This window comes from Aestuariivivens insulae, assembly GCF_022662195.1.
In the GTDB taxonomy this organism is placed as follows: domain Bacteria; phylum Bacteroidota; class Bacteroidia; order Flavobacteriales; family Flavobacteriaceae; genus Aestuariivivens; species Aestuariivivens insulae.
In genome coordinates, this window is record NZ_JAKMCS010000009.1 from 115,343 (window position 1) to 173,013 (window position 57,671).

Annotated in this window: 54 protein-coding genes (2 of these 54 running past the window's edge); 37 read left to right on the top strand and 17 right to left on the bottom strand. The window is 35.1% G+C overall.

Going from position 1 to position 57,671, the window contains the following annotated elements; all coding sequences use genetic code 11:
- Positions 1-1,400: the 3' portion of a lipopolysaccharide biosynthesis protein gene (locus MR062_RS12150; protein ID WP_242204623.1), read on the top strand. It extends 55 nt beyond the left edge of the window; the window shows 1,400 of its 1,455 coding nt (coding positions 56-1,455); the start codon falls outside the window, past its left edge; it ends in the stop codon at positions 1,398-1,400.
- An 84-nt stretch (positions 1,401-1,484) separates the two neighbouring features.
- Here the strand turns inward: MR062_RS12150 and MR062_RS12155 are convergent, their stop codons facing one another.
- Positions 1,485-2,666: a hypothetical protein gene (locus MR062_RS12155; RefSeq protein ID WP_242204625.1), complete on the bottom strand. Its 1,182-nt coding sequence runs from the start codon at positions 2,664-2,666 to the stop codon at positions 1,485-1,487.
- Between the two features lie 202 nt (positions 2,667-2,868).
- Positions 2,869-3,558 (bottom strand): hypothetical protein, encoded by a 690-nt coding sequence (locus tag MR062_RS12160; RefSeq protein ID WP_242204627.1) that lies wholly within the window; start codon positions 3,556-3,558, stop codon positions 2,869-2,871.
- A 256-nt stretch (positions 3,559-3,814) separates the two neighbouring features.
- Between MR062_RS12160 and MR062_RS12165 the strand changes: the two genes are divergently transcribed.
- Positions 3,815-4,861 carry a DUF3667 domain-containing protein gene (locus tag MR062_RS12165; RefSeq protein ID WP_242204629.1) on the top strand — a complete coding sequence of 349 codons (1,047 nt, stop codon included), beginning with the start codon at positions 3,815-3,817 and terminating at the stop codon, positions 4,859-4,861.
- A gap of 30 nt (positions 4,862-4,891) precedes the next feature.
- On the opposite strand, the gene uvrA is transcribed toward MR062_RS12165, so the two are convergent.
- On the bottom strand, positions 4,892-7,678 hold the full coding sequence (gene uvrA, locus MR062_RS12170) for an excinuclease ABC subunit UvrA (protein WP_242204631.1): 2,787 nt from the start codon (positions 7,676-7,678) through the stop codon (positions 4,892-4,894).
- Positions 7,679-8,138: 460 nt separating this feature from the next.
- Between uvrA and MR062_RS12175 the strand changes: the two genes are divergently transcribed.
- On the top strand, positions 8,139-8,723 hold the full coding sequence (locus MR062_RS12175; RefSeq protein WP_242204633.1) for an RNA polymerase sigma factor: 585 nt from the start codon (positions 8,139-8,141) through the stop codon (positions 8,721-8,723).
- Between the two features lie 229 nt (positions 8,724-8,952).
- On the opposite strand, the gene MR062_RS12180 is transcribed toward MR062_RS12175, so the two are convergent.
- Positions 8,953-9,612 (bottom strand): endonuclease III domain-containing protein, encoded by a 660-nt coding sequence (locus MR062_RS12180; protein WP_242204635.1) that lies wholly within the window; start codon positions 9,610-9,612, stop codon positions 8,953-8,955.
- A 161-nt stretch (positions 9,613-9,773) separates the two neighbouring features.
- On the opposite strand from MR062_RS12180, the gene bcp reads away from it, so the two are divergent.
- Entirely contained in the window at positions 9,774-10,232 is a 459-nt protein-coding gene (gene bcp, locus MR062_RS12185; RefSeq protein WP_242204637.1) for a thioredoxin-dependent thiol peroxidase, read from the top strand.
- A 97-nt stretch (positions 10,233-10,329) separates the two neighbouring features.
- On the opposite strand, the gene MR062_RS12190 is transcribed toward bcp, so the two are convergent.
- Positions 10,330-11,805 carry a TonB-dependent receptor gene (locus tag MR062_RS12190; protein ID WP_242204639.1) on the bottom strand — a complete coding sequence of 492 codons (1,476 nt, stop codon included), beginning with the start codon at positions 11,803-11,805 and terminating at the stop codon, positions 10,330-10,332.
- Positions 11,806-11,898: 93 nt separating this feature from the next.
- On the opposite strand from MR062_RS12190, the gene MR062_RS12195 reads away from it, so the two are divergent.
- A complete protein-coding gene (locus MR062_RS12195) occupies positions 11,899-12,660 on the top strand; it encodes an MBL fold metallo-hydrolase (protein WP_242204641.1) in 762 nt (253 codons plus the stop codon).
- A gap of 10 nt (positions 12,661-12,670) precedes the next feature.
- Complete coding sequence (locus MR062_RS12200) at positions 12,671-13,171, top strand: hydrolase (protein ID WP_242204643.1); 501 nt, start codon at positions 12,671-12,673, stop codon at positions 13,169-13,171.
- Here the strand turns inward: MR062_RS12200 and MR062_RS12205 are convergent.
- Together MR062_RS12205 and MR062_RS12210 are read right to left on the bottom strand one after the other, a co-directional pair.
- Positions 13,168-13,536, bottom strand: coding sequence for a DNA topoisomerase IV (locus MR062_RS12205; RefSeq protein WP_242204645.1), 369 nt, complete (start codon positions 13,534-13,536; stop codon positions 13,168-13,170). The genes MR062_RS12200 and MR062_RS12205 overlap by 4 nt on opposite strands.
- Before the next feature lie 144 nt (positions 13,537-13,680).
- Positions 13,681-14,055 (bottom strand): helix-turn-helix domain-containing protein, encoded by a 375-nt coding sequence (locus MR062_RS12210; RefSeq protein ID WP_242204647.1) that lies wholly within the window; start codon positions 14,053-14,055, stop codon positions 13,681-13,683.
- 290 nt (positions 14,056-14,345) lie between these two features.
- On the opposite strand from MR062_RS12210, the gene MR062_RS12215 reads away from it, so the two are divergent.
- Complete coding sequence (locus tag MR062_RS12215; RefSeq protein WP_242204649.1) at positions 14,346-15,497, top strand: M14 family metallopeptidase; 1,152 nt, start codon at positions 14,346-14,348, stop codon at positions 15,495-15,497.
- Positions 15,498-15,567: 70 nt separating this feature from the next.
- Entirely contained in the window at positions 15,568-16,047 is a 480-nt protein-coding gene (locus MR062_RS12220; protein ID WP_242204651.1) for an Lrp/AsnC family transcriptional regulator, read from the top strand.
- A gap of 73 nt (positions 16,048-16,120) precedes the next feature.
- On the opposite strand, the gene MR062_RS12225 is transcribed toward MR062_RS12220, so the two are convergent.
- The gene (locus MR062_RS12225) at positions 16,121-16,414 is read right to left on the bottom strand and encodes a hypothetical protein (RefSeq protein WP_242204653.1); all 294 of its coding nucleotides are present in this window, start codon (positions 16,412-16,414) and stop codon (positions 16,121-16,123) included.
- 133 nt (positions 16,415-16,547) lie between these two features.
- Positions 16,548-17,615, bottom strand: coding sequence for a 3-dehydroquinate synthase (aroB, locus tag MR062_RS12230; RefSeq protein WP_242204655.1), 1,068 nt, complete (start codon positions 17,613-17,615; stop codon positions 16,548-16,550).
- A gap of 88 nt (positions 17,616-17,703) precedes the next feature.
- Here aroB and MR062_RS12235 point away from each other — a divergent pair, with 88 nt between their 5' ends.
- Entirely contained in the window at positions 17,704-18,885 is a 1,182-nt protein-coding gene (locus tag MR062_RS12235; protein ID WP_242204657.1) for a proline dehydrogenase family protein, read from the top strand.
- Between the two features lie 3 nt (positions 18,886-18,888).
- On the opposite strand, the gene MR062_RS12240 is transcribed toward MR062_RS12235, so the two are convergent.
- Positions 18,889-19,239 (bottom strand): hypothetical protein, encoded by a 351-nt coding sequence (locus MR062_RS12240; RefSeq protein WP_242204659.1) that lies wholly within the window; start codon positions 19,237-19,239, stop codon positions 18,889-18,891.
- Positions 19,240-19,277: 38 nt separating this feature from the next.
- A complete protein-coding gene (locus tag MR062_RS12245) occupies positions 19,278-20,477 on the bottom strand; it encodes an alanine dehydrogenase (protein WP_242204661.1) in 1,200 nt (399 codons plus the stop codon).
- A 269-nt stretch (positions 20,478-20,746) separates the two neighbouring features.
- On the opposite strand from MR062_RS12245, the gene MR062_RS12250 reads away from it, so the two are divergent.
- Positions 20,747-23,164 carry an outer membrane beta-barrel protein gene (locus MR062_RS12250; protein ID WP_242204663.1) on the top strand — a complete coding sequence of 806 codons (2,418 nt, stop codon included), beginning with the start codon at positions 20,747-20,749 and terminating at the stop codon, positions 23,162-23,164.
- Positions 23,165-23,170: 6 nt separating this feature from the next.
- Here the strand turns inward: MR062_RS12250 and MR062_RS12255 are convergent, their stop codons facing one another.
- From MR062_RS12255 to porX, 3 genes are all read right to left on the bottom strand, one after another.
- The gene (locus MR062_RS12255; protein WP_242204665.1) at positions 23,171-23,713 is read right to left on the bottom strand and encodes a hypothetical protein; all 543 of its coding nucleotides are present in this window, start codon (positions 23,711-23,713) and stop codon (positions 23,171-23,173) included.
- Positions 23,714-23,988: 275 nt separating this feature from the next.
- Complete coding sequence (gene tsaE, locus MR062_RS12260) at positions 23,989-24,396, bottom strand: tRNA (adenosine(37)-N6)-threonylcarbamoyltransferase complex ATPase subunit type 1 TsaE (protein WP_242204667.1); 408 nt, start codon at positions 24,394-24,396, stop codon at positions 23,989-23,991.
- Positions 24,397-24,486: 90 nt separating this feature from the next.
- Complete coding sequence (gene porX, locus MR062_RS12265) at positions 24,487-26,034, bottom strand: T9SS response regulator signal transducer PorX (protein WP_242204669.1); 1,548 nt, start codon at positions 26,032-26,034, stop codon at positions 24,487-24,489.
- 127 nt (positions 26,035-26,161) lie between these two features.
- Between porX and MR062_RS12270 the strand changes: the two genes are divergently transcribed.
- The 21 genes from MR062_RS12270 to hisIE all read left to right on the top strand — a co-directional run bounded on the left by MR062_RS12270 (position 26,162) and on the right by hisIE (position 49,528).
- Positions 26,162-27,391 (top strand): HD domain-containing protein, encoded by a 1,230-nt coding sequence (locus MR062_RS12270; protein ID WP_242204671.1) that lies wholly within the window; start codon positions 26,162-26,164, stop codon positions 27,389-27,391.
- A gap of 114 nt (positions 27,392-27,505) precedes the next feature.
- Positions 27,506-28,534: a UDP-3-O-(3-hydroxymyristoyl)glucosamine N-acyltransferase gene (gene lpxD, locus MR062_RS12275; protein ID WP_242204674.1), complete on the top strand. Its 1,029-nt coding sequence runs from the start codon at positions 27,506-27,508 to the stop codon at positions 28,532-28,534.
- A complete protein-coding gene (locus MR062_RS12280; protein WP_242204676.1) occupies positions 28,521-29,927 on the top strand; it encodes a bifunctional UDP-3-O-[3-hydroxymyristoyl] N-acetylglucosamine deacetylase/3-hydroxyacyl-ACP dehydratase in 1,407 nt (468 codons plus the stop codon). Before lpxD ends, MR062_RS12280 begins: the two co-directional genes overlap by 14 nt.
- 6 nt (positions 29,928-29,933) lie before the next feature.
- Positions 29,934-30,719: an acyl-ACP--UDP-N-acetylglucosamine O-acyltransferase gene (lpxA, locus tag MR062_RS12285; protein ID WP_242204678.1), complete on the top strand. Its 786-nt coding sequence runs from the start codon at positions 29,934-29,936 to the stop codon at positions 30,717-30,719.
- Positions 30,720-30,724: 5 nt separating this feature from the next.
- Positions 30,725-31,291 (top strand): elongation factor P, encoded by a 567-nt coding sequence (gene efp, locus MR062_RS12290; RefSeq protein WP_242204680.1) that lies wholly within the window; start codon positions 30,725-30,727, stop codon positions 31,289-31,291.
- A 41-nt stretch (positions 31,292-31,332) separates the two neighbouring features.
- Positions 31,333-32,274 (top strand): UDP-3-O-(3-hydroxymyristoyl)glucosamine N-acyltransferase, encoded by a 942-nt coding sequence (locus MR062_RS12295; RefSeq protein ID WP_242204681.1) that lies wholly within the window; start codon positions 31,333-31,335, stop codon positions 32,272-32,274.
- A gap of 76 nt (positions 32,275-32,350) precedes the next feature.
- Positions 32,351-33,223, top strand: a complete 873-nt coding sequence (sucD, locus tag MR062_RS12300) for a succinate--CoA ligase subunit alpha (protein WP_242204683.1) — start codon at positions 32,351-32,353, stop codon at positions 33,221-33,223.
- 273 nt (positions 33,224-33,496) lie between these two features.
- Positions 33,497-36,436: a M16 family metallopeptidase gene (locus MR062_RS12305; protein ID WP_242204685.1), complete on the top strand. Its 2,940-nt coding sequence runs from the start codon at positions 33,497-33,499 to the stop codon at positions 36,434-36,436.
- Positions 36,437-36,577: 141 nt separating this feature from the next.
- The gene (fabG, locus tag MR062_RS12310) at positions 36,578-37,324 is read left to right on the top strand and encodes a 3-oxoacyl-[acyl-carrier-protein] reductase (RefSeq protein WP_242204687.1); all 747 of its coding nucleotides are present in this window, start codon (positions 36,578-36,580) and stop codon (positions 37,322-37,324) included.
- Positions 37,325-37,379: 55 nt separating this feature from the next.
- Positions 37,380-39,413, top strand: coding sequence for a vWA domain-containing protein (locus MR062_RS12315; RefSeq protein ID WP_242204688.1), 2,034 nt, complete (start codon positions 37,380-37,382; stop codon positions 39,411-39,413).
- Between the two features lie 10 nt (positions 39,414-39,423).
- Positions 39,424-40,239 carry a prohibitin family protein gene (locus MR062_RS12320; RefSeq protein ID WP_242204690.1) on the top strand — a complete coding sequence of 272 codons (816 nt, stop codon included), beginning with the start codon at positions 39,424-39,426 and terminating at the stop codon, positions 40,237-40,239.
- 143 nt (positions 40,240-40,382) lie between these two features.
- Complete coding sequence (locus MR062_RS17705; protein ID WP_242204691.1) at positions 40,383-41,090, top strand: LytR/AlgR family response regulator transcription factor; 708 nt, start codon at positions 40,383-40,385, stop codon at positions 41,088-41,090.
- Positions 41,091-41,207: 117 nt separating this feature from the next.
- Positions 41,208-41,576, top strand: coding sequence for a hypothetical protein (locus MR062_RS12330; protein WP_242204692.1), 369 nt, complete (start codon positions 41,208-41,210; stop codon positions 41,574-41,576).
- Positions 41,577-41,962: 386 nt separating this feature from the next.
- A complete protein-coding gene (gene hisG, locus MR062_RS12335; protein ID WP_242204694.1) occupies positions 41,963-42,820 on the top strand; it encodes an ATP phosphoribosyltransferase in 858 nt (285 codons plus the stop codon).
- A 46-nt stretch (positions 42,821-42,866) separates the two neighbouring features.
- On the top strand, positions 42,867-44,153 hold the full coding sequence (gene hisD, locus MR062_RS12340; RefSeq protein ID WP_242204696.1) for a histidinol dehydrogenase: 1,287 nt from the start codon (positions 42,867-42,869) through the stop codon (positions 44,151-44,153).
- 94 nt (positions 44,154-44,247) lie between these two features.
- Entirely contained in the window at positions 44,248-45,285 is a 1,038-nt protein-coding gene (gene hisC / locus MR062_RS12345; RefSeq protein ID WP_242204698.1) for a histidinol-phosphate transaminase, read from the top strand.
- Between the two features lie 126 nt (positions 45,286-45,411).
- Positions 45,412-46,557: a bifunctional histidinol-phosphatase/imidazoleglycerol-phosphate dehydratase HisB gene (hisB, locus tag MR062_RS12350; protein ID WP_242204700.1), complete on the top strand. Its 1,146-nt coding sequence runs from the start codon at positions 45,412-45,414 to the stop codon at positions 46,555-46,557.
- A gap of 15 nt (positions 46,558-46,572) precedes the next feature.
- Positions 46,573-47,154 (top strand): imidazole glycerol phosphate synthase subunit HisH, encoded by a 582-nt coding sequence (gene hisH, locus MR062_RS12355; protein WP_242204702.1) that lies wholly within the window; start codon positions 46,573-46,575, stop codon positions 47,152-47,154.
- A gap of 110 nt (positions 47,155-47,264) precedes the next feature.
- Positions 47,265-47,999, top strand: coding sequence for a 1-(5-phosphoribosyl)-5-[(5-phosphoribosylamino)methylideneamino]imidazole-4-carboxamide isomerase (hisA, locus tag MR062_RS12360; RefSeq protein ID WP_242204703.1), 735 nt, complete (start codon positions 47,265-47,267; stop codon positions 47,997-47,999).
- A 66-nt stretch (positions 48,000-48,065) separates the two neighbouring features.
- On the top strand, positions 48,066-48,821 hold the full coding sequence (hisF, locus tag MR062_RS12365; protein WP_242204705.1) for an imidazole glycerol phosphate synthase subunit HisF: 756 nt from the start codon (positions 48,066-48,068) through the stop codon (positions 48,819-48,821).
- A gap of 113 nt (positions 48,822-48,934) precedes the next feature.
- Entirely contained in the window at positions 48,935-49,528 is a 594-nt protein-coding gene (gene hisIE / locus MR062_RS12370; protein WP_242204707.1) for a bifunctional phosphoribosyl-AMP cyclohydrolase/phosphoribosyl-ATP diphosphatase HisIE, read from the top strand.
- 104 nt (positions 49,529-49,632) lie between these two features.
- Here hisIE and MR062_RS12375 read toward each other — a convergent pair whose 3' ends face one another.
- Positions 49,633-50,070, bottom strand: coding sequence for a hypothetical protein (locus MR062_RS12375; RefSeq protein ID WP_242204709.1), 438 nt, complete (start codon positions 50,068-50,070; stop codon positions 49,633-49,635).
- Positions 50,071-50,170: 100 nt separating this feature from the next.
- Between MR062_RS12375 and MR062_RS12380 the strand changes: the two genes are divergently transcribed.
- Positions 50,171-50,947: a tRNA pseudouridine synthase A gene (locus tag MR062_RS12380; RefSeq protein ID WP_242204711.1), complete on the top strand. Its 777-nt coding sequence runs from the start codon at positions 50,171-50,173 to the stop codon at positions 50,945-50,947.
- Positions 50,948-51,330: 383 nt separating this feature from the next.
- Here MR062_RS12380 and MR062_RS12385 read toward each other — a convergent pair whose 3' ends face one another.
- Positions 51,331-51,564, bottom strand: coding sequence for a hypothetical protein (locus tag MR062_RS12385; RefSeq protein WP_242204713.1), 234 nt, complete (start codon positions 51,562-51,564; stop codon positions 51,331-51,333).
- Between the two features lie 111 nt (positions 51,565-51,675).
- Between MR062_RS12385 and MR062_RS12390 the strand changes: the two genes are divergently transcribed.
- Positions 51,676-52,356: a DUF2461 domain-containing protein gene (locus MR062_RS12390; protein WP_242204714.1), complete on the top strand. Its 681-nt coding sequence runs from the start codon at positions 51,676-51,678 to the stop codon at positions 52,354-52,356.
- A gap of 101 nt (positions 52,357-52,457) precedes the next feature.
- Here the strand turns inward: MR062_RS12390 and MR062_RS12395 are convergent, their stop codons facing one another.
- Entirely contained in the window at positions 52,458-52,874 is a 417-nt protein-coding gene (locus MR062_RS12395) for a glyoxalase (RefSeq protein WP_242204716.1), read from the bottom strand.
- A gap of 831 nt (positions 52,875-53,705) precedes the next feature.
- Here MR062_RS12395 and MR062_RS12400 point away from each other — a divergent pair.
- The 4 genes from MR062_RS12400 to MR062_RS12415 form a co-directional block, all read left to right on the top strand.
- Positions 53,706-54,593 (top strand): DUF72 domain-containing protein, encoded by an 888-nt coding sequence (locus MR062_RS12400; protein ID WP_242204718.1) that lies wholly within the window; start codon positions 53,706-53,708, stop codon positions 54,591-54,593.
- 294 nt (positions 54,594-54,887) lie between these two features.
- A complete protein-coding gene (leuC, locus tag MR062_RS12405) occupies positions 54,888-56,282 on the top strand; it encodes a 3-isopropylmalate dehydratase large subunit (RefSeq protein WP_242204720.1) in 1,395 nt (464 codons plus the stop codon).
- A gap of 81 nt (positions 56,283-56,363) precedes the next feature.
- Complete coding sequence (gene leuD, locus MR062_RS12410; RefSeq protein WP_242204722.1) at positions 56,364-56,960, top strand: 3-isopropylmalate dehydratase small subunit; 597 nt, start codon at positions 56,364-56,366, stop codon at positions 56,958-56,960.
- Positions 56,960-57,671: the beginning of an alpha-isopropylmalate synthase regulatory domain-containing protein gene (locus tag MR062_RS12415; RefSeq protein WP_242204724.1), read on the top strand. The gene runs 809 nt beyond the window's last position; 712 of the gene's 1,521 nt are visible here — the first part of the coding sequence; its start codon is at positions 56,960-56,962; the stop codon falls past the right edge of the window. The genes leuD and MR062_RS12415 overlap by 1 nt, the downstream gene beginning before the upstream one ends.

The window sequence follows — 57,671 nt, forward strand, 5'->3', positions numbered from 1 at the left end:
TTTTGATAGGGGGGATTAATGTGCTGTTTTTATTCACCAACTTCTTAAGTGATGCTTATTTCGGACTTATCCAATATATATTTTCAACAGCGGCCATTATGATGCCACTTATGGCGTTTGGTGTACATAATACCTTGGTTAAATTTTACTCGTTGTTTAAAACACGGCAATCCCAAAATAGTTTTTTAACCTTAATGTTAATTTTGCCGTTATTTATAGCCATACCCTTTGGGCTAATTGGATATATGTGTTTTAATACCATTAGCGATTGGTTAACTTCTGAAAATGAGATTATTAAAGATTATATATGGTTAATCTATATTTCAGCTGTGTTTTTTGCTTACTTCGAAGTGTTTTATGCTTGGAGTAAAGTACAAATGCGAAGTGTATTTGGCAACTTTATGAAAGAGATTTTCCATAGGCTAAGCACTACTGTTTTATTGTTTGCCTTATATTTTGAAATACTGACTGTTAACCAATTAATTTATGCTTTAGTTATGGTGTATTTTATACGCACGGCAGCTATGGCACTGTATGCTTTTAGCTTAAGGTTTCCTAAAATAAGCTTTAGAAGGCTATCCAATGTTTCTTCTATTTTGAAATATTCAGCACTAATTATTATAGCGGGATCTATAGCCAGTGTTATTTTGGAGATCGATAAATTTATGATAGGGCATTATATTAAAATTGAAAATGTAGCCTATTATGCCGTTGCCATTTATATAGCTAGTGTTGTTGGGGTACCTTCACGTGCTATGCACCAAATAACATACCCTTTAACAGCTAAATTACTGAATGAAAAAAATAGTGTTGAACTGAAGTTGTTATACCAAAAAAGCTCTCTAACACTGCTAATCGTTAGTGGTTTGATATTCTTATTGATTGTATTGAATATTAATGAACTCTACTTTTTAATTCCTGAAAAGTTTAGAGGTGGTATTGTTGTTGTCTTTTTAATTGGCTTGGCAAAACTTTTTGACAATGTATTAGGCAACAACAATGCGATACTATTTAATAGCGACCATTATAGAATGGTTTTGGTTTTAGGGGTGGGTCTAGTTATAATAACTGTAATATTAAATGCTATATTCATACCTAAATATGGCGCTATAGGTGCTGCCTATGCTACGTTTATATCAGTTATAACGTATAACATATCTAAAGTGATTTTTGTGAATCATTGGTTTAATATATTACCTTTTACGATTAATACATTAAAGGTGTGTGTGCTTATAGCCTTGTTTTTTTGCTCATTTTATTTTTGGGATTTTCCTTTTCATCCCATTATTAACATTCTTTTGAAGTCTGTAATTATAAGCACACTTTATATGCTTTTGGTATTGTATTTTAGACTTTCGGATGATATCACTTCCACTATGAAAAAAATCATCAAATTTTAAGAGACTACAAGCAAAAAGAAAACCCCACGATGTTGCTTTGAGGCAAACTTATCGCAGGGCTTTCCAACTAACCAACCAAAACGGTTATGATCTTCTATTGGTAGATCTTGTGCTTTTATTTCTAGAGCTATTTCTACTTTGTGTAGCTCTTGTATTATTACTTTTAGTAGACCTGGAAACTGAAGGTCTAACAGTTTTAGACTTTCTTTGCGTTGATCTATTGGCAACTTGAGTACGCCTTGTATTCGAGTTACTACTAGTATATGTACGAGCGTTAGTGCTTTTTGGTTTACGAACTATAGCATTATTTTTAGACCTATTATTAACACTGGGTCGTGTTGTTCTTCTAACGTTATTATTCGTACGTTTATTATGATTTACTTGTGTATTATTCCGTTTTAAATCGTTTCTGTAAACTGGCGTATTGCTTCTAGTTGCCCTATCAGTACTGCGCTTAGAAGTATAAGCTCTAGAGTTAGAGGCTACGTTTCGTCTTTCTGCCTTACCTCTGTTTATACTGTTATAATTTCTTCTGGATGTTGTGTTTCTATTAATAGTAGTTCTGTTTTTCGAACTCCTATTGGCCGTAGCATAGCTTCTGTTTCTTGTAATGGTACTACCACGTCTGCTAGCTACCGAAGTTCTTGGTCTGTAATTATTATAATACGGTCTATTATAAACATAACGAACAGGAGTATAATATCTTCTATATGGCCTGTTGTAAACCACACAATAGTCATAAGCAGGAATGCTGTAATAACGATGCCAAGGTCTATAAACATAATGTCTGTTATAAACATTAATGAATCCTGTACAATGGCTAAACCTATGACGGTTATTATAATGAACGTATAATCCACCTACACGCGATATGTAACCAAAATTATTATAATAGATATTCACATTGCCTGCCTGAACAATACGTCCATAATGATCGTAATATATGGGCACGTTTTCTATTTGAATTACAGCTCCGAATTCATCATATTGCACATAAGCATTATAATCGTATCCTGAATTAAAACTAATATTAACGTGAGGCGAACCAATAGACACATTTAAATGCGAACGGTTTCTAAGCATGTTAAAATCGAATTGACCATCTGGAAACACCGAAAATTCTATACCGCCTTCAACGAAAATGAAAGAATTGCCATAATCTCTATAATTTATGGTGGACAAATTTGTAGTTGAATTGCCCGTTTTGGCATTACTGACAAATCCCGTAAGAAGTAAAGCGGCAAATATGAATACTAACTTTTTCATAATATTTGTTTTAATGGTGAATACGCTTGATTAATTGCAAACAGCATGCCAAAACCTTAAATATTATTTAACTTACTGAAATATAGATTTTTAAATTAACATCCAAACGATGCTTATATAATTCAACATAGTGATAAAAAAAAACTAACACCCAAGACATTTAAAATATCTTGGGTGCTTTCAATTTTAAGAGTAAAGTATTTTACCGCTTTATCCTTTTTTGTTTTTTTATTTTGCCATTTTTCTTGTAATAGTAATGGTCGTCATCATATTTGTTATTGTACCAATCGTCATAATCATGTCTGTGGCCACCTAATTCATGATATACATTACATGATGTTACGCCACAAATATTACAGTAATTATTTTGGTTTACGTGCCCACGCAAGTTTACGATTTCACCCCAACGGTTATAGTTAACCCTTAAACCTCCAACTTGTCTTACTGTTGCATGTCTGCCTCTACCATATTTAATAAAAACCGATCCAATACGGGTTACTTTTCCCCTTCTATCGTAATTTATAAAGACATTACCCACGCGTCTTATATTTCCAAACCTATCTCTAGAGATATAAACACCTTTGTTTCTGTTAGAAGAATATCCTATGCTAAGATTTGGCCCTCTATAACTAATGTTCACGTGCTTTCGTTTAGAATTTGATTTATAATACATGTCATCATCAAAAGGGGCGTAGTTATGCGTGTCGAAATCAAAACTGCCGTCTGGGAAAACCAGAAATTCTATACCTCGCTCCATAAATATAATTGGCTCTGCATATCTATTATAGTTATCATTATTTATTTTACTAATGCCATGATCCTGAATGTTCGTAGCTGATATTGCTGTTAACCCTATTAACAACATTGTAAAAAATAGTAGTGCTTTTTTCATAATTCATGTATTTTTTTTTCTACCTACTCTTTAAGCTTTTCGGTTTCCGCTATGCTCAATAAATTCCAAGATGCATGCCAAAAAAAATGTAGAAGCCCTAGGTTAACTAAATATTAACACATTATACTTGGTTAATATGCTGTATTTCAATTAGATATATAGCTTCTGTTTTTATTGAAATTATAATACACTTAAAAGTTAGTATAGTGGTAAGTAATAATTTTATATTTTTAATAGCGACTAGAGTTAACATGTAATGAAAAGCCAACGAGAAACCTGTAAAAATTGTGAAAAGCAATTTAATGATGACTTTAACTTTTGTCCCTATTGTGGGCAGCAGGCTAAAGAAGACCTAACAGTAAGCGTATTATTTTATAACACGATAAGTAATTACTTTTCGTTTGATGCTCGATTTTTTAAAAGTTTCTTTCCGCTTGTTTTTAAACCTGGCTTGGTAGCTAAACGCTTTGTTGAAGGTAAACGGCTAAAGTATTTGCACCCAGCTCAGTATTATTTGTTCGTTTCGGTAATTTTCTTTTTTATCTTTTCGTTTAAAGTCAGGGAATATAATAGTAGTGCTGATAAGGTACTTAGCAAAGGGTTTGAAGTTTTGCAAAATGAAAATATCAATATGCCTAATTTAGATACTTTACAAACGGCATTAATCCCTGATTCAATTTTTAAGGATGGTAAGCTTAACGATTTCAGAAAAGTTCCAAAAAGTAAAGTAGAGAAAGCCAAAGATTCTACAATATCTATTGATTTAGGCTTTGATTCTAAAGTATTGGATTCGTTAATTGCTGCTGGAGCTTCAGAGGAGGAACAACTTAGGTTTATTGGTTTAGATGACGATTCTGGATTTTTAAAACGTGCTTATGTAAAACAAGCCTTAAAATTTCACAAACAGCGCGGGGGAGGTATTGTACAGGCATTTTTTGACAGTATTCCTATAGCACTTTTCTTTTTGTTGCCATTATTTGCGTTAATCCTTAAACTTTTTTATTGGAGACGCGGCAGATTTGCTCATCACTTGGTGTTTAGCTTTTATTATTTTTCGTTCCTCTTTATTGTTCTCGGATTTTTGATAACAGTAAATGAGTGGATTGTTGATTTGCCTGATGCTTTAGATTGGCTAATAATGCTATCAACTTTTGTATACCTATGGATCGGCTTAAAGCGTTTTTATAACCAGGGCTACATGCTATCCTTGTTCAAAGCAGGAATGACAACGTTTCTATATACATCCTTAGTTATCCCAGCAGCATTGATTGTAATTATGGTTACATCGTTTTTGTTTTATTGAATAAGGTGTATTTAAGTGAAGGATAATTTATTAACTAATTTTATCCTTTAAATATTTTCCGGTTTCAGATGATTCAACCTTAACAATTTCTTCAGGAGTGCCAGAAGCTATTATATTTCCTCCATGCTCACCACCCGTTGGTCCTAAATCAATAACATAATCGGCGCACTTAATCAATTCTAAATTGTGTTCAACCACAATAATAGAGTGCCCTCTTTCAATAAGGGCATTAAAAGACTTCAATAGCTTCTGTATGTCATGAAAGTGTAATCCAGTTGTTGGCTCGTCAAAAATAAAAAGGGCTTTGTTGGTATTATTCCCTTTTCCTAAAAACGAAGCCAACTTAATACGTTGGGCTTCGCCGCCAGACAGGGTAGAGGAGCTTTGCCCTAAGGTAACGTAGCCTAGCCCTACGTCTTGAAGAGGCTGTAGTTTGTTTTTAATTTTTGTTTGGTTGTGCGCTTCAAAAAAAGCAATAGCATCGTCTATGGTGAAGTTTAAAACATCATCAATATTTTTATTGGCAAAATTAACTTCAAGTACCTCTTTTTTAAAGCGTTTACCTTTACAGGTTTCACACTCTAAATGAACATCGGCCATAAACTGCATTTCAATAGTAACTTCGCCTTCGCCCTTACAGGTTTCACAACGTCCACCATCCACATTAAACGAAAAATGTTTGGCTTGGTAATTTCTAATCTTACTTAATTTTTGATTGGCAAACAAAGCTCGTATATCGTCATAGGCTTTTATGTAGGTAACAGGATTGGAACGAGACGAACGCCCTATAGGGTTTTGGTCTACAAATTCAATATGCTTTATATTGCTAAAATTACCTTCCAAAGTAGTAAACTGACCTGGTCTATCACTAAAGTCGGTTAGTTTCTTTTGCAGTGCTGGGTGTAAAATCTTTTTAACAAGCGTGCTTTTACCACTTCCTGAAACACCGGTAATAACCGTTAGCATCCCAAGTGGAAATGTTACATCTATATTTTTAAGGTTATTTTCCCGAGCACCAATAATATCTACATGATATTTGGAGGTACGCCTTGTTTTAGGTACTTCAATCTTTAAACTTTCATTTAAATATTTAGCGGTTAACGAATTTGAATTCAGTATTGTATCAAAATCACCATGAGCAACAACGGTGCCGCCAAATGTTCCTGCTTCGGGGCCAATATCTATAATATTATCGGCTGCTTTCATGATATCTTCGTCGTGTTCTACAACAATAACAGTGTTACCTAGGTCACGCAAAGACTTTAATACAGAAATTAACCGTTCTGTATCTTTTGGGTGCAAGCCTATACTAGGTTCATCTAAGATATACATTGAACCTACTAAGCTACTCCCAAGAGAGGTTGCTAGGTTAATGCGCTGACTTTCACCACCGGATAGTGTATTCGATTTTCTGTTTAGCGTTAAATAATCCAATCCTACATTGCTTAAATAAAGCAGTCTGTTGTTGATTTCTTTTAGCAAACGACCAGCTACTTTCTTATCGTAGTCATTAAGCTCCAGTTGGTTGAAAAAATTAGTGAGCCTATCCAAAGGCATCTCTACCAAATCTGTAATGGTTGCGTCACCTATTTTTACATAATTGGCTTCGGCGCGTAATCGCTTACCATTACAGGTTTTACATTTGGTTTTTCCTCGATAACGGGATAACATAACCCGGTTTTGGATTTTATATGCTTTGGCTTCCAGTTCAGCAAAAAAGGAGTTTAGACCTTCAAAGTGTTCGTTGCCATCCCAAATAAGCTGTTTTTGCGCTTCTGTAAGCTCAAAATAGGGCCTATGTATAGGGAAATCAAATTTATGGGAGTTGTTTACCAATTGATCTTTGTACCAACTCATGCTCTCGCCACGCCAAGGAAAAATAGCTTCTTCAAATACAGACAGTCCAGTGTTGGGGATTACCAAATCTTCATCGATGCCTATAATATCGCCATAGCCTTCACATTTTGGACAAGCTCCATACGGATTATTAAAGCTAAATAAATGCATGTTAGGCTCTAGAAAACTAATGCCATCAAGTTCAAATTTATTACTAAAATGGCGCTGGCTGCCGTCGCTTAACGATTCTATAATACATTCACCTTTACCTTCAAAGAAAGCAGTCTGTAAGGCATCGGCCAATCTGTTATAAAAATCTTCCTCATTTTTAATAATAATTCGGTCAACAACTAATAAGATATCATCTTGATCACTAATATCTGTAGCCTCATCAATCCTAACAACAGTATCGTTAGCCTTTATTCTAGCGTAGCCTTGTTGTTGTAATGTTTTTAATTTATCTGAAATAGCTCTGCCATCTTCCAGGTGAATAGGGGCTAGAAGCAGCATTTTTTCTTTTTCTGAAAAAGATTTAATGTAGTTTATAACATCTGAAACAGTATCCTTTTTGACTTCCAAGCCTGAAATAGGAGAGTAGGTTTTACCAACCCTAGCAAAAAGAAGTTTTAAATAATCATAAATCTCGGTGGTGGTACCAACTGTAGATCTTGGGTTTGTTGAATTTACTTTTTGCTCTATAGCTATAGCTGGGGCAATCCCTTTAATAAAATCTACTTTAGGCTTGTTTAATCGCCCTAAAAACTGACGCGCATAACTGGATAGGCTTTCAACATAACGTCGCTGTCCTTCTGCATACAAGGTATCGAATGCCAAGCTAGACTTTCCTGAACCTGACAGCCCTGTAATAACTACTAATTTATTTCTTGGTATAACGACATCAATATTTTTTAAGTTATGCAATTTTGCACCTTTTATAATGATGTTTTGCTTTGGGTCTACACTAGAAATATCGGTAATCATATGTTGATAAAGAAAATAATTTTGCAAAGATACTATAAGTATTTCATCTGTTAATGGTTATTTGTTTTTTATGGTTAGGTGCAATTACTCATATCATCAATATTATTTTATTAATATGTTCATTAATCTTTGATTTCGCCAATTTATTATATTTGTTATAGTTCATTTTATAGGTTTAAATTTTAATGATTGAAACTATTCCATTCTCTCATAAAAAAATGAAACCTTCTTTTTAGCTTTTTTTTATAAGTTTATGTTGTTCTTTTTTTCAATGAAACATCTATAAAGCACAAAGAAAAATAAAAAAAAACAGGTATTTTTTGCTTTTTTGGACTGTTTCTTGCTATATTTGAAACATCTATTAATCAATTTTAAAGCACTAGCCTATAGTATACTATTACTTTTCAATCAGTTAACCCCTAGCAAAGAAGCAAGCTTCCGAGCGTTAAAAGTAATAGTTATGCAGCACGATATTATTCCAGATGCAATACTCGTTAACAACTACATTAATGGTAATGAGAATGCTTTAGAAATACTTATTACAAGACACAAGCAAAAAGTTTATAGTTTTATTTATTCCAAGGTCTACGACAGGGATGTCGCAGAAGATATTTTCCAGGACACTTTTATAAAAATTATCCGCACCCTTAAACGTAAGGCTTATAACGAGGAAGGTAAATTTTTGCCTTGGGTAATGCGCATTGCCCATAATTTGGTTATTGATTACTTTAGAAAGAATAATAGAATGCCAAAGTTTGATAATAATAACGATTTTAGCATTTTTTCTGTATTGAGTGATAATGACCTAAATGCTGAAAAACGTATTATAAAAGAACAAGTAGAAAGCGATCTTAGGCGTTTGATAGACGAGTTGCCAGGCGATCAAAAAGAGGTGCTCCTAATGCGTATTTACAAGGATATGAGCTTCAAAGAGATATCTGAAATAACAGGTGTTAGTATTAACACAGCATTAGGAAGAATGCGTTATGCGCTAATTAACTTAAGAAAGGTTATAGATAAACACAATATAGTTTTAACCAATTAATACAATAAAGTATTTAATGTTGCGTTATTAGTTTGGGTAACCCTTAAATTGATATTGATGGCAAAAATTTACTTTAAAGAATCTATTGAAAACACCAATGATCTTAAACCGAAAGAAGAAACGGTTAATTTTCTTCTAAGTTATTCGAAAGCTTTAAGTGTTGTAAATTGTAGTAAGTTAAAATTTGAAGCATTTCTTAATTAAACTTTGAAAAAGTCCTGATGAACAATCAGGACTTTTTTAGTTTATAATAAGCATCGATAACAGATTTCCTGCCAATAGTCTTGGTTATAATATCCTTTTCCAGGTCCCAGCCCCTAGCAGGAGAGTATTCTCTACCGTACCAAATAATCTGCAAATGTAAATCGTTCCAAAGCTCTTTGGGAAACAGGCGTTTAGCGTCTTTTTCGGTTTGGGCAACACTTTTACCATTACTTAAGTTCCATCGGTACATTAAACGATGTATATGGGTGTCTACGGGGAACGCTGGTATACCAAAAGCTTGGGACATTACCACGCTAGCAGTTTTGTGGCCCACGGCTGGCAAAGCCTCAAGGGCTTCAAAACTTACGGGAACCTGTCCATTATGTTTTTCTATAAGTATTTTGGATAAACCATGGATACCCTTGCTTTTCATAGGGGACAAGCCAACCGGTTTTATAATATCCCGAATCTCTTCAACCGTTAATTTAACCATATCGTAAGGGTTGTCAGCCTTATCAAAGAGTAACGGTGTAATTTGGTTGACACGCACATCGGTACTCTGTGCAGATAAAAGCACAGCAATCAATAAGGTGTAAGGATCTTTATGGTCTAGAGGAATAGGAATTGTAGGATAGAGTTCCTTTAGGGTTTTAATTACGAAGCTAACGCTTTCTTGTTTGGTCATTCAGTTGTATTTTAGCAATATTATTAGAGAGGCTGTCTAAAAAGTGGCATTCTGAAAAACAGAGTAAATCACTTTTTAAATAGCCTCTAATTTCAACATTAAACTTTGAGGAAGTCTCGATGACCTCTCAAAATATTGTTTCATTAACAAAGGTAATAAATATGAACACATTAAAAGTAGGGGATAAAGCTCCTAATTTTGAAGCAAAAGACGAACAAGGCAATATTGTAAAACTATCAGATTACAAGGACAAAAAACTAGTGGTTTTCTTTTACCCCAAAGCAAATACACCAGGTTGCACCGTTGAAGCTTGTAATTTAAGAGACCATTACGCTGAGCTAAAAAACAACGGCTATGAAATTTTAGGAGTAAGTGCAGACACGCAAAGGAAGCAGTCTAACTTTAAGAAAAAATACGATTTTCCTTATCCGTTATTGGCAGACGAAGATAAAGCTGTAATTAATGCATTTGGGGTTTGGGGCCCTAAGAAGTTTATGGGCAGGGAATTTGACGGCATACACCGCACCACATTTTTAATTAATGAAGCAGGTGTTATTGAGCGCGTTATCGATAAAGTGAAAACAAAACATCACGCTGACCAAATACTTAATGCTGACTAAAAAAATAAAGGCAGTTATAATAATTTAAACTTATTGTAACTGCCTTTTTTAATCGAAAAGAATTCCTTGGAAAAGCTTGTTTCGAAAAATTCTTTATTTAGTCCTTAAAGCGTTTTTTTATAGACAGAGGCTTTAGTGGCTTGCGGGTGTAGCCAAATAGGCGATAGTCTTTAATAAGATCGGCTGTTCCATCTGGAAGTTTATGCTCCCAACCTGTTTCCCCATTTTCTATCATATTTAGAATTTCCCTAGAGAATATATTCATGATACTTTCATCGTAATCCTCAATATCAATTACTTTGCCGTTATATTTAAAGAATTTGTACAACTCTTTCATTCTTGGGTACACCTTTAGGTTGTTGCTGTTTAAAAGCTCTCCTGATTTTGGGTCTAGCATTGGGTAGAGGTAAACCTTTAGATCCTTGAAGAATAATTTACCAAAAGCTTCAAGGATGCCGCCACTTAAATGACGGTAATATTTTTCATCAAAAATTTCAACTAAATTACTAACTCCCATAGCCAATCCCATTCTGGCCTTAGTATATTTAGAGAAATACTCTACTACTTTGTAATATTCCTGGAAATTGGAAATCATAACCGATTGTCCCAATGCACAAAGCAAATCGGCTCTATCCATAAAGTCCTGTTCGTTAATCTCGCCATCTGCTTTAAGGTTAGACAGTGTAATCTCAAAAACAACAACAGTTTTATCTTTATCTACCTTGTTTTCTTGAATGAACATTTCATACGACTTCTCAAACATAGCCATGTTAACCTTTGTTACAGGTCTAAAACTACCGCGCAAAGCCAAAATATTTTTCTTATAAAACACCTTTGCAGGCAGTACATTAGTACCATCTGGTCCAAACATTACCGCATCTGTCATACCATTTTTCACAAGTTGCAGACTCATTAACCTATTGTCTACATTCTTGAAAACCGGTCCTGAAAAGTTAACCGTATCAATTTCCAACTGGTCTTTATCCAAATGATCGTATAAGTAACGAAGTAATTTTTTAGGCTCATTGTATTTATAGAAAGCACCATAAATTAAATTGGTACCTAAAACACCCAAGGTCTCTTGTTGTAACCTCGCATCTGTTTCCTTAAAACGAATATGTAAAATAATCTCGTTGTATTCTCCTTTGGCTTCAACTTGATATTTTATACCAACCCAACCATGCCCTTTGTACTGTTTGGCAAAGTCTATAGTGGCCACAGTATTGGCATAGGCAAAAAATATTTTGTTTGGATTTTTCTCTCGAGTTAACCTATTTTCGATAAGGTCCATTTCGTGAATAAGCATTTTACGCAAGCGGGCTTCGGTTACATAGCGCCCATCATCTTCTGCGCCATAAATAGCATCACTAAAATCCTTATCGTAAGCCGACATCGCTTTTGCTATTGTGCCCGATGCGCCTCCGGCTCTAAAAAAATGACGACAGGTTTCTTGTCCAGCGCCAATCTCAGCAAATGTTCCATAAATGTTTTCATTTAAATTGATGCGAAGCGCTTTAGATTTTAACGACGGAATATCATCAAATTCCTTGTCGCCCTTAATGGTAATTTCCATACGATATATTACTTATTTAGTCACAGTACAAAGGTACCAAATAAGTATACCAAACAAAAAAATAAGACTATTTTTGTGATAAATTTCAGAAAATTGAAAATTACGTTTTTAGGCACAGGAACTTCACAAGGGATACCCATTATAGGTAGCACGCATCCTGTATGCCTTAGTAAAAATCCAAAAGACAAACGCCTCCGCGTATCTGTTTTAATAGAATGGGATGAGTATAAATATGTTATTGATTGCGGCCCCGATTTTAGGCAACAGATGCTTAGGGAAAATTGTTCAAAAATAGATGGTATTATTTTTACTCATGAACATTCCGACCATGTTGCTGGTTTAGATGATATTAGACCTTTGTGTTATTGGAATGGTAGTATGAATATATACGCCCATGAGCGGGTTATTAAGTCTATTAAAAAACGGTACGATTATATTTTTGAAGCCGAAAACAAATATCCTGGAGCTCCCGATGTTGTGATCAACGTTATTGAAAACAAACCCTTTAAACTTCCGGAAATGGAGGTGGTTCCTATTAATGCCGATCACCATTTTGTTCAGGTTTTTGGTTTTCGTTTTCAAGATTTTGCTTACCTAACAGATATCAAAACGGTTGAGGCCAATGAGATAGAAAAGCTAAAAGATATTAAGGTACTTGTGGTTAATGCCTTGCGTATTACACCACATATTTCACATTTCAATTTAGAGGAGGCATTAGATTTTATCAATTTAATCAAACCCGAGAAAGCCTATTTAACCCATATTAGCCACCTTTTAGGCTTTCATGACAACGTAGAAAAGGAATTACCCAAGAATGTCTTTTTGGCTTACGACGGCTTAAAAATAACACTATAACCAAAAAAAGATGAAGCAAAAAATTTTTATGTATTTATTCGTTTTCCTGTTGTTACTTGTGCTGTTTCAATATGTGAACTCAAAACGGGTTTTTGAAGATTTAAACAATAGGCTGGAGAATTATACAGTAGCCAACACAAAATACAAGGATTCTATTGTTAACCTGCAAGACGAAATATTGAACCTCTCGTATTTCGATATTGAAGGCAATGAAGACGCGCTTACTTATTTTGAAAACGACGGACACAATGTTGCGGAACTTATTCCATATATAAAAGATGAATTGTACAAATTAAATGAGGTTAAAGGTGAACATCCATTAGTGCCATACGCTTCTGGTGATGGCAAAAAAATGCTGATCAACACAGTGAAAATCCTTAACCATAAGTGGATTATTGCCAACTTTTCGGATGGTGACTATTGGGGAGAGCTCTTTTTAACATACTTTGTAAACCCCGATAAAACTGTCGAATTTAATTTAGTGGAATCGTTCTTGTATCCTTTTGATTAATCCAGCCTGTAAGCGACTCCTTTTTGCTTTTTGGTTTCACCTACATAGGAATATTCAAAAGTATAGGAAGAATCTGTTGTAGTTAATATTTTTAAGTGGATATCCTTCTGCTCGGCCATATTCTTTGGATTTATGGTTTTAAAAACGACCTCACAGTCATTTACCCATCTAACACTGGAAGAGTCCTTGTGGTTATCGTAAACCTCTACTTGTAAATCTTCGGTACGAGTGAATTCAGATTTATACATGTTGCCGTTAATAGTTACCTCACTATAAAAACGCCCAGTTTTATAGTCTTTGCAATTACGCTCCAATTGGTAACATCCCACCAAGCAAAACACTAAAACATATAATAAAAACTTCATAAAGTAAATTTTGTGCAAATTTAAGAAATTAGATGTAGTTGTTCGTATTCGGTATTCACTGTTGGCTTTTAGTAAAGGATGCACGGTTTATTTCTTGGCGCCTTAGCAAGAAAAGAAAATTAGAGACATACTCCACAGTCATTATTAATTCTGAAAACTTTTGAAGGTTCCATCTGAATAAAAAATTACAATGCGTTCGATGGATTTTTGCGATTGAATTTCCTTTTTGGGTTCAGAAGACATGTTTTTTGTTTCAGGAATCAAATCTTGTACACTCTCTTTTTTATCTCCAAAGGAAGGGAAGCTGCCTTTTCCATTTAGTAACCAATAGAGTTCTACATCTGGGTAGGCAGAAACTATTTTTAGAACAAACTCTAAACTGGGCTTGTTTCTACCAGAAAGTATGTGCGAGATGCTTGAGCGTTGCACACCAATTTTTTCAGCAAAAGAGGAGGCAGATTCACCATGGTAATCCATTATTTCTTGTAGTCTTTTTGTAAATGCTTCGCTGTTTACCATTGTAAACTATGTATTATTGTTAAACTGTTACAAATGTAATAATTTAATCTATTCTAGGTGCATAAATCACTAAAAACATGTAAAATATCTAATCTAAAACTTTAAATATAGTAACATATAATACTGAAATACAGGCATTTTAATTACAATCATTAATTTAACTGTTATTTAGTTAAACTAACACACTATTAAACCACTTCACTTGTTTATAAATGTAAACACTTGAATCTATTTTTATTGTTTACAATTGTAAATCTCTAAATGTTTACATTTGTGCAAACAAAAAATTAATGGAATTAAGTACTATTAAAGACCTATTTAAAAGTCATAAGGAAAAACAATTATCACACCGTTACATTACAAATACCGACATACAGCCTTTAATTAACAAGCTTGGTCCAGATTTTAAGGTAACCACAATTGGACATTCTGTGCTAAACAAACCCATATATGCCGTTAAAGTTGGACATGGTAAGAAGCGAATATTAATGTGGTCCCAAATGCACGGAAATGAATCTACAACCACTAAAGCTCTTTTTGATCTTTTTAATACACTCACAGCTACAGGACAAGATGTTAAAAGCGTACTCTCCGCATGCACGCTGTGTGTAATACCTATATTAAATCCAGATGGCGCCAATGTTTATACTAGAGTTAATGCCAACGCTGTAGATTTGAATAGAGACGCCCAAAAGTTAACACAACCAGAAAGCAAGGTCTTAAAATCCATTTTTGAAGATTTTAAGCCTCATTTTTGTTATAATCTACATGGGCAGCGTACCATTTTTAGTGCTGGACATACCGATAAACCAGCAACAGTTTCGTTTTTAGCCCCAGCCCAAGACCAAGATTGCACGGTAACACCAAACCGAAAAATAGCAATGGAAGTTATTGCGGTTATGAATGCCATGTTGCAAAAAGAAATCCCAAATCAAGTGGGAGTATACGACGATGCTTTTAATTTAAACTGCGTAGGAGATACATTCCAAAGCAAGAATGTGCCAACCATTCTTTTTGAAGCTGGACATTATAATAATGATTATGCAAGAGATGTTACACGAGAACACATATACATTGCGCTTTTAAGTTCGCTGAACTATATAGCCAAAAACAATGTTGACGGTAGTAAGAGCAAGCCTTATCTTGATATTCCCGAAAATGAAAAATTGTTTTTAGATATCATTATTAGAAACGCAAGAATAAATGAGAATGATGATCTGGTTGATATTGGTATTCTGTATCAAGAAAAGTTAGTTGATGGCAGTATACATTTTATTCCCAAAATCGAAAAAATTGAAAATTTATCAGCATTTTATGCGCATAAAGAGTACAATGCCAATAAAGGTCTAGTGCTGTCAGCGAACAACACCCCGTTGAAAGTCAATGACGAAAACGATTTCGTTATGATAAATAATGAGAAAATCGCATTATTGGTAAAATAAAATGCAGGTTTAATGCGTAATTATTAACAAAAATGTGTTAATTTTGATTTTTATTTAACAATAATTAATTATGGGGAAAATTAAATTAGACGAAATCGACCATCAAATTCTAGATATGCTAATCGATAATACTAGAATTCCATTTACAGATATTGCAAAAAAATTGCTTATTTCGGCCGGTACTGTGCATGTACGTGTAAAAAAAATGGAAGAAGCGGGTATTATAAGAGGGTCTTCCTTAACATTGGATTATAAAAAGTTAGGATACTCTTTCATAGCATACGTGGGCGTGTTTTTAAATAACACATCTCAAACAAAATTTGTATTAGAGCGTATTAATGAAATACCTTTTGTTACCGTAGCTCATATTACTACTGGGAAATTTAATATTTTCTGTAAAATAAGAGCGAGAAGTACCGAACATGCGAAAGAAGTGATATTCAGGTTAGATGACATAGAAGGCGTTTACAGAACGGAAACTATGATTTCGCTAGAAGAAAGCATTAACGACAAGAAAAGATTAATGCATTCTATTTTTAATGATTTGTAATCATTAAGTAACAACAACAACAACAACAATAAAACATATTAAATAAGGCGCTTTTATTTAAAAAGTGCCTTTTTTATTCCTCTTCGTCAATAATAACACTCGAATCGGTCTCTACCACAACATGTCCTAAATCATCCACTTCAAAATTGTCGTTATCAAAATTGGTCATGGTATAATGTAATTTGCTATGCACTTTAACCAAGTAGACAGTATCGTCTGTTTTAATTTCAACCGCCTCGATTGTTTGGTTGTGATGATCGTCAAAAGTAATTATATCATCATCGCCATAGCCATCTGGAAATTTTTCTGTTAGAGCTTTTAAAACCTCTGGTTTGAGTTTTTTGTAATCAACAATAATTCTTTTCATCTGTTACCATTTATTACTTAAAGTATACAACAAATCAAAAAACTGATTAAGGTCCAATGCTGTCCATTAGCTTAGTATAACTAAACTGAAACAGTAGCTTTTTATAAAAATACAAAAAAAATAATTTGAAAAATTATGCAGCGTAAAATTTAAATGCATCAATAATTATATTGTCTGGTACCAAACAATCAATCTTTGGTTTTCCAATAGCTTCCAACAAAACAAAGTTTATGTTGCCATGAACATTTTTCTTATCGTATTTAAGTAGGTCAATTATGGTAGCATATTCCTCTTCGTCAATATTTACATGGCCATAAAACGCCTTAAATAGTGATTTTATGTGATTAGTGTCATCTTTTGGAAAACCAGTCAACTGAGTAGATATATAAGATGCCATCACCATACCAATAGCTATGGCTTCACCGTGAAGCAAATCTGTTCTTTCTGGGTTGCTTAAAAAATAAGACTCAATAGCGTGTCCAATGGTATGTCCGTAGTTTAAAGTTTTTCTTAAATTTTGCTCAAAAGGATCTTGATCTACAACATGTTTCTTTATTAACACCGACTCATAAATTAAGCCGTCTAAATCTTCAAGCTTTAAGTTGCTTAGATCATTAAATTTATCCCAATATTCCCTATTGCTTATTAAACCGTGTTTTAACATTTCGGCTAGCCCAGATCGCATTTGGTTTTGCGGTAGTGTATCCAGGTATTTGCTATCTATTATAATAATATCCGGGGAACTTATGACGCCTATTTGATTTTTTAAGTGCCCAAGATCTACTCCGGTTTTACCGCCTACAGAAGCATCTACCATAGATAAAAGGGTAGTAGGTATGTTAATATATTTAATACCTCGTTTAAAGGTACAGGCAACAAACCCTCCTAAATCTGTAACAACGCCACCGCCTACATTAATCATAAGACTTTTTCTATCGGCATCTAAATCAGATAAGCTATTCCACACACCGGTACAGGTATCAATAGTTTTATGAACTTCGCCTGCTTCAATTTCTATAATTTCAATGGCAAGATCGGTTGTTAAATTTGATAAAAAATACGGGAGGCAATGGGTGTGTGTGTGTTCATCAACTAAAATGAAAATCTTTGAAAAATGGCCTTTTTTTATATAGTCGTTTAACGAAATATACCCTTGGTCATCAAAATAAATTACAGAATTGTTAGCCTTAATCGGATCCATAAAACACGTTCTTTTTTTGAGGGTGTGAAATTAATGATTTTTATATAAAATTTTAGTGAACTGCTATATATTTGCATAAATTTTTACAATGATAACCGATCCTATTTTTGAAAATACTAAAATTGCTTTTGCCCTTAAAAGCGATGCCGAACTTGAGCGTGCTTATTTTTTGTTCAAGATGATATCAATTCAGCCACTAGTAAAGATTGGTACAGCAGCTACTAATTTTGCTATTAAAGCCAATTTACCTGTTGAAGGTTTGATAAGGGTTACGGTGTTTAACCACTTTTGTGGTGGTGTAAACGAAAACGATTGCTTGCCTGTAATAGACAACATGTATGAAAAGGGGGTAAGCTCTGTTTTAGATTATTCGGTAGAAGGAAAAGAAACAGAAGAAGAATTCGATTCGGCATTAAAGACAGTATTAAAAATCATCGATTTTGCCAAAGAAAAGGATGCAATGCCCATTGCCGTGTTTAAACCAACAGGTTTTGGACGCTTTTATTTGTTTGAAAAGATAGGAAAAGGAGAGCCGCTAACTGAAGCCGAATCTAATGAATGGCAAAAGGTAGAACAGCGATTCGATGCGGTCTGTAAAAAAGGCAAAGAAAATGATATTGCTGTTTTAATTGATGCAGAGGAAAGTTGGATGCAAGATGCCGCAGACGATCTTGTAACTAGAATGATGCAGAAATATAACACAGAAAAAGTAGTGGTTTTCAATACTTTGCAAATGTACCGTCATGACCGACTCCAATTTTTAAAGGAACAGCATGCATTAGCCAAACAAGAAGGCTTTTATTTAGGCTATAAATTGGTTAGAGGTGCTTATCTTGAAAAGGAAAATGATAGGGCCGAAGCGTTAAACTATGAATCGCCAATTTGTAAAAACAAATTTGCTACCGATACAAATTTTGATACGGCTGTTAAATACATGATGGATCATTTAGAAGATATGTCCATGTTCGCTGGCACCCATAATGAAGATAGTTCTTATTTAATCATGCAGCTAATGGAGGAAAAGGGCTTAGCCAGCAACGATTCGAGAATATGGTTCGGGCAGTTGTACGGTATGAGCGACCACATTAGCTTTAATTTAGCGAATAGAGGCTACAATGTGGCTAAATATATTCCATTTGGTCCGGTTAAGGATGTGATGCCATATTTAATTAGAAGGGCAGAAGAGAATACTTCGGTAGCTGGTCAAACAGGAAGGGAAATTAGTCTTTTAGCAAAAGAAAAAAAGCGAAGAAAACTAGGAGACGACTAGCAATTACTTCTTAATATCAATAAGTTTAACGATACTATCGCAGTTTTGTAGCGTTAAAGCAATTGTTTTATCGTTGTGAGTGTCTTCTATTACATATAAGCCGCAAGGCTCTTGCCTTGGTTTGCTTTCAGTAAAATTCACGTTTCCATGCTTTAATACTTGTTTAATTAAAGTAGAGTCCGAAAGATTTATGGCATCGCTATAGTTTATTGTTTTAGAGTTTATATTTTTTAATACCCTGGCCTCTGGCCCATAACTACAGGATGTCTTTTTTTTACTAAAAAAAAACGCTAAAATCACTAGACCTATAGCAAAACCACCTAGGTAATAACCAATTCTTTGAATTAATTTCATGTTTAGATTGTGATATAAAAATTAGAGAATTTGATTTTTTAAAATATCAGCAAATTAATGTCGCTATACTTTAAGTCGAACCACTCTCCAACAGATTTACTAGTTAAAATTCCGTGGTAAAAGTACAACCCATTTTTTAAACCTCTATCAAATCGGAGTGAATTTTCTAAACCACCATCTTCGGCAATTTTTAACAAGTAAGGCGTGAATATATTACTTATTGATATTGAAGATGTTCTGGGGTACCTGGCAGGGATATTCGGCACACAATAGTGTATTACGCCATGTTTTATAAATGTAGGCTGTTTATGCGTTGTTACTTCGCTGGTTTCAAAGCATCCGCCCATATCTATACTAACATCAATAATCACCGCTCTTTTTTTCATTGTTTCAACCATGGCTTCAGAAACAGCTATTGGCGACCTGTTTTTACCACGAAGCGCTCCAATAACAACATCGCAGCGCTTGAGGGCCTTGGTTAAATTTTTTGGCTGTAGTGTGGAGGTGTAAAGCGATCGCCCCAAATTGTTTTGTATACGCCTAAGTTTGGTGATGGAATTATCAAAAATTTTAACATTGGCGCCTAGCCCCATACAACTCCTTGCTGCATATTGCCCCACAGTTCCTGCACCCAGAATAACAACTTCCAGTGGTGGGACACCGCTAATATTACCAAACATTAAGCCATTTCCATCTTCTCGGTTGGACAGTAATTCTGCAGCAATTAAAACAGAAGCTGTTCCAGCAATTTCACTTAAGGATCTTACCGCAGGAAAGGTGTCGTCTTCATCTTTAATAAATTCAAAAGCTAAAGCGGTTATGCGTTTAGAAGCTAAGGCCTCAAAATATTTTTTAGACTGTGTTTTAAGTTGTAGTGCCGATATTAAAATGGTTTGTGGATTAATAAGCTCGATTTGCTCAAGGGTAGGGGGTTCTACCTTTAAAATCATAGGACATGAAAACACTTTGGCTTTATCCTTTGTGATTTCTGCACCTGCTTCGCTATACTCCCTATCACTAAAACTGGCGTTGTCTCCAGCTCCAGACTCCAGCAGGACCCTGTGCCCATTATTAACTAGGGCAGATACGGCATCTGGCGTTAAACAAACGCGACTTTCCTGATACGCAGTTTCTTTAGGAATTCCTATAAATAATTCTCCTTTTCGTTTTAAAATTTCAAGTTTTTCTTCTTGCGGCAATAGTTGCTGCTTTGTAAATGGAGATAACGATTTAGACATAGGTTGGTGTTATAAAAAAATGAACATCCTTCACTGAAATCCTGTTATAAAACGGGATGATAATTGGATGTTGCATGTGACCGTTTAAAATTAAAAAATATAAACACATGAAATTACAAATAAATTTTTAATAAGTGCTATGTTTATTAAAAATTACGCTTTAGTGGACGATATTCTTGCCTCGTAGGAAATCAAACAAAAACTATTGTGGCTTTCCCTCCTAAAGTTTTAAATTAATTATTTTATGTTTGTAATTATAAACCTTTTCTATGCAATTTAAACTATTTGTAGTTATTTTTTTGTTAAGTATTTCCATTGGGTTTTCCCAACAGTTCCAAGTCACGGGAACTGTTACAAATTCAAGTAATCAACCCATCGCTTTCGCAAATATTGTCTTAAAGTCATCAACTAACAATGATGGGTTTTTAGTTGGTACAACAACCGATGAACAAGGTATTTTTAATTTTAAAAACCTAACGTCAAACAACTATAGCATTGAAATAAGCTATTTAGGTTTTAAGACAAAACATATAGCACTGGATTTAAAAAAGGACACGCATTTAGAAACTATTGTATTGACGGAAGACACTCAAGAGCTAGAAGGAGTTACAGTAATAGCTAAAAAACCAACTGTAAAACGATTGGTTGATCGTTTGGTCTTTAATGTGGAGAACTCTACCTTATCCAATAACAATGTATTGGATGTCCTAAAACACACCCCAGGCGTAATTGTGAACGATGGCAAGATAACTGTAAAGCAAGGGACTCCTACAGTTTATATTAATGACAGGAAAGTGCATTTGTCTATGAACGAGGTGCAACAACTGCTGGAAGGTACAACGGCCACCAACTTAAAATCGATAGAAGTGATTACCAATCCCCCGGCTAAATATGAAGCCGAAGGAGGAGCGGTCCTTAATATAGTGATGGCCAAAAACTTAATTGCAGGTTATAATGGTAGCGTATTTGGCAATTATAAACAGGGGAGCGAGTATCCTAAATATTCGTTTGGGACAAGTCATTTTTTTAAGACTAAAAAACTAAGTACCTATATAAACTATAATATTAGTCCAAAAAAAGAGTATAGGGAAGTTGATGAGTTTGTTAATTTTATAGACAACACTAACCAAGTCTTTTCAAGTTGGTCTAATGAAGAAAGTAAAATTCAAAAATCCAGCAACCATAATATAAATGTTAATATGGATTATGAATTCGATGACAAAAACAGTTTAAGCTTGTCTTCCAATATTTTAATTGCTCCAAGGAAAAATTCCAAAACAAACGTATTATCCTCCACCGAAGTATTTAATTCTAACAAGCAGCTAGATTCTATTTTTAACACGTCCAATAATTCAGTTTTAGAGACCTTTAATCTAGCCTTTTCCCTAGACTATGTTCATAAGTTCGAAAAAGAAGGGGAGAAGCTATCGGTTAATGCCCATCATACTAATTTTGATACTTCAAATTTTCAAGATGTTAACACGAATTATTTGTTCCCAGATAATACTTTAAGAAACAATAAATTTCAAACATTCTCAAGTCAGCTTGTGCAATTAAACACGGCACAGATAGATTATGTCTTGCCTTTGGATAAATCAGCTGAATTTGAAACAGGTGCTAAGATTTCAAGTATAGATTCCGATAATATTATTACACAATACATTTTTGATAATGGGCAAAAAACAGAAGATCCCTTAAATTCCAATACGTTTTTATATAACGAAGCCAATTATGCTGCTTATGCGAGTTATTCTAAAGATTGGGATAAATGGAGTTTAAAAGCGGGGGTGAGGGCTGAATACACAGACATTAAAGGTAATTCGTTATCCGATAATCAAATTAATAAAAATGATTATTTGAAGTTTTTCCCTTCGTTTCATTTGCTGAAAAAAGCAGACAAGAATAATGAATGGTATTTTAAATATAACAGACGGATTTTTAGACCAAGATATAGTCAATTAAACCCGTTTAAGTTTTTTTATAACGACAATGTGTATACTGAGGGGGATCCTAATTTAAAACCTCAAATAGACGATGTGTTTACAATAGGTTGGGGTTTTAAGAGCAAGTATACCTTCGAGGCTTACTATAGAAACGAGAATAATCCAGCACTTGAAATTGTCTTTCAAGACAATGAAAACAATAAATTAGTATATAAAAACACTAACATAGATAATAGTGTCTCTTATGGGTTGGACTTTTCAACTTATACTAAAGTGGTAGACAGGTGGAACCTTTATGTATTGTCCTCTTTATTCTATTATGATAACAAATTTTATTTATTTGATAGTGCAAATACTCTATTTGGAAATGATCAATGGTCGTTCTATACACAAATGATTAATTATTTTACGTTATTAAAAGATAAAAGCTTAGAAATGGATTTGTCAATGCTTTATATTTCATCAATTGCGGATGGAGCTTCTATATACAGTGATAGGTTAGGGATAAGTGTTGATTTTAAAAAAACACTTTGGGACAATAGGGCTACTGTTAATTTTGGGATAAAAGATGTTTTTAACTCGCTTAACTTTTATCAAAGAACCAAATATTCAAATCAAGACATTCTGTTAAAATCCAGATCGGAAAATAGATTATTTGTTTTTGGGTTTAACTATAAATTTGGAAACTTCAGATTAAAAGAAAGCAAAAAAAGCATAGATATAGAGGAGCGAGACAGGTTATAGAAAGATTTAAAAGTACTGTTTTATTTTGCCCCAAAATCCTTTTGGACTTACTTTGAGCTCGTCTTCCAGCTCTTGCATAGATTTAGAAGCTTCATTAATTGCGTTAAATATTCTTGCTCTAATTAAATAAACTGAAGGTATTATTATTGCCATAATTGGCACCATATAAATGAGTTGAAATTCATCAATATAGCTGATGTTTTCATTGAAAATTTGGAATATTTGATAAACATACATGGAGATTGGCACCAATAATACATGATACCACCAATGCCGATTTGTAAAAAACCAAATGACTAAAAGAATAAGAGGAATAGCTTTACCGGTCAAGACCCACATTGCGAAGTTAGCATCTCCCCAACCCTTGCTGTCATATGAAAACAAAAAAGTGTCCCAAACTCTTGTATCTGGAACACTTTCGTGTAAATAAAACAAATAAGGTGTAATAGCTATTATTGTAGCTATTACACTGCTTATAATCAAGGATTTTTTACTATCTACTTGGTAAGTCTCTTGATCCTTTTTCGATTTTTGCTGTTTGTTGTCCATCAACATTAAATTGAGTAGCAGCTTGTGCTAAGAACAACATACCTCCGAAGATCGCTAATGCAATTACATACTTTTTAGTTTTCATAATAATAGGGATTAATTAATTAATAATCCAAAATTAACCACTAAGTATGTTGAAGCTTAGTGTTAAATGTTAAAAAAATGTTAAAAACATTAATTTTCCATTTTTACGTTACGGGTATTCCGTAAAACTTCAGGAATCGGAGTGTGGTTTGTTGTTTTCTTATAGGCTAACTGCGATTTAGGGTTACTATTTATTTTTTTAATCTTAAGGTTCTAATGGCACTCGACACGATATCCAATTCAATTTCATTAAAACCTTCAGATAATATGGGTTTTATTTTATCGGGCCATTCTATTAGGATCCAGCCATCGCTATACAAATAATCTTCAATCCCAAAATTATAGGCCTCTTCAATATCTTTTATTCTATATAAATCAAAATGATATATAATACCATTGTTTGATTCGTATTCATTCACAATTGAAAATGTTGGGCTGTTTACTTCATCCTGGCTCCCCAAAGCTTTTACTATGGCCTTAATGAGTGTGGTTTTACCAGCACCCATCTCACCTTGGAAAAGCAATACTTTAGAATTTACATTAGTAATGAGCTCGTTAGCAACATCTTCAACCTGATCTAGGTCATATTTTATTTCCAATTCAACAGAATTTTGTAGCGAAAATAGTAATTAAAATTGTAAAATCCTAAAAAATAACACGTTTCGTCGGTATTATTTGCTTTTTATGGATTATTTTGGTTCAAATACGACGAATGGGATAACCATCTCTTCTAAAGATACACCACCGTGTTGATAGGTGTTTCTATAATAGCTTACATAATGGTTGAAATTATTGGGGTAAGCAAAAAACAGATCGCCTTTGGCAAAAATAAACGAACTACTCATTGTTATAGAAGGCAAATGAATACTTTTGGGGTCCTTAGCGACCAATACATCTTTTTGGTCGTAAGTTAAGCTTCTTCCTGTTTTATAACGTAAATTTAAACTGGTATCCCTATCTCCAACCACTTTAGATGGGTTTTTTACATTAATTGTACCGTGGTCTGTAGTTAGTATCAACTTAAATCCCATTTGTTGGGCTTGTTGAATCATTTCCAGCAATGGAGAGTTTTTAAACCAACTGTAAGCCAGGGATCTATAGGCCTTATCATTTGAGGCGAGTTCTTTTACAACTTCCATTTCGGTTTTGGCATGCGATAGCATATCTACAAAGTTGTAAACCACTACCGTTAAATCATTATTCTTTAAGGTCTTGAAGTTGTCTACCAAGCGTTTTCCAGACTTTAAGTTGGTTATTTTATGGTATTCATAATTAAGGTTGTCTAAGCCAAGTCGTTTCATTTGGGTTTCCAAAAACTCTGCCTCAAATAGGTTTTTCCCGCCATCATCGGTATCATTTTTCCAATATTTAGGAAACAGTTTCTCCATATCACTAGGCATCAATCCTGAAAAAATTGCATTTCTGGCATATTGGGTCGCCGTTGGCAAAATACTGTAAAAGGCTTCTTCTTTTTCTTTTTTATAATAGTTGTTTATAATGGGTTCGAAGGCTTTCCATTGGTCGTAGCGTAGGTTATCGATAACTACTAGTAAAGTAGGCTGTTCGGTGCTAATTTCTGGAACCACCCATTCTTTAAAAATTGTATGTGACATGACGGGAGCATCTGCATTGGGCTTAAACCAACTTGCATAATTTTTATCGATAAACTTACCAAATTGGATATTAGCTTCTGTTTTTTGTGATTCCAAAATTTCTACCATACTGGCGTCTTCAATATCTTCTAATTGGATTTCCCAATAAATCAGCTTTTGGTATAGGTTAACCCATTCTTCATAGGAATTTACCATGGCCATGTCCATGGCAATTTTTCTAAATTCCTGCTGGTAATTGGAAGTGGTCTTTTCTGAAACCAATCTGGAATGGTCTAAGTTCTTTTTCAAACTTAATAATATTTGATTTGGGTTTACAGGTTTTATTAGGTAATCTGCTATTTTATTGCCTATAGCTTCTTCCATAATATATTCCTCTTCACTTTTGGTTATCATGACCACAGGTAAGCTGGCTTGTTTTTCTTTAATTTCGTTTAGGGTTTCAAGCCCCGTAAGTCCGGGCATGTTTTCATCTAAAAAAACAATGTCGAAACTTTGCTCGTCAAGTATTTCAATAGCCTCGGTACCGCTATTGCAAGTCGTAACATTGTAGTTTTTTTTCTCTAGGAAAAGAATATGGGGTTTTAGTAAATCTATTTCATCGTCAACCCAAAGTATGTTTATCATATTAGTTCTATTATATTGTTATATAGAAGTTTCAAATACAGAACCTCAAATAGTTTTTATTTCGAAAATGTATATTAAGCTTTACAAAAACTATATTTGTAATTAGTTAATATAAAAATTTTAAAGTTTGAACAAACTTAAAATCTTAAACGACCCAATTTACGGATTTATTACTATACCAAATTCGTTAATTTTCGATTTAATTCAGCATAAATATTTTCAACGCTTAAGGCGCATCACCCAAATGGGGATGTCGTATTTGGTTTATCCGGGAGCCCATCACACACGATTTCATCATGCTATAGGATGTGTGTATTTAATGCAAAGAGCTGTTAATGTGCTTCGTTTTAAGGGGGTTACCATTTCAGAAGAAGAAGAGCAAGGGTTATATGTTGCCATACTTCTGCATGATATTGGTCACGGTCCTTTTTCGCATGCCATGGAACACAGTATTGCAAATGGCGTCTCCCACGAAGAGATTTCATTGTTATTCATGCAAAAACTTAATGACGAATTTAACTCAAATTTAACGCTTGCCATTAAAATCTTTAAGGGCGAGTACCCAAGAAAGTTTATGTGCCAATTGGTTTCCGGGCAATTGGATATGGACCGATCTGACTATTTAAAACGGGATAGTTTCTATACAGGAGTGGCCGAAGGTAACATTAACAGTGAGCGCTTAATTACCATGTTAAATGTTGTGGACGATGAACTTGTAGTGGAAGAAAAGGGGATTTACAGTGTTGAAAAATTCCTAATAGCAAGACGGTTTATGTATTGGCAAGTGTATTTGCATAAAACAGGTTTGGTTGCCGAACAATTGTTGATTAGGGTGTTAAAACGAGCAAAAGAATTGGCTAAAGCTGGGGTTGATTTGCCGTCAAGTCAAGCCCTAAAATTTTTCTTGGAAAATGATATTTCATTCGAAGACTTTAATGACTCGACCTTACAGGTATTTTCAAAGTTAGACGATTTTGACGTTGTCTCAGCAATGAAAGAATGGCAAAACCAAAACGATTTTGTATTGAGCAATCTTTGTAAAATGATTATTAACAGGAACCTCCTCAAGATCAAAATAAAAAAGAAACCTATAAAGCCAACTTCCTTAGCTAAGCAGGTTAGCATATTTACTGAAACCTATAATGTATCGAAACCGGAAGCCGAATATTTTGTATTCACCGGAGAGATTTCCAACCAGGCCTATGAGCCCAAAAACAAAAAAATTAATATCCTGTATAAATCCGGTAAAATAGAGAACATAGTTAAAGCTTCGGATCAACTTAACTTAAAACCGCTGTCCAAAACAGTTACCAAGTACTATATTTGCTTTCCTAAAGAAATAACACAATATAATTAACAGTCCATTAAATTGTATTTCATTAAGTATAAGTCAAATAGAACAATCCGTTATACTTTGGTACATTTTTCATATTTTTGCGGAAATTAAACTACAACCAACAAACTTAAACGTGTGAAATTTACAGCTCAGCAAATAGCAGAAATACTAGAGGGTGATGTTGTAGGAAATGCTGAAATAGAAGTTTCTAAGCTTTCTAAAATAGAAGAGGGCACCGAAGGTTCTCTTACATTTCTTGCAAACCCCAAGTATACACAATATATATACTCTACTAAGGCGTCTATAGCCATTGTAAACAAAACTTTTGAACCAGAATATAATGTCGGGGTTACACTTATAAAAGTAGATGATGCCTATTCTGCATTTTCTAAAGTGTTGGAGTACTACAATTTGGTAAAACTAAACAAAAGTGGAATTGAACAGCCTTCGTTTATTTCGGAATCTTCAAAATATGGGGATAACGTTTATATAGGTGCTTTCTCTTATATAGGAGAAAATGTTGTTTTAGGTAACAATGTGAAAGTTTACCCAAACGTCTATATAGGAGATAATGTAACAGTAGGGGATAACACCATTATATTTGCCGGTTCCAAAATTTATTCTGAATGCGTTGTTGGCAACCACTGTGTTATTAACTCTGGGGCCATTATTGGTGCCGATGGTTTTGGGTTTTCCCCAAACGAAAATGGCGAGTATACTAAGGTGCCACAAACAGGAAACGTTATTCTAGAAGATTTTGTCGATATTGGTGCGGCTACAACTATAGATAGAGCCACCTTAGGCTCAACAATTATTAGAAGAGGTGTAAAGCTCGATAACCAAATTCAAATAGCCCATAATGTTGAAATAGGAAAGAATACCGTTATTGCTGCTCAAACAGGTATTGCAGGTTCCACTAAAATAGGTGAAAACTGCCAAATTGGAGGGCAAGTAGGTATAGTGGGGCATATTTCAATAGGCAATAATGTGAAAATCCAGGCACAATCCGGAATTATACGAAATGTACAGGACAATGAGGTGTTACAGGGGTCTCCAGCGCTTGGATACGGCGATTTCAATAAGTCGTACGTACATTTTAAAAACCTACCTAAGATTGTAAAAAATATTAATGATATAGATAAAAAATTGAATGGGAATAGTTAGTACAGAGGTCAAACAAAAAACCATAGAAAAAGAAGTATCTTTAAAGGGAGTTGGCCTGCATACGGGAAAAGACGTTACGTTAACTTTTAAATCTGCTCCAGCAAACTCTGGATTATCCTTTAAGCGCATAGATTTAGAAGGCGCACCTGTTATTGAAGCAAATGCAAATTATGTAACCAATACACAGCGAGGTACTTGCTTAGAGAAAAACGGCGTGACCATACAAACATCAGAACATGTATTGGCGGCATTAGTTGGCTTGGATATAGATAATGCCATCATTGAACTTGATGCTTCAGAGCCACCTATAATGGATGGTTCCTCAAAGTTTTTTGTAGAAGCCTTGGAAAAAGCGGGTATTGTAGAGCTCGATGCCTTTAGGGAAGAATTTGTGGTTACAGATATTGTTTCCTATACCGATGAAGAAAACGGTAGTGAAATTTTAATCATGCCAGCTAAAGAGTACCAAATTACCACTATGGTAGATTTTGGAACTAAAGTTTTGGGAACCCAAAATGCTACCTTAAATAATATTTCAGACTTTAAAAAGGATATTTCAAATTCACGTACATTTAGTTTTTTACATGAAATTGAAATGCTTCTTGAGAATGGATTGATTAAAGGTGGTGATTTAAACAATGCCATTGTTTATGTAGACAAACCACTAAGTCCTAAAACTATGGACAAGCTAAGGGTTGCCTTCAAAAAGGACAATATAGCGGTAAAGCCCAATGGTATTTTAGATAATTTAACATTACACCACCCTAACGAAGCTGCCAGACATAAATTATTGGATGTACTTGGCGATTTAGCTTTAATAGGGACCAGAATTAGAGGAAAGGTAATAGCTAACAAACCTGGGCATTTTGTAAACACTCAGTTTGCTAAAAAAATGTCTAAGATTATAAAAAATGAAAGGCGAAACAATGTTCCAAATATAGATTTAAACCAACAGCCTTTAATGGACATTACCCAAATAATGGCCATGCTGCCCCATAGGCAACCATTCTTATTAATAGACAAGGTGTTTGAGCTTACCGACAGCCATGTTACGGCGACCAAAAATGTTACCATGAACGAAGAGTTCTTTAAGGGACATTTTCCAGGGGCTCCCGTAATGCCAGGAGTGCTCATTGTAGAGGCTATGGCACAAACGGGAGGTATTTTAGTATTAAATACAGTACCAGACCCTGAAAATTACTTAACTTTTTTCATGAAAATGGACAATGTTAAATTTAAACAAAAAGTAATGCCAGGAGATACCCTAATCTTTAAATGTTCGTTAATAACCCCTATACGTCGAGGTATTTGTCACATGCAAGGTTATGCTTATGCTAACGGAAAATTGTGTGCAGAGGCAGAACTTATGGCCCAAATCACTAAAGTAAAATAATAAAAAATGAATCAACCTTTAGCATACGTACACCCTGGAGCAAAAATCGCAAAAAATGTGGTAATAGAACCCTTTGCAACCATTCACAATAATGTGAAAATAGGAGAGGGTAGTTGGATTGGAAGTAATGTTACTATTATGGAAGGCGCCCGCATTGGCAAAAATTGTAATATTTTCCCAGGAGCAGTTATTTCGGCAGTACCTCAAGACTTAAAATATAACGACGAGGAAACCACTGTTGAAATTGGAGACAATGTAACCATTCGCGAATGCGTTACCATAAACAGGGGAACGGCAGACCGTATGAAGACGGTTATTGGCGACAATTGTTTAATTATGGCCTATTGCCATATAGCCCATGATTGTATTGTGGGGAACAATTGTATTTTTTCCAATAACAGTACATTGGCAGGGCATATCACCATAGGTGATTATGTAGTATTGGCAGGTATGACCGCTGTGCATCAATTTTGTTCCATTGGTAACCATGCCTTTGTAACAGGAGGATCCTTGGTTAGAAAAGATGTACCTCCGTTTGTTAAAGCGGCCAGAGAACCATTATCGTATGTAGGGATCAACTCTGTGGGATTGCGAAGAAGAGGATTTACTTCGGACAAGATAAGGGAAATACAAAACATTTTTAGGATACTTTATCAAAAGAACTACAACAATACCCAAGCTTCAGAAATCATAGAAGCCGAAATGGAAGCCACTCCAGAGCGAGATGAAATACTTCAATTCATCAAAAATTCGCACCGTGGTATTATGAAGGGATATTTTAAATCAAATTAATTATAATGGCAAGTACAAGCGATATTAGAAACGGTTTATGCATTAGGTATAACCACGATATTTTTAAGATTATTGAATTTTTACATGTTAAGCCCGGTAAAGGCCCAGCGTTTGTAAGAACCAAATTAAAAAGCGTCACAACAGGAAAGGTTATTGATAACACCTTTTCTGCAGGACATAAAATCGAAGATGTTCGTGTAGAAACACATAAATTCCAGTTTTTGTACAATGATGGTGAATACTATCATTTTATGAATACTGAAGATTATACGCAAATCCAATTATTGGAAGCTGCTCTGGACAGACCAGATTTAATGAAAGAAGGTGAAGTCGTAACCGTTTTAATCAATACTGAAGATAACATGCCGCTTTCTGTTGAAATGCCTGCCAGTGTTATATTAGAAGTTACCCATACAGAGCCAGGTGTAAAAGGCAATACAGCAACCAATGCTACAAAGCCTGCAACTGTAGAAACTGGAGCCGAAGTTAATGTGCCACTTTTCATTAACGAAGGTGATAAGATTAAGATTGAAACTGAAAAAGGAACCTACAAAGAACGTATTAAAGAATAATGAAATCTGGTCGCTGAGGTTTTCGAAGCGAACTTATACATATGAAATTCCCAAAGCAATACACTTTAAAACAAATTGCGCAATTGATTGATTGTCAATTTGTGGGTTCAGATGATTTTCCTGTATTGGGCATGAATGAAATTCATGTTGTAGAGCCAGGAGATATCGTGTTTGTAGACCACCCCAAGTATTATGATAAGGCTTTAAATTCTGCAGCAACCACTATTTTGATAAACAAAGATGTAGATTGCCCTCGAGGCAAAGCCTTGCTTGTTAGTGATGATCCTTTTAGGGATTTTAATAAACTAACAAAACATTTTAAACCATTTCAACCTGCAAACAAGGCCATTTCTAATTCTGCTATAATAGGAGAGAATACCATTATTCAACCAAATTGTTTTATTGGTAATAATGTGGTTATAGGTAGTAATTGCGTTATTCATCCTAATGTATCTATTTATGATGATACTATTATAGGTGACAACGTTGTAATTCATGCAGGTAGCGTTTTAGGAGCAAGTGCCTTTTATTATAAAAATCGCCCAGAGGGATTCGATCAGTTATTATCTGGAGGTAGAGTGGTTATAAAAAATAACGTGCACATAGGTGCTTTATGTACCATAGACCGTGGTGTTACAGGAGACACCATTATTGAAGAAGGCTCCAAATTGGATAACCAAATTCAAATAGGGCACGACACAGTTGTGGGGAAAAAGTGTTTAATCGCATCCCAAACCGGTATTGCGGGATGTGTTGTTATTGAAGATGAAGTGACCATTTGGGGGCAAGTGGGAAGTACCAGTGGTGTGACAATTGGCAAAAAGGCCGTAATATTAGCACAATCTGGTATTAGTAAATCCTTGGAAGGCCATAAAACCTATTTTGGATATCCTGCCGAAGAGTCTAGGACAAAACTTAAGGAATTGGCCTCTTTAAAACAAATTCCGCAATTAATTAAAAAAATTAAGGAACTGGATAAATAATAGCATTTATACTTTATTAAAATAAATTGATACCTTACTTTTGTGGGGTATTTATAATTCAAGAAAAACTAAATTTATGAGCGTTTTAGTTAATAAAGATTCAAAAATAATAGTACAAGGATTTACTGGTAGCGAAGGGACATTTCATGCCAGTCAAATGATAGAATACGGTACCAATGTGGTTGGTGGTGTAACTCCAGGAAAAGGCGGGCAAACCCATTTAGATAAACCGGTGTTTAACACCGTAAAAGAAGCTGTAGAGCAAGTTGGTGCAGATACTACCATTATTTTTGTACCACCTGCATTCGCTGCCGATGCCATTATGGAAGCAGCCGATGCTGGTATTAAAGTGATTATAACCATTACAGAAGGTATTCCTGTAGCCGATATGATTACGGCTTCAAATTATATTAAAACAAAAGACTGTCGCTTAATAGGGCCTAACTGCCCGGGAGTAATTACTCCAGAAGAAGCTAAAGTTGGTATTATGCCAGGTTTTGTATTCAAAAAAGGAAAAGTAGGTATTGTTTCTAAATCGGGAACATTAACTTATGAAGCTGCCGATCAAGTGGTAAAGCAAGGATTAGGGATTACAACAGCCATAGGGATTGGTGGTGACCCAATAATTGGAACAACGACTAAGGACGCTGTGGAATTATTAATTAACGACCCAGAAACCGAAGCTGTAGTGATGATCGGTGAAATAGGTGGTCAGTTAGAAGCCGATGCTGCCAACTGGTATAAGGAAAGTGGGAGTAAAAAGCCTATCGTTGGTTTTATAGCTGGCGAAACCGCTCCAGCTGGACGTACCATGGGACATGCAGGAGCCATTGTTGGTGGTAGTGACGATACAGCGCAAGCTAAGAAAAAGATTATGAGTGCCTGTGGTATCCATGTTGTGGATTCTCCTGCCGAAATTGGTAAAAAAGTAGCCGAAGTATTGGCTTAATAAAATATTACAACACCGATAAAAGCCTCACATTTTTGTGGGGTTTTTTATTTTATAAAACTTTGTAATAAATTATATGATAAAATAGGTTGGTCCATACTAAAATGGTGTGACATATAATGTTAGTACCTCTGTAGTTTAAAATCTTACAGATATTGAAATTCAAACAACATAGAGTATTGATGCATGAATTGTAAAAAATATTATATAATTTAGTTGCGTATTCTTATTTAGAGTATAGATTTTTATTACAAACCCAAATCATCATCAATCATGAAACATTTCAAAGTTTTTTATTTATTATTGGTTTTAACAGTCATTTCCTGTAAAAGGGAAACTACGCCTAAGACCCTTACCGAAACACACACAGACTTAAACGGATTTACCTATGAAACAGTAATAAACGACCCGACAGGCTTGCGCTTATATACGCTGGATAATGGAATGAAGGTTTATTTGAGTAGAAATACAGATGAACCTAAAATACAAACTTTTATACCGGTTAGAACGGGTTCGATTTACGATCCATCAGACAATACAGGCCTTGCTCATTATCTAGAACATATGGTTTTTAAAGGAACTGATGAGATTGGCACCCAAGATTGGGACAAAGAACAAGTTTTGCTTGGTCAAATTTCAGATCTGTTTGAAATGCACAAAGCAGAAACAGACAGCATTAAGAAAACAGCGATCTATAGAAAAATAGATAGTGTATCTTATGTGGCATCTAAATTAACAATTGCTAATGAATACGATAAAATGATAAGTTCATTAGGTGCTGAAGAAGCAAATGCTTGGACTTCAGATGAAGAAACTGTTTATCTATGTGAAATCCCATCTAACGAATTGGATAAATGGTTAAAATTAGAGAGCGAACGCTTTAGTCAGTTGGTTCTTAGGCTGTTTCATACAGAGCTGGAAGCTGTTTACGAAGAATTTAACATGGGACAGGACGATGACAGTGAAAGGGCGTTATATGCCTTGTTAGAAAATTTATTTCCCAAACATCCTTATGGTCAGAAAACAGTTATAGGAACTTCAAAACACCTAAAGAATCCGTCAATGGTTTCTCTACATGACTATTTTGAAAAATACTATGTACCGAATAATATGGCAGTGATATTAGTTGGGGATATTGAATTCGATAAAACGATTAAAAAAATTAATGACGCTTTTGGAAATTATAAAAGAAGAGAAATAACATTTCCTGAAAGGCCAACAGAAGAACCAATAACTACTGTTATAGAAAAAGATGTTTACGGGCCAGAGGAAGAAGGTGTTAGTCTGGCTTTTAGGTCTGAAGGTGTAGGTTCCAATGAAGAAAAATACCTAACCTTGATCAATATGATATTAAATAACAGTGAGGCTGGTTTAATAGATGTCAACCTTAATCAAAAGCAACAAGTTCAGCAAGCGGGATGTTATACCTATTTCCTAAACGATTATGGCATGCATACATTTTATGGACAACCTAAATCTAACCAAACCTTAGAAGAAGTCAAAAATTTAATTATCGCTCAAATTGAAGAATTTAAGAAAGGTAATTTTGATGAGTGGATGCTCGAAGCAGTAATAAACGATATGAAATTATCTCAAATTAATCAATATGAAAATACTACTGCTGTAGCTTTTGCATATGTAAATGCTTTTATACATTATCAAAATTGGGAAGACCAAGTTAAGCAATTAGATGAGCTAAGAAAGATTTCTAAACAAGAGCTTGTAGATTTTGCCAATAAGTTTTACAGAGACAACTATGTTGTGGTTTACAAAAGACAAGGGAAAGCAAAAAATATCGTAAAAGTTCGAAACCCAGAGATTACACCAATTGAGCTCAACAGAGACAAACAATCCGAATTCAATAAAAAATTTAATGAGATCGGTGTTCAGGAAATTCAGCCCCAAACAGTCAATTTTCATAAGGCAATCAATAAAAAACAAACCCAAAATGGGATAGAAGTTTCATATATCGAAAACAAAGTAAATGATTTAGCCAGCTTATATTTTATTTTTGATATGGGGAGCGACAATGATAAAAAACTAAAACACGTTGTGGGCTATGCAGAATATTTAGGCACAGATACTTATTCGCCCGAAGAATTGAAAAAGGAGTTTTACAAATTAGGTGTCAACTACGGTGTTAGTATTAGTAGCGATAAATTGCATGTTTATTTAAGTGGTTTATCCGAAAACTTAGATAAGGGCTTGAAGTTGCTGGAACACTTGTGGACAAATGCTATAGCAAACCAAGAAACATATAATAAGTACGTACAAAATATTGGCAAGCAAAGGGAAGATGGGAAGACAGATAAAGAAAATATACTTTTTAACGGGTTGAAAAACTATAGTCTGTTCGGCGAAAGTTCCCGCTTAAGGGATATTTACACTATGCAGGAGTTAAAAGACCTCGATCCAAATGACTTGGTAGCAACCTTTAAAAATCTTAAAAACTATAAACAGCGCTTATTTTATTATGGAAATGATATAGAGAATGTCATTACCTCTGTGGAGATTAATCATAGCATACCAAAAACATTAAAAGCTCATCCACCCAAGAAGATTTACAAGGAAAAAGAAACGGGAGGAAATGTGTATTTTGTAGATTATGATATGGTTCAGACTGAAATGCTGTTTGTTTCTAAAGGAGAGGTGTTTCATCCAGATAATTTAGCAGCTTCTGCATTGTTCAACTCTTATTTTGGAAATGGATTATCATCTATTGTTTTTCAAGAAATAAGAGAATCTAAATCATTAGCCTATAGTGCATATGCAGATTACAGTATTGCCGAAGAGAAAGACAAGCCAAATTACCTTACCGCTTATATCGGTACACAGGCAAACAAAATGCATGAGGCAGTAGATGCAATGATGGAATTAATGACCAACATGCCATATGCAGAAAAACAGTTTGAAGCCGCTAAAGAATCTATACTTAAAATATTAGCTGCGCATCGCATTAACAAAGCAGGTGTTTTCTGGGAATATGAACGACTAAAAAAGAGAGGCTCATCAGAGGACATGCGAAAAAAAATGTATAATCAGATCAAGCAAATGAGCTTTAAAGATTTGCAAAAGTTTTTTAATGAAAACATTAAAGGAAAAGATTATGACATCCTTGTTATTGGTAACAAAAAAGATGTAGATATGAGCACTCTAAAAAAGCTGGGAGAAATTAAAGAAATGGATGTTGATTATTTGTTTAATTATGAATAGCCAGAGCCAATAATATTGTAAAGGTTCTTTTTTGTACCCTTATAAAAACCTCACATTTTTGTGGGGTTTTTTATTTGATACAATTTTGTTATTAGTATATTTGAATTTCAACTTAAAAAACAAAACATAATTTAATTATATATGAAACTATTAGAAGGAAAAACAGCAATAGTTACAGGGGCGAGCAGAGGTATAGGAAAGGGAATCGCTCAGGTTTTTGCAGATCAAGGAGCTAATGTAGCTTTTACATATAGTTCATCTGTTGAAGCAGCGAAAGCTTTAGAAGATGAATTAAATGCCAAGGGTATAAAAGCTAAAGGTTACCAAAGTAATGCCGCTAGCTTTGATGAAGCCCAAAAACTAGCCGAAGCTGTTGTAGCCGAATTTGGCAGTATCGATATTTTAGTGAATAACGCAGGAATCACAAAAGACAACCTGCTAATGCGTATTAGTGAAGAAGATTTCGACAAGGTGATTGAAGTCAATTTAAAATCGGTTTTCAATATGACCAAAGCCGTTCAGCGCACCATGTTAAAACAACGCAAAGGCTCTATAATTAATATGAGTTCTGTAGTAGGTGTTAAAGGTAATGCGGGACAAACCAATTATGCAGCTTCAAAAGCAGGTATAATAGGATTTTCTAAATCTGTCGCTTTAGAATTAGGATCTAGAAATATTAGAAGCAATGTTGTAGCTCCTGGTTTTATTGAAACAGAAATGACCGCAAAATTAGATGAAAATGTCGTGAAAGGGTGGCGCGATGCCATTCCGTTGAAACGTGGAGGAACACCGGAAGATATCGCTAATGTTTGTGTATTCTTGGCAAGTGACATGAGTGCTTATGTAACCGGACAAACACTTAACGTGGACGGTGGGATGCTGACATAAACTTTGGATTTGCGAAATACGATTTTAGAATAAATAAATCGCTAATCGAAAATTTATGAGCACAGAAACCGTATTATATATCATACTAGCTGGAATTATATCGCTTATATTGGCTGTGTTTCAGTATATTTCAAAAACAAAAAGCATGTCTAGACTAGGCATGCTTTTTGCGTTTTTGAGGTTTATTACACTATTTTCAGTGTTGCTGCTGCTCATTAATCCTAAATTTGATCAAGTAACTACGTTAACCGAAAAACCCAATTTAGTTGTAGCAGTTGATAATTCCAACTCCATTATCCAATTAAATCAAGAAGGTAAAGTTAGAAGTTTAGTACAGACTATTACAAGTAATAAACGCTTAAATGATAAATTCAATATTGATTTTTACACCTTTGGTAAAGATTTTAAGCATACGGATTCTTTAACCTTTTTAGAAGAACAAACCAATATAGATGATGCTTATTCCCAACTATCTCAGATATACAAACAAGCAACAGCGCCTACTTTGCTTATTACAGATGGCAATCAGACCTATGGTAGCGACTACGAGTTTTCATTTTCAAAATACAAACAGCCTATTTATCCCGTTATCTTGGGAGATACAATAACCTACACAGATTTAAAAATCCAACAGCTTAATACCAATAAGTACGCTTTTTTAAAAAACCAATTTCCTGTTGAAGCTATTTTGGTATATAGTGGCAACAAAAATATTACGACAAAGTTTGTTGTAACAAGAGGGAACACAACGGTACATTCCCAAAATGTTAGTTTTTCAAAAGCAAACAATTCTAGCATTATAAATTTTACATTACCCGCTACAGCAGTTGGAACTACCAGTTATAAGGCTACTTTGGTTCCTATAGGGAATGAAAAAAACACAATAAACAATACTAAGCATTTTGCTGTTGAAGTCATCGATCAAAAAACAAAAGTAGCCATAGTGAGCTCTTTTTTACATCCAGATTTAGGCGCTCTCAAAAAAAGCATTGAAAGTAATGAACAACGGTCTGTAGCATTTTTTAATCCAAAGGAATTTAATGGTCAAGAAAATGATTTTCAACTAGTTGTGATGTATCAACCAAACTACCTGTTTAAAGATTTGTTTGAAGCGTTAGATAAAACTAAGAGTAACAAATGGGTGATAGTAGGCCCTAAAACCAATTTGAATTTTTTAAATGAAGTATCCAAAAACTATCAACACGAAATCTCTGGGCAACTAGAAGACTACCAAGCCAAATTGAACAATAACTATTCGCCCTTTCTTATCGATGATATCGATTTTGAATCGTTCCCACCCTTAAAATCCAATTATGGTTCCGTAGCGTTTAAAGTGCCTTTCGAAACCATGCTTACCAAAACCATAAATGGCATTGCTACCATAGAACCGCTTTTGGCTACTTTTGAAACCAATGGCAGGAGGGAAGGCGTTCTGTTGGGAGAAAATATTTGGCAATGGCGGGCGCAGAGTTTTATGAATTCAAAATCGTTTAATCCCTTTGATGATTTTATAGGTAAAATGGTGCAATATTTGGCATCCAATAAGCAACGAAGCAGACTAAATCTTGAATACGAAACCTTTTATAACGGCAACACCAATGTTATAATAAGCGCTCAGTTTTTCGATAAAAACTATCAGTTTAATGCTAGGGAATCGCTTACCATTACTGTAAAAAACGAGATTTCTGGAGATACAAAAGTATTTCCGTTTGTACTTAAAAAAAATGATTACGAAGTTGATTTAAGTAGCTTGCCGCCATCAGACTATAGCTTTAAAGTTAGCACGACAAACGAAAACAACTCCAAATCGGGGAGCTTTAAAATATTGGAATACAATGTAGAACAACAATTTTTAAATGCTAATGTAACAAAGTTAGAACGCCTAGCTACTAATAGTGAAGGAAAGCCTTATTTTATTGATAAAACAGATGGTTTGATAAGTGATTTGATAAACGACAATCGTTACCAATCTATTCAAAAAAGCCATAAAAATAGCTTACCTTTGATAGATTGGAAATACCTGCTTATCATTATAGCCTTGAGCTTATCTGCCGAGTGGTTTTTAAGAAAATATAACGGATTAATTTAAACTAAACATAATGGAAAAATTACCAAAAATTGCATTGCCTTTTATAATTGGGGCTATCATTTTAATTATAGTATTGGCTAAATCTGCAGTAACCATAGGGTCTGGAGAAGCGGGAGTACTTTATAAAACTTTTGGAGGAGGCGTTGTAACAGACGGGGAGCCTTTGGGTGAAGGTTTTCATGTTATAGCACCTTGGAACAAGGTCTTTATCTATGAAGTTCGCCAACAAGAGCTTTTTGAAAAAATGAAAGTATTATCTTCAAACGGACTTGAAATTCAAATTGATGCCTCGGCATGGTACGAACCTGTATATTCCGATTTGGGGAATTTGCACCAGTCTTTAGGAGAGAACTATTTACAACGAGTAATACAGCCTGCCATACGTAGTGCCGCAAGAAGTGTGGTGGGACGTTACACTCCAGAACAGTTGTATTCCAGTAAACGTGATGCTATACAAGATGAAATTTTTGTCGAAACCAAAAAGATTTTAGAAAAACAATATGTGCAACTAAATGAAGTTTTGGTTCGCGATGTCACCTTGCCATCAACAATCAAAGAAGCTATTGAGCGTAAATTAAAACAGGAACAGGAGTCTTTAGAATATGAGTTTAGATTAGTTACTGCATCTAAAGAAGCTGAAAAAGTTATTATTGAGGCTCAGGGTAAAGCCGATGCAAACCGTATTTTAAGTGCCTCTTTAACCGATAAGATATTACAGGATAAAGGTATTGAAGCTACTATAAAACTGTCTGAATCCCCAAATAGCAAAGTAATAGTAATTGGCTCTGGCGATAGCGGCTTACCAATTATTTTGGGAAATCAATAAAATAAACAAGGTTGAAACCATAGAATAAATTCTAAATAAAATCTATGATTTGCCAACCTTTTTCCTTACTCGATAAAAACTGGCAAAAACTTTTTCTTATAAGTTTTTGCTTTGTTTTTAGTGTAGTCTTCCTAAATGTCTTTGTGCCATTTAATATTAATTTATGGGAAAACGATGAAGGTATAATTCAATTTATACGACTGTCCAAGTTTTCAGCCATAGGTATTTCCGCTTTAGCTTTTTCACAATTTGTACTACGCACTCTGTTTAAGGTTGCCTCGTTTAAGCTTGTTGGGTTTATAGCTTGGGTACTCTTGGAAATAACCTTAATGGCCTTGTTGTTATCACTCATTTATCAAAACGACGGGGATGTCTTTTGGCCACTTTTTATAGAATGCTTAACCTATGCGTCATTAGTCATTATAATTCCCTATGCAATGGCATTACTAATAATTTATGTTATTCAGTCAAGACAAAAACGGAATACAAAAATGGCTTTGCTTAGTGAAACGGATTTAATAGGGATACCAGACGAAAATAACGTGATTAAGCTGTCCATTCCTTTGGGTAGCTTGTTATACTTTGAGTCGGCAGACAATTATGTAGTTGTGCAATATGTTGACGACACAAAAATAAAAAAGAAACTCATTCGAAATACACTTAAAAACTTAGAACGTTCATTAAATGATGCTGTTGTTAAAAGATGCCATAGATCTTATATTGTTAATCTAAAAAGTATAAAACTCATAGAAAAAGTTTCAGGAAAGTTTTTCATACATATAAAAAATAGTGAAGTGCTTATCCCTATATCTGCTAATTATATCCCACAATTCAAAGCCCATATTGCTTAGGAGCTTTATTTACCCCATAATACCCATTTTCATCCCTATTTTTTCATGTTAAGGCTTTGCTTACATAATTTTGATTGAATAAAAAGTTAAATGTAAAACCTTAATGAAATTTTAATTATGAAAAAAAATCTTGTAGTATTAGCAGTAATAGCCTTTGCATTTTGTTTTAATATGGATGCCCAGGAATCAATAAAAACCTTTACAGGTAAATGGGCATATTCATGTAACGATGCGCCTTACGAATATCAAACAGGAACAATAATAATCGAACACAAAGAGAACAAAAGTTCTGCAAGGGTTGTGTACAACGACGGAAGCAAAGTGGAAGCGCATTCACTAAAAGCAAAAGAAGGGATTTTAAGTTTTAGTGTGGTTGTGGAAAACGAATCTATTAACATACAGCTTAAAAAAGAAGGAGATAAACTAAAAGGCAAAGCTATTAATTACTATGGAGAGGAATTAATGCTTACAGCTGTAAAAAAATAGTGAGCTCAAGATTGTTCTATTGGCTTTTAATAAATAACAAGCTTTTAAGGCAACAATGTATTACTACATTATTTAAATATTTTTAGTTTCTAGGTTTATTTAATAGCTAAGCATTAAAAAAACCAGTCTTTAAATGAATATATTTGAAATAACATAAAAATGTATCGATAATATTTGGAATTGTCTGTTTTAATTACTGATATTTGTACAAATAATAACAAGACATGAACTTTATTCATACACATCATCATTTTCAAACTTACGCTCAAGCGAAGTGAGGATGTATTGAATAAAATCAAGATATTTCTAAACCCGTTTGAGACAATCAAACGGGTTTTTTAATTTAAAATCTAAAAAGATTGTTTCAAACTCATAACAAAGCAAAAATGAGTAAATTAAGAATTGCAGTTCAAAAATCGGGACGTCTAAACGAAGACTCCATGAAAATTTTAAAGGATATTGGCATATCCATAGACAATGGTAAAGATCAATTAAAGGCTTCTTCCAGAAATTTTCCGGTTGAAGTATTTTATTTAAGAAATGGCGACATTCCTCAATACTTAAAAGATGGCGTAGTAGATGCTGCCATCATAGGAGAAAACGTTTTAATTGAAAAAGGTGAAGGTATTGAAGTTACTGAAAACCTAGGTTTTTCCAAATGCCGAGTATGTATAGCTGTTCCAAAATCTGTTAACTATTCAAGTATAAAGGATTTGGAAGGTAAACGCATAGCAACCTCTTACCCTAATACGGTTCAAAGCTTTTTAGACAAACAGGGCGTTAATGCCAATCTTCATATTATTAATGGTTCGGTTGAAATTGCTCCAAATATTGGTTTGGCCGATGCCATTTGCGATATCGTTTCAAGTGGAAGTACCCTATTTAAGAATAACCTTAAAGAGGTAGAAACCATTTTAACATCGGAGGCTGTTCTAGCAGTTTCACCCGTGTTAAGTGAAGATAAATTAGCTATCTTAAAAACCATTCAATTTAGAATACAATCGGTATTAAAAGGTAGAAATTCACGCTATATCCTTTTAAATGCACCTAACGACAAATTGCAGGAAATCATTAATGTGCTTCCAGGCATGAAAAGCCCAACGGTATTGCCGTTAGCCGAGGAAGGGTGGAGTTCGGTGCATTCCGTAATCAGTAAAAATGAATTCTGGAATGTTATAGACGACCTTAAAGCCAAAGGCGCACAAGGTATTTTAGTTTGTCCAATTGAGAAAATGGTACTGTAATGTCATTCAGAGCAAAGCGAAGAATCCCATTAAAAGAAAGCGTAAAATGCAAATCATAGAAAAACCAAATAAAGCAGATTGGCCAGAAGTCCTAAAGCGCCCCACACAAACGGTTAACGATATTGAAGGTGTTGTGAACGAAGTGTTTAATGAGGTGAGACAAAGTGGAGATAAAGCCATTAAACAATATACCCAACGCTTCGATGGGGTTGGTTTAGAGAGCAACTTAGTAACTCCAGATGAAATAGAATCTGCTATTGATTCTGTATCCCAGCCTCTTAAGCAAGCCATTAAAAAGGCTAAACAAAATATTGAAACGTTTCATGCAGCACAAAAAACCACTCGAGTCGCAATAGAAACCACAAAAGGGGTACAGTGTTGGCAGGAAAAACGACCTATAGAAAGGGTTGGATTATATATCCCAGGAGGAACAGCGCCACTGTTTTCAACAGTTTTAATGCTAGCTGTCCCTGCTAAAATTGCAGGTTGTAAAGAAATAGTATTATGTTCCCCGCCCAATAAGTCTGGTGAATTGGCTCCAGAGATTTTATACGCCGCTGCACTGTGTGGCGTTACTAAAATATTTAAAGTAGGGGGGATTCAAGCGATCGCAGCATTAACTTTTGGTACGGAGACCATTCCTCAGGTCTATAAGATTTTTGGTCCTGGAAACCAGTTCGTTACCGTGGCAAAACAATTGGCTACCCAATATGGTGTGGCTATAGATATGCCGGCGGGTCCAAGCGAACTGCTTGTGGTTGCAGATGATTCTGCCAACGCATCGTTCATTGCATCCGATCTCTTAAGTCAGGCAGAGCACGGTGCCGACAGTCAGGTGATTTTGGTATCTACTTCAAAAGATATAATTTCAAAAGTTTCCAATGAAGTAGAAGCACAGTTAAGCGTTTTGCCAAGACGGGAAATAGCAGAAAAAGCCATAGCAAATTCAAAACTAATTCATGTTGAAAATGATAAAGAGGCTTTGGAACTGATAAATACCTACGGACCTGAACACTTCATTATTTGTGTAGAAAAGGAAGATTTTTATGTGGATGGCATCACTAATGCAGGATCGGTTTTTATAGGTAATTATACGCCTGAAAGTGCTGGCGATTATGCTTCTGGCACCAACCACACTTTACCGACCAATGGGTTTAGCAAAGCTTATTCAGGAGTAAATTTAGATAGTTTCTTAAAGAGTATGACCTTTCAGAAAATAACTAAGGAAGGCATCTTAAATATAGGCAATACCATAGAATTAATGGCAGAAGCAGAAGGGTTGCAGGCCCATAAAAATGCCGTAACCATTCGATTAAAAGATTTAGAAAAATAATTTCCATCATGTTCTGTTACGTTGAGCGGAGTCGAAACGTTATTATAACATGTTTATAATCAATACACTAAATAAATTAAGTGTAGTATAAAAAATGAATATTAAAAACCTAATAAGACCCAATATAAAAACGCTCAAGCCTTATTCATCGGCTAGAGATGAATTTCAAGGCAATAGTGATGCCATGGTGTTTTTGGATGCCAATGAAAATCCGTTTGAAAATGGTGTAAATCGTTACCCAGACCCCTTGCAAAAAAGTGTGAAATCACTTTTATCGGAAGCCAAAGGGGTGTCCCAAAACAATATCCTTTTAGGTAATGGTAGCGATGAAGTACTGGATTTGATCTTTAGGGTCTTTTGTGAACCTAACCAGGATAATATCATTACCTTACCGCCAACGTATGGTATGTATAGTGTATTAGCAAACATCAACGCTATAGCGATTAAGGAAGTCCAATTAACAGACGATTTCCAACCGCAAGCCGATAAAATTTTGGATAGCGCAGATGCCAACAGTAAAATATTGTTTTTATGTTCGCCTAACAACCCAACGGGGAATAGTTTTTCTTCAGAATCTATTGAAAAGCTAATAAAAGGATTTCAAGGTATAGTGGTTATAGATGAAGCCTATATAGACTTTGCAGAACAGCCTAGCTGGCTTACCAAATTAAGTGAATACCCTAACCTTATTGTTACTCAAACGCTTTCCAAAGCTTACGGGATGGCAGGCATTCGTTTGGGGATTTGTTATGCCTCAACCGAGATTATTTCGGTTTTAAATGCTATTAAGCCACCTTATAATGTTAATGAATTGACTCAGCAAAAAGCTATCAACCAGTTGCAAAATAAGGACTTAATACAACAGCAAATCGAATCTATTTTAGAAGAACGCAAGCTTTTGGTGTCCGAGTTAAATAAAATATCCTTTGTGTCTAAAATATTTCCTTCTGATGCTAATTTTGTATTAGCAAAAGTAGACGACGCCACAAAGCGATACAATCAATTAATAGAACAAGGCATTGTAGTTAGAAACAGGACCACGCAACCTGGGTGCGACAATTGTTTAAGGTTTACGGTCGGTACCCCAGAGGAAAACAAAATATTAATAAAAACCTTAAAAGAAATAAGTTAATTTGTATTCCACTTGGCACTGAGGCTCTCGAGGTGTTCATGAGGAATCCATAATAAAGTAATAATTAAAAGAGATTTCTACTGTAGATTATCTTGAGTGTTAGTCGAAAGGTAGAATTGAAAAAACATGAGCAAGAAAGTATTATTTATAGACCGAGACGGCACTTTGGTTTTAGAGCCACCTGTAGACTACCAATTGGATAGTTTGGAAAAGTTGGAATACTATCCCAAAGTCTTCCAATATATGGCTAAAATAGCCTACGAACTGGATTACGAATTGGTAATGGTTACGAATCAAGACGGTCTTGGTACCGAATCATTTCCAGAAGACACCTTTTGGCCCACTCAAAATAAGATCATTACTGCCTTTGCAAACGAAGGTGTTGAGTTTTCGGCCATACATATAGATAAAACTTTTCCTCATGAGAATGCACCAACACGCAAACCAAGGACCGGATTATTAAACCAATATTTTTCTGAAGATTACGACCTGGAAAACTCTTTTGTTTTAGGAGACCGTATAACCGATATGGAACTGGCAAAAAACCTAGGAGCGAAAGGCATTTACCTATCGGAAAATCATGATTTAGGTGTGGGAGGTGATGAAATTGAATCCGAAAAACGAGATATTTTAGACCGTATCGTGTTAACCACAACCGACTGGCGTGAGATCTATGAGTTCCTAAAACTACAAGACCGTGTTGCAGAAATTACCCGTAACACCAATGAAACCCAAATCTATATCAAATTAAATTTGGATGGCTCTGGAAAGAATGATATCGATACAGGATTATCGTTCTTCGATCATATGCTAGATCAAATAGGGCGTCATGGCGCTATGGATTTAACCATTAAGGTGAATGGCGATTTGGAAGTAGATGAGCACCATACTATAGAAGACACCATGATAGCGTTAGGAGAACTCTTTAATAAAGCATTAGGAAATAAATTAGGTATAGAACGCTATGGCTTTTGTTTACCTATGGATGACTGCCTTGCTCAAGTAGCGGTAGACTTTGGTGGAAGAAATTGGCTGGAATGGGATGCCGAATTCAAACGTGAGAAAATAGGGGATATGCCAACCGAAATGTTTTTTCACCTGTTTAAGTCCTTTACCGATGGCGCTAAGTGCAATTTAAACATTAAAGCAGAGGGCACTAACGAACACCATAAAATTGAAGGCATATTTAAAGCCTTTGCCAAAGCCATGAAAATGGCGGTAAAGCGAGATGCCAACAACATGTTTTTACCAAGTACTAAAGGCATGCTATAAAGTAAAATTGAACACATGAAATTAATTATAATAGATTATGGCGCTGGAAACATTAAAAGCATACAATTTGCTTTTAACCGCTTGGGTTATGAGGCTATTTTGTCAAATGATCCAGAAGAAATTCTGGCAGCCGATAAAATTATATTTCCAGGTGTAGGCGAAGCTAGCAGTGCTATGGCTATGCTTAAAGAAACAGGGTTAGACACGCTAATACCTAAGTTAAAACAACCTGTTTTAGGAATTTGTCTGGGTATGCAATTACTTTGTGAGTTTACCGAAGAAGGGAACACCAGGGGGCTAGGTATTTTTAAAACAGTAGTAAAACGATTTGATAATGCAGCAAAAGTGCCCCAAATGGGCTGGAATGTTATAAAGGATTTAAAATCTAAGCTATTCAAAGGTATTAAAGAAAAGGAATACATGTATTTAGTGCATAGTTACTATGCAGAACATTGCCCAGAAACCATTGCAACCACCGATTATGGTTTAAATTATGCATCTGCATTGCAACATAAAAACTTTTATGGGGTTCAATTTCATCCGGAAAAGAGTAGCTTAGCAGGAGAGCAAATTTTAAAAAATTTTTTAGAACTATAATGCTGTTATTCTGATTAACATTATGCCGACAGGCAGTTGCTTTAGAATCTCAATAAAATAAAGACCAATAATAAAAACTGAACTAAGTTTAGTTTGACAAAATATTCAACATGAGAATCATACCAGCCATAGATATTATAGAAGGCAAATGCGTACGTTTAACCAAAGGCGATTACGATACCAAAAAAGTGTATAATGAAAACCCTTTAGAAGTAGCGAAACAGTTTGAAGATTCAGGCATTCAATATTTACATTTAGTAGATTTAGATGGCGCTAAAGCGCAACACATCGTTAATTACAAAGTATTGGAGCAAATTGCCAGTAAGACCAGCTTAAAAATTGATTTTGGTGGCGGCCTTAAAACCAATGAAGATTTGCACATCGCCTTTAACTCTGGCGCAAGACAAATTACAGGGGGCAGTATCGCTGTTAAAGACCCTGAAACATTTGAAGGCTGGATATCAAAATACGGAACGGCAAAGATTATTTTAGGTGCCGATAGCGACCATGGTAAAGTATCTATAAGTGGATGGACGGAACAAAGCAACGAAGAGGTGATCCCTTTTATAAAAGCCTATCAAAAAAAGAGCATTCAATACGTTATCTGTACAGACATTTCTAAAGATGGAATGTTACAAGGGCCTTCTGTGGAACTGTACAAACAAATAATAGCAGAATGTACTAATAGTAGTAGCGGTCAATCCATTAAGCTTATTGCTTCGGGAGGGATTTCGTCCATAGAGGAGTTGCCCGTTTTAAAAGAGATAGGCTGTGAAGGTGTTATTATAGGTAAAGCCATCTATGAAGATAAAATCAGTTTAAAACAATTAGAAAAATTTGTATAAAATCAATTTGTCATTCCCATCTAAACGGGAATCATTTTGAGACAAAACAATTAAGAAAATTTATTAATGCTTACAAAACGAATTATACCCTGCTTGGACATTAAAAACGGACGTACCGTTAAAGGCGTTAATTTTGTAGACTTACGCGACGCGGGCGACCCAGTGGTTTTGGCCAAACAATATGCCGAACTGGGCGCAGATGAGCTCGTGTTCTTAGATATTTCGGCTACATTAGAGGGCCGGGCGACTGTATTGGATATGGTATTGCACGTTGCAGAACAAGTAAACATCCCCTTTACAGTGGGCGGTGGCATTTCTAGCGTAGAGCATGTTAATGATTTATTAAAATGTGGTGCCGATAAAGTGTCAATCAACTCATCGGCTGTAAAACGACCAGAATTAATTAACGAACTGGCCGATAAATTTGGGAGCCAGTGTGTTGTGGTTGCCATAGACGCCAAACAAATTGAAGGAGCTTGGAAAGTACATTTAGCAGGAGGAAGCATTCCTACAGATATCGATTTGTTTGAATGGGCCAAAGAAGTAGAGTTGCGTGGAGCCGGAGAAATCTTATTCACCTCTATGGACCATGATGGCACCAAAAATGGGTTTGCCAATATGGCTTTAGCACGTTTATCAGACGAATTGAATATACCCATCATAGCTTCTGGTGGCGCTGGAACTGTTCAGCATTTTGTAGACACCTTTAAAGAAGGAAAAGCCGATGCAGCCTTGGCTGCCAGTGTATTCCACTTTGGAGAAATACCAATTTTAGAATTAAAAGAAGAATTAAAAAAGAGCAATATACAAGTACGATTATAAATTGAACTGTCATTCCTGCGTGTTACCCTGAGCTTGTTGAAGGGAAGCAGGAATCCACTATAAATTGAACTGAAAATTTAAAGATTCCTGCCAATGCAAGAATGCCAAAAATTATGGAAGTAAAATACGATTCAAACGGACTAATCCCAGCCATCATTCAAGATGCCACAACAAAAACAGTGCTCATGCTGGGTTATATGAATGAAGAAGCTTACCAAAAGACTCTTGAAACCAAACTAGTAACCTTTTTTAGCCGAAGCAAGCAGCGCTTATGGACCAAAGGGGAAGAAAGCGGAAACGTGTTAAATCTGGTAAGCATTAAAAACGATTGCGATAACGATACCTTACTCATTCAAGTTAATCCAGAAGGTCCAACTTGCCACAAAGGAACTGATAATTGCTGGGGTGAAGACAACAAGCCGTCTTATGGTTTTTTCTCAACTTTAGAGGAAGTCATCGCAGAGCGGGTAGCCAATAAAGACACTAATAAATCTTATGTGGCTAGCTTATTCGCGAAGGGCATCAATAAAGTGGCTCAAAAAGTAGGAGAGGAGGCTGTAGAGACCGTTATTGAAGCTATGGATAATAACGACGACCTGTTTTTATACGAATCGGCAGACCTGTTGTTCCATTACCTTATGTTACTACAAGCTAAAGGGTTTACCTTAAAGGATATTGAAGCCGAACTAAAGAGCAGACACAAATAAGCTAAAATTTTTGATGTTGCTAATAATCTAATATGGCTAACAAAAAAAAGGCATTATTTTTTTAAGAATAATGCCTGCTATATTTAGATTTATTAATGGCCTAGCTATATAATCCACCCTTTGGCAATGGCTTTTTTAGACAGTATCACTAATAATATCCCTACTATGGGAATCATTATTGTCATTGCAATTACAAAAGGCCCATAGGTTATTGAAGAATCTGAAACAAATAAATTGTGAAACATTTGCACGATTATACCCAATAACGAAATTAAAAATAAGCCTTTGGCCCATTTTTTTCTTAGCAATAATCCTATACAGCCCAATACGCCTCCCCACACCGCAAAAGCAAAAGCAGCCGTGTACCAGGCTGGTAAATTAGTAAAAACTTCTAGCTGTTCAGCAGAATATTGGGACTTGAAACTTTCTGTCATATAAGCTTGTCCAACGTATTGCATAGCTCCCATACCATTCCAGATAAGCGCTAATATGCTTACAATCCAAAACCAAATGGGTGGTTTGCCTGTAGATGAATTTGTCATAATAATGTCATATTTTAGGTTAGTGAAACAATACTACAATTTATAAAAATTTTGCTACAGTTGATAAAAGAGTGTACTTTCGGCTCGTAAAAAACACCAAGTGAAAAAGTACTATTACGTCATTACCATTCAGTATTTGGGCTACCGTTTTCATGGTTGGCAAAAACAGCCCAATGTAAAAACGCTTCATTTAATGGTAGACAGAACCTTAAATTATATACTGGAAGGCAAACCGTTTAAAAGTCTTTGTGCCGGACGTACCGACGCTATGGTTTCAGCAGAAAATGCCGCCTTTGAACTTTTTCTATCTGAACCCATCGAAGATGAAAAGGCCTTTTTAGCATTGTTCAATTACAACCTTCCGCAAGATATCCGGGCACTTGACATTAAGGAAGTTGATGAAAAATTCAACATCATTCAACATTCAAAAATAAAAGAATACAATTATCTTTTTACCTATGGTGAAAAGTGCCATCCGTTTTGTGCCCCCATAATGACAACTATTTTGGATGATTTGGATATTGACATCATGAAACAGGGCGCCAAACTATTTGAGGGCGAGCATTTTTTTAAATCGTATTGCTATAAACCCACCAATAATGGGGTTTATACCCGGGAAATAATGTTGTCTGAATTGATTGAAAACACGGTCTATAAAGCCAATTACTTTCCTGATAAAACATACTTGTTCCGCGTTAAGGGCAAAGGGTTTATGCGTAACCAAATACGGTTAATGATGGGGACGTTAATCGATTTAGGTAAAGGCAAACTATCTCTAGAAAATATTGAAAATAGCTTGCGTCCAGATAGCCAGACGAGGATGGACTATGTAGCACCAGCATCGGGGTTAATCCTAAAAAATATCGATTTTTTATAGGGTATAAAATTCTCAAAAGTACTTACTGTAAATTGGCAGGCTGAAGAGCTGATCTTTTTAATTATAAACTGAAGCTACTTTTTATTGTTGCCGTACTGTTTTTATAATTTACTTTTATCGGGATTTTGTCGGTTTGAAAAAAAAGAAAGAATCTCAATATGATTCTTATTTTCCTTATAGTACATTGTATTGAATTTCTTAATAACAACTCTTCTAATGCCCTTAGTTTCTTATATGGGGAACAAATGCGGGCTTTTAGAGATTAATTTCAAAGTCTTATCAATTTCAACGGAGAGCTTTTCAATTCACGCTCTGTAAAATATATTTCAAGATACTCATAAGTGTCAGCCAATTCATTCAAAGCTTGCTCAGTCCAATAAATCTTATAACCACTTCCCATATATGCTTTCGGCATCAGAATTTGGTTTCAATTTCCCGTTTTTGGCATCAGAGATCCCTAATTCGATTGACTCTTTTTCAGCATTAGATATTTTGTCCCACCAATCCTTGGTTTCGTTTTTCCTTAACTCCATAATTTTCTGAATTAAGGCACTGTCTTCCAATGTTGTTAACCATTGAATTAGTTCAATTTTTGCATTTTGAATATTCGTTCCCATAAATCAATTTAGCTTATTTTCATCGAGTTCGCAAATACAGCTAAACATAACTGTTAAAGTTTAAATTAACCCACGACTTTTTGTATTTTAGAATCCTAAAAATAAAATCCTATGAGTATAACAGTACCTAAATCGGCTTTAGATTTTTTCAAAAAACTGGAGAAAAACAATAACCGCGATTGGTTCAACGAGCATAAAAAAGAATTTAAGACTATTGAGGCAGAGGTGAAAGAAGTCTACAATGCCATTTTGGAAAACCTCAATAAGCATGATGATATCGACAAACTAAAAATGTTCCGCATTTATAGGGATGTACGCTTTTCAAAAAACAAATTGCCTTACAAAACCCATTTTGGGGGCGCCTTCCATAGAACAAAGCCTAAGTTAAGAGGCGGGTATTATTTGCACATTCAGCCCAACAATGAGAGTTTTATTGCTACCGGGTTTTGGGAACCAGCAAAAGAAGACCTCTTGCGAATAAGGAAAGAGTTTGAAATGGATGATGATGAAATTAGGGAAATCATTAACGAAAAAAACTTTAAAGACATTTGGGGGGGATTTGTGGGCGACGAAGTGAAGACGGCGCCCAAAGGATTTAGTAAGGACCATAAAGCCATAGACCTAATTAAAAAGAAGCAGTATATTTTTATTAAAAAATTTACAGACAAAGACGTGTTGGATGCCAATTTCCTGGCGGAAGTCGATAAGGCATTTAAAGTCATTCGCCCATATTTCGATTATATGAGCGATGTCTTGACTACCGATTTGAATGGCGTGTCACTCATTGAATAATTCGTCATTACAAGGAATTAGAGACGAAGTAAAATTATTTATTGAAACTCACGAATTGCCTCACTGCACTTGTAACGACGAATGGATTGATGACCTGCGAACTATACAGCCGTTAAAAATTCTGGACTTTCAAATAATTGCATGTTGCTTAGCAGGCTTTCCTTAACAATATTCATCATGCGCTTGTTCAGGGCCGAAGAGTTTTCAATATAAATTGAATACTCTTCCAATGTAAATTGTCCAATAACCATCCCTTTTAGGGAATTCCTGAATTTCATGTCCTTGTGTATGGCATTTTCAATATAATCCACACGCTTTTGTAAGGTTAAACCATAAAAAACAGATTTGTGCTTAGCAACGTAATTTCTAAAAACAGCGATAAACAAATCGTTTTGCAACTTGATTACTGGCCGTAATACCAGATTCTGAAAACGCTCGTCACTACTCATATTATCGTTAATGGTCGTAGTTAAAAAATCAGGTCTGGCCTGTTTTAATTTAAGGTCTCTAGTGTTCATGATTCGGTGTTTTGATTAAAAATAGAGATTATTAAAACTGATAATGGCATTCGAAATTCTAATTATCAACTAGGTTATCAACATTTGGGATTTTTTTATCTTTAAACCCGTATTGAAAAACAAGGCAAGCCTTTATGGAATTACAATAAAAAGTTAGAAGGCCGAAGCATGAAGCATGAAGAAACAAAGTGGGTAGCAAAATAATTGAAAACACATAGAGCGCACCCAACAACCAATACCCCAATAACCCAATAACTAAATAACTCAATATTAAATAACCTAATAACTATATAACTAAGCAATAAAACATTCGTGAATTCGTGGCAAAATAAGCAGGAAGATCGAAGCATGAAGCATGAAGAAACAAAGTGGGTAGCAAAATAATTGAAAACACATAGAGCGCACCCAATAACCCAATAACCCAATAACTAAATAACTCAATATTAAATAACCTAATAACTATATAACTAAGCAATAAAACATTCGTGAATTCGTGGCAAAATAAGCAGGAAGACCGAAGCATGAAGCATGAAGAAACAAAGTGGGTAGCAAAATAATTGAAAACACATAGAGCGCACCCAACAACCAATACCCCAATAACCCAATAACTAAATAACTCAATATTAAATAACCTAATAACTATATAACTAAGCAATAAAACATTCGTGAATTCGTGGCAAAATAAGCAGGAAGACCGAAGCATGAAGCATGAAGAAACAAAGTGGGTAGCAAAATAATTGAAAACACATAGAGCGCACCCAATAACCCAATAACCCAATAACCCAATAACCCAATAATCCAATAACTAAATATTAAATAACCTAATAAACAATGAAGTTCGGCAGTGTAGACCATCCAGAAAACATCGATTTTACCCTACCAAAAGACCATCCAGACACCCCACGGGTACTTCAAAAAGTTAAAGACGATAATGTTCCTGAGATTTATGTAGGTTGTGCTAAATGGAACAGGGCAGACCTAAAAGGGTTCTACCCAAGGGGCACAAAAGACGAATTGGAATACTATTCAAGGCAATTCAACAGTATAGAGCTCAATGCTACATTTTACCACATATTTCCAGCAGAACAATTTGCTAACTGGTATAAAAAAACACCAGGACATTTTAAGTTCTTTCCAAAGTTAAACCAGGAAATTAGCCACTGGAAACGCCTAAACGACACCAAAGAAGTGGTGGAGCATTATTTGTATAACGCATCGAACCTTAAAGAAAAGCTAGGGACTGTATTTTTACAAATGCACAATAATTTTGCGCCTAAAGATTTTGACAGGGTCGTTACTTTTGTAGAAACGTGGCCCAAGGAAATACCGCTGGCTATCGAATTCCGGCATACCGATTGGTACAATGATAAAACGGTTGCAGAAGATCTGTATCAATTATTAGAAACCAATAATATTTCCAATGTTATTGTAGATACAGCCGGTAGGCGCGATTTATTGCATATGCGATTAACAAATGCCACTGCTTTTGTGAGGTATGTAGGTGCCAATCATAAAACCGATTATTCCCGCTTGGACGATTGGGTAGAACGCTTAAAACTATGGAAATCGGAGGGCATTAAAGAAATCGATTTTTTCATTCACCAGAATATAGAAAAAGAATCGCCGTTGCTATCGGCATACTTCATAAAGCAAATCAACACCGAGCTAGGCTATAATTTAAAAATACCTAACGACAACGACCAGCAAAATCTGTTTTAATCCTATCCATTTACTAGTAAAATGGTGGGTTTAAAATTATAAACAATTACAATATTCCGTTGAAAGATATGCAATATAATAGGCTTATGTTGGTAATTTTATAAAAATCCAATAACAAAGCCCTATAAAGTTTTAAATAACTGTAATATGATATAACTTTGTTGACTTTTGTAGCATAGACTGCTCAAAAATTTATTCCAAATGGATTTTAAAATGGTGTTAAACGAATTGATAGCGTCATTTTAGAGTTTATTTGGTATTAACACTAAATAAGTCATATTAAAAAAGATATTTATGAGCAAGACATTGTTTGACAAAGTTTGGGATTCGCATGTGGTTAGAAAAATTGAAGGTGGTCCTGACGTATTTTTTATCGATCGTCATTTCATTCACGAAGTAACAAGCCCTGTAGCATTTTTAGGTTTAAAAAACAGAGGACTAAAGGTATTGTACCCAGAGCGTACTTTCGCGACTGCCGATCATAATACCCCAACCATCAATCAGCATTTACCAGTTGAAGACCCGCTTTCTGCAAATCAGCTTAAAGCATTAGAAGAAAACTCTAAAGCACATGGCATTAGCCATTGGGGGCTAGGTCATAAAAAGAATGGTATTGTGCACGTAGTAGGTCCAGAGAATGGTATTACATTCCCAGGAGCAACTATCGTTTGTGGTGATTCGCATACTTCTACCCACGGTGCTTTTGGTGCCATTGCCTTTGGTATTGGAACATCTGAAGTAGAAATGGTACTATCTACACAATGTATCATGCAGCCTAAGCCTAAAAAAATGCGTATTAACGTAAATGGGCAATTAGGAAAAGGCGTGACGCCTAAAGACGTTGCACTATATATTATCTCTCAGTTAACAACTTCTGGAGCAACTGGGTATTTTGTTGAATACGCAGGTGATGTATTTGAAAACATGACTATGGAAGGCCGTATGACGGTTTGTAACCTATCCATTGAAATGGGAGCCAGAGGCGGCATGATTGCCCCAGACGAAACAACCTTTGCCTATTTAAAAGACAAACCACTTTCTCTAAAGGGTGAAGCTTGGGATGAAGCCGTAGCTTACTGGAAAACATTAAAGACTGAAGAAGGCGCTGCTTTTGATAAAGAATTCAATTTCAATGCAAGCGACATCGAGCCTATGATTACTTACGGTACCAATCCAGGTATGGGTATAGGTATCACCAACAATATTCCAGATGCCGATGCTGTAGAGGGTGGAGTAGCCACTTACAAAAAGTCTTTAGATTATATGGGCTACAGTGAAAGCGATGCTATGATAGGTAAAAAGGTAGACTACGTTTTCCTTGGAAGTTGTACCAATGGTAGAATTGAAGATTTTAGAGCTTTTGCTTCTATTGTAAAAGGACGTAAAAAAGCCGATCATATTACAGCTTGGTTAGTACCAGGATCGCATGAGGTTGAAGATAAAATTAAGGAAGAAGGTATTTTAGACATTATTACCGAAGCAGGTTTTACATTAAGACAACCAGGTTGTTCAGCTTGTTTAGCTATGAACGACGATAAAATTCCTGCAGGTAAATATGCAGTTAGTACCTCTAACAGAAACTTCGAAGGGCGTCAAGGACCTGGCTCAAGAACGATGTTAGCTAGTCCGTTAGTGGCTGCAGCAGCTGCCGTAACCGGAGTAGTAACCGATCCAAGAACCCTTTTATAATTAAAATTAAAAATGAATAGTTAAAAGTTAAAGTAACGTGTTTTAAAAACTTTAAATTTTAAACTTCAAACTTTCAAAAAAATGGCATACGACAAATTTAATATACTTACAAGTACTGCAGTTCCATTACCATTAGAGAATGTAGATACAGATCAAATTATTCCTGCACGTTTCTTAAAAGCAACAGAGCGCAAAGGCTTTGGAGATAACTTATTTAGGGATTGGAGATACAATGCAGACAATTCACCTAAAGAAAGCTTTGTGTTGAACAACCCTGTTTATGGTGGAAAAATATTGGTAGGCGGAAAAAACTTTGGTTCTGGTTCATCAAGGGAGCACGCTGCATGGGCGGTTTACGATTACGGATTCCGTTGTGTGGTATCTAGTTTCTTTGCCGATATCTTTAAAAATAACTGTTTAAATGTAGGGGTGTTGCCAGTACAGGTAAGTCCAGAGTTTTCAGAGCAAATCTTTGAAGCCATTTATAACGATCCTAAAGCAGAAATAGAAGTTAATCTACCAGAGCAAACCATTACCATTCTTGCAACTGGAGCACAAGAATCCTTTGAGATAAACAGCTACAAAAAAGAAAATATGCTTAACGGTTTTGATGATATAGACTACCTTCAAAACATGAAAGGCGAAATAGAATCGTTTGCTAATGATTTGATGCTATAATGGCAACACAAAAAGTTGAAATAATGGATACGACACTGCGCGATGGTGAACAAACCTCGAGCGTGTCGTTTTCTGCTTCTGAAAAACTTACTATAGCTAAACTTTTACTGGAAGAATTAAAAGTTGATCGCATAGAAATAGCTTCAGCGCGCGTTTCCGAAGGCGAATTTCAAGCCGTTAAGGCCATTACAACCTGGGCCAAAGAAGCGGGGTTTATAGATGCTGTAGAAGTTTTGACCTTTGTAGATAAAGGAGTGTCCATCAATTGGATGGAAGAGGCCGGTGCCAAGGTGCAAAACCTACTCACAAAAGGTTCATTAAACCATTTAACCCATCAGCTTAAAAAAACACCTGATCAGCATTTTAAAGAGATAAAAGAAGCCATTGCTTTAGCCGAAAGCAAAGGCATAAAAACCAATGTGTATTTAGAAGATTGGAGCAATGGTATGCGCCACTCTAAAGCCTATGTTTTTGAGTTTTTGGCCTTTTTGGCAACACAGCCAGTAGTGCGTATTATGCTTCCCGATACTTTGGGAATTTTAACACCAAGGGAATCGTACGAGTTTGTTAAGGAAATTAGGGAGACCTATCCCAATTTGCATTTCGACTTCCATGCGCACAACGATTACGATTTAGGGGTGTCTAACGTTATGGAAGCTATTAAAGCTGGAATTAACGGCTTACACCTAACCGTTAACGGTATGGGCGAAC

Bases quoted from the DNA above. Each gene is read 5' to 3' on its own strand.
- hisA (WP_242204703.1), top strand. From the start codon at position 47,265: ATGAGAATCATACCAGCCATAGATATTATAGAAGGCAAATGCGTACGT.
- hisB (WP_242204700.1), top strand. From the start codon at position 45,412: ATGAGCAAGAAAGTATTATTTATAGACCGAGACGGCACTTTGGTTTTA.
- MR062_RS12245 (WP_242204661.1), bottom strand. From the start codon at position 20,477: ATGTCTAAATCGTTATCTCCATTTACAAAGCAGCAACTATTGCCGCAA.
- MR062_RS12385 (WP_242204713.1), bottom strand. From the start codon at position 51,564: ATGGGAACGAATATTCAAAATGCAAAAATTGAACTAATTCAATGGTTA.
- hisF (WP_242204705.1), top strand. From the start codon at position 48,066: ATGCTTACAAAACGAATTATACCCTGCTTGGACATTAAAAACGGACGT.
- leuC (WP_242204720.1), top strand. From the start codon at position 54,888: ATGAGCAAGACATTGTTTGACAAAGTTTGGGATTCGCATGTGGTTAGA.
- MR062_RS12225 (WP_242204653.1), bottom strand. From the start codon at position 16,414: ATGAAAAGAATTATTGTTGATTACAAAAAACTCAAACCAGAGGTTTTA.
- MR062_RS12400 (WP_242204718.1), top strand. From the start codon at position 53,706: ATGAAGTTCGGCAGTGTAGACCATCCAGAAAACATCGATTTTACCCTA.
- MR062_RS12220 (WP_242204651.1), top strand. From the start codon at position 15,568: ATGGGGAAAATTAAATTAGACGAAATCGACCATCAAATTCTAGATATG.
- MR062_RS12160 (WP_242204627.1), bottom strand. From the start codon at position 3,558: ATGAAAAAAGCACTACTATTTTTTACAATGTTGTTAATAGGGTTAACA.
- MR062_RS12255 (WP_242204665.1), bottom strand. From the start codon at position 23,713: ATGGACAACAAACAGCAAAAATCGAAAAAGGATCAAGAGACTTACCAA.
- efp (WP_242204680.1), top strand. From the start codon at position 30,725: ATGGCAAGTACAAGCGATATTAGAAACGGTTTATGCATTAGGTATAAC.
- MR062_RS12280 (WP_242204676.1), top strand. From the start codon at position 28,521: ATGGGAATAGTTAGTACAGAGGTCAAACAAAAAACCATAGAAAAAGAA.
- MR062_RS12190 (WP_242204639.1), bottom strand. From the start codon at position 11,805: ATGGAAATTACCATTAAGGGCGACAAGGAATTTGATGATATTCCGTCG.
- MR062_RS12215 (WP_242204649.1), top strand. From the start codon at position 14,346: ATGGAATTAAGTACTATTAAAGACCTATTTAAAAGTCATAAGGAAAAA.
- MR062_RS12235 (WP_242204657.1), top strand. From the start codon at position 17,704: ATGATAACCGATCCTATTTTTGAAAATACTAAAATTGCTTTTGCCCTT.
- sucD (WP_242204683.1), top strand. From the start codon at position 32,351: ATGAGCGTTTTAGTTAATAAAGATTCAAAAATAATAGTACAAGGATTT.
- MR062_RS12165 (WP_242204629.1), top strand. From the start codon at position 3,815: ATGAAAAGCCAACGAGAAACCTGTAAAAATTGTGAAAAGCAATTTAAT.
- MR062_RS12295 (WP_242204681.1), top strand. From the start codon at position 31,333: ATGAAATTCCCAAAGCAATACACTTTAAAACAAATTGCGCAATTGATT.
- hisG (WP_242204694.1), top strand. From the start codon at position 41,963: ATGAGTAAATTAAGAATTGCAGTTCAAAAATCGGGACGTCTAAACGAA.
- MR062_RS12250 (WP_242204663.1), top strand. From the start codon at position 20,747: ATGCAATTTAAACTATTTGTAGTTATTTTTTTGTTAAGTATTTCCATT.
- MR062_RS12210 (WP_242204647.1), bottom strand. From the start codon at position 14,055: ATGGTAAACAGCGAAGCATTTACAAAAAGACTACAAGAAATAATGGAT.
- MR062_RS12175 (WP_242204633.1), top strand. From the start codon at position 8,139: ATGCAGCACGATATTATTCCAGATGCAATACTCGTTAACAACTACATT.
- hisC (WP_242204698.1), top strand. From the start codon at position 44,248: ATGAATATTAAAAACCTAATAAGACCCAATATAAAAACGCTCAAGCCT.
- hisH (WP_242204702.1), top strand. From the start codon at position 46,573: ATGAAATTAATTATAATAGATTATGGCGCTGGAAACATTAAAAGCATA.
- MR062_RS12305 (WP_242204685.1), top strand. From the start codon at position 33,497: ATGAAACATTTCAAAGTTTTTTATTTATTATTGGTTTTAACAGTCATT.
- leuD (WP_242204722.1), top strand. From the start codon at position 56,364: ATGGCATACGACAAATTTAATATACTTACAAGTACTGCAGTTCCATTA.
- MR062_RS12180 (WP_242204635.1), bottom strand. From the start codon at position 9,612: ATGACCAAACAAGAAAGCGTTAGCTTCGTAATTAAAACCCTAAAGGAA.
- MR062_RS12320 (WP_242204690.1), top strand. From the start codon at position 39,424: ATGGAAAAATTACCAAAAATTGCATTGCCTTTTATAATTGGGGCTATC.
- uvrA (WP_242204631.1), bottom strand. From the start codon at position 7,678: ATGATTACCGATATTTCTAGTGTAGACCCAAAGCAAAACATCATTATA.
- MR062_RS12205 (WP_242204645.1), bottom strand. From the start codon at position 13,536: ATGAAGTTTTTATTATATGTTTTAGTGTTTTGCTTGGTGGGATGTTAC.
- MR062_RS12395 (WP_242204716.1), bottom strand. From the start codon at position 52,874: ATGAACACTAGAGACCTTAAATTAAAACAGGCCAGACCTGATTTTTTA.
- hisD (WP_242204696.1), top strand. From the start codon at position 42,867: ATGCAAATCATAGAAAAACCAAATAAAGCAGATTGGCCAGAAGTCCTA.
- MR062_RS12200 (WP_242204643.1), top strand. From the start codon at position 12,671: ATGAAGCAAAAAATTTTTATGTATTTATTCGTTTTCCTGTTGTTACTT.
- hisIE (WP_242204707.1), top strand. From the start codon at position 48,935: ATGGAAGTAAAATACGATTCAAACGGACTAATCCCAGCCATCATTCAA.
- MR062_RS12155 (WP_242204625.1), bottom strand. From the start codon at position 2,666: ATGAAAAAGTTAGTATTCATATTTGCCGCTTTACTTCTTACGGGATTT.
- MR062_RS12315 (WP_242204688.1), top strand. From the start codon at position 37,380: ATGAGCACAGAAACCGTATTATATATCATACTAGCTGGAATTATATCG.
- porX (WP_242204669.1), bottom strand. From the start codon at position 26,034: ATGATAAACATACTTTGGGTTGACGATGAAATAGATTTACTAAAACCC.
- bcp (WP_242204637.1), top strand. From the start codon at position 9,774: ATGAACACATTAAAAGTAGGGGATAAAGCTCCTAATTTTGAAGCAAAA.
- MR062_RS12330 (WP_242204692.1), top strand. From the start codon at position 41,208: ATGAAAAAAAATCTTGTAGTATTAGCAGTAATAGCCTTTGCATTTTGT.
- lpxA (WP_242204678.1), top strand. From the start codon at position 29,934: ATGAATCAACCTTTAGCATACGTACACCCTGGAGCAAAAATCGCAAAA.
- aroB (WP_242204655.1), bottom strand. From the start codon at position 17,615: ATGGATCCGATTAAGGCTAACAATTCTGTAATTTATTTTGATGACCAA.
- MR062_RS12390 (WP_242204714.1), top strand. From the start codon at position 51,676: ATGAGTATAACAGTACCTAAATCGGCTTTAGATTTTTTCAAAAAACTG.
- MR062_RS12375 (WP_242204709.1), bottom strand. From the start codon at position 50,070: ATGACAAATTCATCTACAGGCAAACCACCCATTTGGTTTTGGATTGTA.
- MR062_RS12240 (WP_242204659.1), bottom strand. From the start codon at position 19,239: ATGAAATTAATTCAAAGAATTGGTTATTACCTAGGTGGTTTTGCTATA.
- fabG (WP_242204687.1), top strand. From the start codon at position 36,578: ATGAAACTATTAGAAGGAAAAACAGCAATAGTTACAGGGGCGAGCAGA.